Raw genomic sequence first — 56,774 nt, forward strand, 5'->3', positions numbered from 1 at the left:
AGGTGGCGCGAGTATGCTTCGGCTGATCACGCTGATCGAAGAGCCCGACAGCGATCTACCCGAGACGGCACGAGCGACGTTGCAGATCCTCGTGGACCTCCTGCGCCACTTCGATGAGCGGATCGCCGGGCTTGACGCGGAGATCGCTTGTAAAGCGCGGGAGGAAGAGACCGTGCGGCGGCTTGTGACGATCCCGGCATCGGTCCTCTCATCGCCACTGCGCTGGCGACGCTCGCTCCGCCGCCCGAGCACTTCCATCGCGCGCGCGACTTTGCGGCTTGGTTAGGCCTTACGCCCCGACAGCACTCGACCGGGGGCAAGCAGCGCCTCGGGGCGACGACCCGGATGGTTGAACGGTCGCTCAGGCAGCTGCTGATCCTGGGTGCCAACAGCGTGGGGATCAAGCGGCGCACCAATCCCATAGCGCAGCCCGGCACGTGGCTGGGCGGCATGCTTGCGCGCAAGCCGGGCATGCTGGTGCGCGTGGTATTGGCCAACAAACTGGCGCGGATCGTTTGGGCCTTGATGGCCCGAGGCGGCCTACAGGGCTCCGGTCGCGGCGGCGACATAAGCCGTTAGCGATTGAGGACGTTGGAGCGTAGGAGGGCAAGGAGTAGTATGGCGCAGACGTCGTGAGACTGGGTCGGGAGACCGGGTGCGCAACAGAGTGCCTGCGAGCATGCGGCTTTGATCTGGACCCGATCCTCGACCACCATACGGGCCCGCGGCATCGATGGCCGCATCACGAGGCCGGATACATGTCAGCACCCGACAGCACGCTAGGATCGGCTTCGAAGATCCCTCTCGCGCATGGGGCGGTTATACATGTTGCACGGACTCGTACTGGGATTCACAATGACCGGTCAGCGGGATGACCTGGTGGCATGACGCGACCTGCTCCGACTCGTTATCACAGCCTGAGCTGGGCCGCTTACGACGCCGCGCTGCGTGAGCGTGGCTCGATGACGGTCTGTGACGTGACATGCGGCACCGGCAGGCTGGGCGGCCAGCAGGCCTACAGCGACGAAGCGATCCAAGCGTGCTTGACGATCAAAGTCCTGTTCGGCTTGGCGCTTCGTCAGACGGCGGGCTTCGTCGCGAGCCTGTTGCGGTTGGCGGAGCTGGACTGAACGTTGCCGGATTACACGACGGTGTGCCGGCGTCAGCGAACCTTGGCGGTCAGGCTGCCTTACCGAGGATCGAAGGGGTCGCAGCATCTGTTGGTGGATAGCACCGGGATTAAGGTCCGCGGGGAGGGCGAGTGGCACACCCGCAAGCATGCCTCTCGGGATCATGCCTTGCATGACCCTGTCGGGCCAGCTGGCGGGGCGCGTTTGGCGCCAGGTCCGCCTTAGCATCGACGAGGGTGAGGAGGACTGGGAAAGGCCCCGGTGGGGCGTTTTCCCGACGAACATTGAGGTCCGGGCGGTCGAGATCACCGGCAGCCACGTGGGCCCCTCTCGGCAGATTGCTTCGCAATCGCCTGCCGGGCAATGGATGCACCCGTGTTGCCCGACCTGATCGGTCAGATCCCTGCGAACGAGGAAATCGGCTCCGTCACGGCCCCTCCCGGGACATCGCTACGCGATGCCCTGTCGGGCAGCGGACGGCGCCTACGATACTCGCGGTTGCCACGATGCCATCGCCAACCGCGGCGCCCACGCCGTTATCCCGCCCCGTCGGAACGCGCGGCCATGGAAGCCGGACACCGCCGGTGCCACAGCCCGGAACGAAGCTCTGCGGGCGTCGAAGTACCTGGGTCGATCCCTCTGGCGACGCCTGACCGGATACCACCGCCGCAGCCGCGTCGAGACGAAGATGTAATGCATAAACCGAGGGTTCGCGCAGCGAAACCATTGGATCCACGGCTTATAGAGAAGGATTTCGATCGCCAGATCGCCGAACTCAAGGTCCGCGCCATGCTCAACCCCTATACCGCCCTCGGCATCCCCGTCACGGAACCCTCAGAATAGGTCTGCCCGGGAAAGGGGCAGTTCCATCAGAATCCGGGTCGTAAAACAAAGCCCCGCCGCAACTGCAGGGCCTCCATCTCGTCACCCGTGACACCGCCTTCCGTGCCAGGATGGCAGATGGACATGTTGCCCGAGGACGACGTGCAGAGCTGTTCTAGCGATGGCTTCCCTCTCGGACGGCAACGGGGATACGGGGCACCCCGCTTCAGGTTTCGTCCACCGGCGGCGTGCCGTGGGTGTGGAAGGATTCGATGGTCTTAAGGCCCCATGCCTGCCCCTTCTTCCGCTCGGCTTCGGTCCAGACGATGGGCTCGTGATCCGGCGCCAGCATCAGGCGCGCGCCGGCATTGGCAAGCTCCACACGGTTTCCCGCAGGTTCCCAGACATAGAGGAAGAACGTTCCCTGGATGGCATGCTTGTGGGGTCCGGTCTCGATATGGACGCCGTTCTCGAGGAAGATATCGGCGGCGCGCAGGATGTCCTCGCGCTGATCGGTCGCGTAGGTAACGTGGTGCAGGCGGCCGCCGCCTCGTCCGTGCTCCTCGGTGCAGGCAAGGTCGTAGGTCTTGTTGTTGACCGTGAACCAGCAGCCCCCGATGCGGCCGTTGTCGAGCCGGATCATCTCGGTGACCCGGCTTCCGAAGGCGACATCCATGAAGCGGCGGAACTCCGACACGTCGTCGGCCAGCAGGTTCACGTGGTCGATGCGTCGCGGACAGGCTCCCTGGGCGTGGAAGCACGAGGCCATGTTCTTGAGCGCGGGGCGGTCGTCGGCCTCGGGCTCGACGCGCCTCGTGTCGTAGTAGAGCTCGAAGACATGGCCGAACGGGTCCTCGAAGCGGAAGGCGCGGCCGTGGCCGGCATCCCCGTCGGTCCAGCCATGCGTCGGATACTCCGCCGCCTCGATCGCCGCGACGCGACGCGCCAGCGCCTCGGGGCTCGCGGCGCGGTAGCCGATATGGCCGACGCCGGTGGTCTCGCTGCGGGTCAGCTTGAGCGTGTGGAACTCGTAGTCGTCCCAGGCCCGAAGCCAAGCCACGCCGTCCTCGACGAGCGAAGCCTTGAGCCCGTAGACCCGGGTGAAGAAGTCGAGGCTGTCGTCGAAGCGGTCGGTCAGGATCTCGACATGGCCGAGATGGGCGATGTCGCTCATGCCGCCGCCCCGCTTTGCATCCGCCCTCGTTCCGTCGCCATCTCGCCGCCCCGTTCCGAATGCAAATCTGCTATCAGTCCGGTGCCGGCTTGTATACATGGATACCCGGCGATCGATCGCGGCCGCGTGGGGTCAGCGGGGAAGGCTCATGGCCACGACGACACAAACCGAACATGCGCTCGTCACGCTGCGACAGCGGATACTCGGGGGCCAGTATCCCGGGGGCGCCCGCCTGTTCGAGGTGGCGCTGGCCACCGACCTGCGCATCTCGCGGACACCCATCCGGGCGGCATTGGCGAAACTGTCGGAGGAGGGCCTGCTCGATCGGCAGACGGGCGGCGGCTTCAGCGTCCGGCGCTTCGATCTGCGCGACGTCATGGACACGATCGAACTACGCGGCGTGCTCGAGGGCACCGCCGCCCGCCTCGCCGCCGAGAGGGGTGCGATCGAGGGCCCCATGACGGATCTCCGGGACGCGACATCGCATCTCGACCGGATCGTATCGAGCGGAGATGGCGGGCTTTCGGAGTACTTACGCTGGAACGCAGCCTTCCACGACGCCCTCGCGCGCCTGCCCGGTTCCAGCGTGATCGAACGGGAACTGGCCCGGGTCACGGCCCTGCCCTTCGCGTCGCCTTCGGCCTTTCTCGACGAGAGCCTCGAGCCCGCGGACTTCCGCCATGCGCTCGACGTCGCCCAGGCGCAGCACCGTGCCCTGGTGGAGGCCGTCGAGCAGCGCCAGGGTGCCCGGGCCGAGTGGATCGCGCGCGAACACGCAGGCCAGGCCCATCGCAACGTTGCCCGCCTCGCAGGCAACCGGGCATCGCGCGAGAGATGTACGCCTCTGGCGCTGGTGTCGGGACGATGATCGGGGGCGAATTATTCGCTTGAGATCGGCCCGCCGCGGAACGATGCTGTATACACTGCAGGGAGGAACAGATGCCACATAGCCTGACCGAAGCCATCGCGGCCGCCGGCGATCCGGTGACGATGCTGCGCAACTCGAAGATCGGGATGTACGTCTATCCGGTCGTCGCGCCCGAGTTCTCGAACTGGCGCCTGGAACAGGATGCGTGGCGCAACGGCGCCGTCCTGTTCGACCAGTCGCACCACATGGACGAACTGATCGTCGAGGGGCCGCAGGCGACCGAGTTCCTGTCCCATCACGGCATCAACCGGTTCGACAACTTTCCGACGAACCGCGCCAAGCATTTCGTGCCCGTCACGCCCAATGGCCACGTCATCGGCGACCACATCATCTTCCGCGAGAACGAGCAGAAATACATCCTCGTCGGCCGCACCCCCACCTCCAACTGGCTGATGTTCGCGGCCAGCTACGGCAAATGGAACGTGCGGCTGCGCTACGATCCCCGGTCGCCGTCGCGTCCCGAGGGCGAGCGCGTCATCCGCGAGCACTACCGTTACCAGATCCAGGGCCCCGAGGCGCCCGCCGTGCTGGAGAAGATGAACGGCGGCCCGGTTCCCGACATCAAGTTCTTCCACACCGACACGATCAATGTCGGCTCCAAGCGCGTCTCCGCGCTCCGCCACGGCATGTCCGGCGCGCCGGGGCTGGAAGTCTGGGGGCCCTACAAGGACAAGGACTACGTCCTCTCCGTCATCATGCAGGCGGCCCACGACGCCGGCGTGAACCTCGTGCGGTGCGGAAGCCGCGCCTATTCCACCAACACGCTGGAATCGGGCTGGATCCCGTCCCCCCTGCCCGGCATCTACACCGGCGACGGGATGCTGGCGGATTACCGCGACTGGCTCGGCGCCGACAGCTACGAGGCGGCGGGCGCGATCGGCGGCTCCTTCGTGTCCGACGATATCGAGGATTACTACGTCAATCCGTTCGAGCTGGGCTACGACTTCTACATCGGCTGGAAGAAGGACGACTTCGTCGGCAAGGCCGCTTTGGAAAAGCTGAAGGACAGCGAGAGCAATCGCAAGAAGGTCACCTTCGAGTGGAACCGCGAGGACGTCCTGAAGGTCATCGCCTCCGGGTTCGAGCAGGGCACGCCCTACAAGTGGATCGACTTCCCGCAGCCGAACTACGCCTCCTCCAGCGCCGACATGCTGATCGACGAGGCTGGTCAGATGCGCGGCATGTCGATGTTCAACGGCTACAGCTGGAACGAACGCTGCATGCTTAGCCTGGGCGTCGTGGACCGTTCGATCGAGGTGGGCGACGTGCTGACGCTGAAATGGGGTGAGCCCGAGACCACCGGCAAGACCTCGACCGAGCCGCACCGGCAAGCCGATATCCGCGTCCGCGTCTCGCCGACGCCCTATGCGCAGCAGGCGCGCGAGACCTACGCCGATAGCTGGCGCACCCGCACCGCCGCGGAGTAGCGTCGCGGGCGGGGCCACGCGCCCCCTTCGACCGGCCCCCTGGGGAGAGGGGCCGGCGCAACAGACAGGGAGGAAGTCATGAATATCCGCATAATTCTCGCAGGTGCGACAGCCGCCTGCGTCCTGGGGCTTGCCGCCCAGGCGCAGGAGCTGAAGTTCGCGAACTTCACGCCGCCGTTCCACACCATCAACGCGTCGGTCATCGAGACGCTGAACGCCGCTATCTCCGACGCGACCGGAGGAGACACGAGCGTGCGCGGCTACCACGGCGGCGAGCTCGGCGCCGGCCCGGTGGAGCAGTACGTGCGCGCCGTCCAAGGCGTGGCCGACATGGTCTGGGGCCTGCCGGGATACACGTCGTCGCAGTTCGAGCGGACGATGCTCGTCGAGCTGCCCGACGCCATCCCGCTCGACAAGCCGGGCTACGAGTCGCTCTGGGCCGCCTTTGACGAGAACCTCGCGGACGAGTTCCCGGCCACCGTCCCGCTGGCGCTCTGGACCTCGGAGCCCAACATCTTCATCATGAAAGACCACGACATCCGCTCGCCCGCCGATGTCGAGGGACTGAAGCTTCGCGTCGCGGGCGCGACCTCGGCCGAGGTGATCGAGGCCCTCGGCGGAACGCCGGTGCAGATGCCGATCAACCAGGTCTACAACGCGCTCCAGACCGGCCTGATCGACGGGGTCGTGACCGGCGCCTCGACGCTCAACGACTTCAAGCTCGACGAGGTTGCCAACAGCTACACGCTGGGCGCCAATCTCGGACGCCTGAGCTTCTACACGGTGATGAACCAGGGCGCCTACGACTCCCTCTCCGACGAGGCGCGCGCCGCGCTGGACGAGGTCGCGGGACCGAACCTGTCGCAGATCGCCGAGGAGGCATGGGACGCGCAGGCCGAGGACGCAATGTCGAAGGCCCGTGAAAGCGGCGACAATACCGTGATCGACCTGAGCGAGGAGGAGGCGCAGGCCTTCTCCGACGCGGTGGCCGATGTCGTGGATACCTATGTCGCCGACGTGGGCGGCGAGGCGGCCCTGGCGGCGATGCGAGGCGAGTGATTGCGCGCCATCCGTAGACTGGCGGACAGGCTAATCGGCCTGTCCGCCCTCATCGGCGGGGTCTGCCTTCTGGGCCTGACCGGGGTGATCCTCGTGGACGTCGTCGGGCGCGCCATGGGTGCCCCGCTCTTCGGCAGTCAGGACCTAATCACAATGGGCATGGCGCTGCTAGTCTTCGGAGGCATGGCGCTCTGCGACCGCCAGGGCGGGCATATCGCGGTCGACCTGCTCGAGCCGCGCCTCCCGCCCGCTCTGAACCGGGCGATCGACATCGGCTCGGCGCTGCTGGGCGCAGCCATCTTCCTGCTGATCGCATATACGGTCCACGAATCCGCCAAGCTCAGCCAGATGCTCAACATGTCGACGAACCTGCTGCGCCTGCCACGCGCCTGGGTCCAGTGGGGGCTGGCGGGCCTGTCGGTCGTCGCGGCCCTGGGAATGCTGCTGCGTGCCGTCGAGCTAACCGTGACGGGACGCGACGTGAGGAAGGCGCCGTGAGCCTTGGCGCGATCGGCGTCTCGGGCATCGTGGCGTTGCTTGTGCTGCTCCTGATACGCATCCCCGTCGCCTTCGCCATGTTTCTCGTCGGCTTCCTCGGCCTCTGGATCGTCGACGGCTGGAACACCGCGACGGGGCTGCTGGCCTCGGAGACCTTCACGCTCGCCTCCATGCCCGAGCTCGTCGTCATTCCCCTCTTCATCCTGATGGGCAACGTCGCCTCCGCAACCGGCATGTCCCGACAGCTCTACGACGCGGCCTATGCCATGATCGGCCACGTCCGCGGCGGGCTGGCCTCGGCCACGATCATCGGGTGCGGTGGCTTCGCGGCGCTGTCGGGCTCCTCGGTGGCGTCGGCCCTGACGATGGGCAAGGTCTCGCTGCAGGAAATGGAGCGCTTCGACTACGATCCGCGCCTGTCCACCGGCTCCGTCGCGGCGGGCGGAACGCTGGGCATCCTGATCCCCCCGTCGACCGGCTTCGTCATCTACGCCATTCTCACCGAGCAGAGCATCGGCCGGCTGTTCATGGCCGGCATCCTGCCGGGGCTCCTGCTCCTGGCGATGTTCGTCCTCACGGTGCTGCTGATCTGTACGCTTCGACCGGCCTACGGTCCGCGCGGCCCGCGCACCACGTGGCACGAGAAGCGGCGCGCGCTCGTCGGTGCGCTCCCCATCCTCGCGCTCGTCGTCGTCACCATCGGCGGCATCTACCGCGGCTTCTTCTCGCCAGAGGAGGCCGCGGGCGTGGGGGCTGGGCTCGCCGTCCTCTACGGCGTCGCCACGCGGCGTCTCACCCTTGCGGAGCTGCGGGACGCCGTGCGCGACAGCGTCGTGACCACCGCGACCGTGATGCTGATCCTGATCGCGGCACATCTGCTCAACCCGTTCCTCGCGCTGACCCATGTCACGGAATCGGTCGGCAACCTGCTCGCCGCCCTCGACCTGAACGTGCTGGGCACCCTGCTGTTCATCCTGGCCGTCTACCTGGTGCTCGGCTGTTTTCTGGAGGGGTTCGCGATGCTGGTGCTGACCCTGCCGATCTTCTTTCCCGTCGTGCTGGAACTCGGGATCGATCCGATCTGGTTCGGCGTGCTGGTCGTCCTGACACTCGAAATGGGGCTGATCTCGCCACCGGTGGGGATCAACGTCTTCATCGTGAAGTCCGTCGCCGCGGCCGTCCCGCTTGGACAGATCTTCCGCGGGGTCCTGCCGTTCTGGCTGGCGATGATCCTGGCATTGGCGGTGCTGATCGCCTTCCCGCAGATCTCCCTGTTCCTGCCCAACACCATGTTCGACTGACGGCCCCGCAGCGGGGCCGGAGCCGTATCCACTGCGCCAAGCCGTCCCTCAGCGATCCGTCCGCAATGCGGTCGCCGCCTTGATCACCACCTGCGCGGCCATGATCCGCCCGGCGATCTGCGTATACTGCGTGTCGGTGCCGAGGTGGCGCGCACCGTCCTCGTCGGCCTTCGAACGAATGCGGCGGTCGATTTCGTCGGAGCGTCCCGTGCCGCCGGCGTTGCCAGTCTCCGCGCCTGCGTCGGTCGAAGGGATTGCCGAGGGGAATCGTCCCGATCGACCTCCCGCCCAGTCATTCGGCGCCGAGGATCATCGACCGAATGCGAGCAGCAGACTTTCCGGTCCGTCCACACGATGGATGCCATCGGCGAAGACAAACTGCGCCCGTTCCGCCATCGGATCGCTCGCGTAGAGAGTGGAAAAGTCGAGCCCGGACATCCGCGACAGATGCGACAGGCGGACCTGATAGGTCCCGTAGGCACCGAAGGCGAAGCCGGGATGGAGGAGATCGTCGATCAGATTGCCCTGCGCGAGGACGTAGCCCGTCGCCGAAAGCCGTCCCGTCGCGTCGTCCACCACCGCCGCGATCTTCCAGTAGGCGGCGGGAATGGCCACGCCGCCCGCCCCGTGTCGCGGCTCGAGCGGCCGGTCACTGTCGGCGAGGATCGGCCCGGTGATGACCGACGCCCGAAGCCCCCGCGTCGTGACCGCCCCGAGGATGTAATCCTCGAGCCCGAGCCAGTCGCGCTGGTTGAGGTCCGCATGCTGGGGCGCCGCGTTCGTGTAGTGGAAGGTGTCCGCCTCGCCGCGCTCGGCCTCCGCCTGGCTCGCCCCCCACCCCGCATCCTTGCGGCGGACCATGTGCCCCCGGTCCAGCGGATTGTCCCGATAGAGCTCGTTGCCGATCTGGTGCTCCGGCGCGAGCCGCCCGTCGAGCCGCCAGCGTCCGCGCCGCTTCAGCCGGAAGGCGTGCGTCCCGTCGATGTTGACGGCCGCCAGGATCGGCAACCGACGGGATTGGGATTGCAGGATCGAGAAATGCTGATAGCGCAGGATGTCGTCGGGCGCCCCGGCGACGGGCGCGAGGTCACTTGCACGGCGTCCGAGCCCCGGGAAATCCACGCGGAGCGCGCCATCACCAAGAAATGCCGGATCGTAGCCGCGGCGATCCGCGAAGGCGTCGGGCGGAGTCGTGTCGAACGCGCTCACGGCAGATAACCAATGCGCGTGACCCGCCATATCACGCGGTTGGTCCCGTTTCGATTCAGCCTGATCGAAGCTGCCCCCGCAACGGGCGGCGCGACGGGATGAAAGTACCTTTCGACTTGCACGACGCATCCCCCATGATCTTCCGCTATGCCGGGTTATATTCGATCGATGGCACCGAGGGAGCCGAAGAAATGCGCATCGTTTTCGCAATCATCTTGATGTGGTCGGCGATGCCGGCCGCCGCCGCGGATCTGACGGTCCGGATCGGGAATCTCCGCTCCGCCGAGGGGCAGCTTCTGGTGGCCGTCTGCGAGGAGGCGCAATTCACTAAGCCGGGCTGCGCCTATACCGGACAAGCCCCGGCCTCCGGGGGGGTCGTGACGGTTCGCGACGTGCCGCCGGGCACCTACGCGATCCAGGCGATCCACGACGAGAACGGCAACGGCACGCTCGACCGTCGGCTGATGTTCCTGCCGCTCGAAGGGATCGGGTTCTCCCGGAATGCGCCGATGCGGCGCGGTCCGCCCCGCTTCGCCGATGCCGCGGTCGAGATACAAGGGGATGGCGTCGTGTCCTTCGATATGGCGTATTTCCAGGAGTGAGGCCGCCCGCACGCGGCGCGTTCGTCTGCCGCTTGCGCGGAACGGCAAGGTCGGCGACGGATCAGGCCGTCGCGTCAGAGGGGATCCGGAGGAAACCATGCGAAAGGTGCAAGGCGTCGAGCGGCCCGACTGGAAGGACCGCGCGGAGGCGGCCGGCTTCGTGTTCCACACGATGTACGGGGAGCCCTACTGGGACGAGGCCAGCGCCTATGCCTTCACGCTGGAGGAGATCGAGACGCGGCTCGAGGACCCGTCCACCGCGCTCCACGCGATGGTGCGCGAGGCCGTCGCCCGCGTGGTCGATGACGAGGCGCTGATGGACCGGCTGGGCATCCCCGCGCCGCATATGGACTTCGTCGCGGGCTCCTGGCGGGCGGGCGAGGCGGAGCTCTACGGGCGGATGGACCTCGCCTACGACGGGACGGGTCCCGCGAAGCTGCTGGAATACAACGCCGACACGCCGACCTCGCTCTACGAGACGGGACACTTCCAGTGGGACTGGCTGGAGGGCGCGCGCGAGGCCGGCTTGATCCCCCCGGGGTCGGACCAGCTCAACCGATTGCAGGAGGCCCTGACCGAGCGCTTCGCCGAGATCTGCGCACAAGGCGAGGACCTGCACTTCGCGGCCATCGAAGGCGTCGCGGAGGATTACGCGAATGTCGAGACGCTGGCCTATGCCGCCCGCGATGCCGGGCTCGGCGCGCATTACGTGCCGGTGAACGCCATCGACATCGATCCGTCGGGACGGCTCGTCGACAACGAGGCGCGGATCATCGGCACGCTCTTCAAGCTCTACCCGTGGGAGGATTTCCTCCGCGACGAGGCCGCCGACGCGCTGGCCGCTTCCGGCACGCGCTTCATCGAGCCGCCATGGAAGGCGCTCGTTTCGAACAAGGGAATTCTTGCCGTGCTATGGGAGATGTTCGAGGGGCATCCGAACCTGTTGCCGACCTTTTTCGTCGACGACCTCGAGCGCGGGTCGGAGGCGTGGGACCGTGCCGTGGAAGCCGGGCATTTCACCCACGGCCGGGTCACGAAGCCGATTTTCTCGCGCGAGGGGGCGGGGGTGCGGATCGCGGGACCCGACGGTTCGGAGGTCGAGGCTTCGCGGGACGCGTCCTACGACACCCATCCGAGCGTGGTGCAGGCCTACGCGCCGCTGCCCGAGATGGACGGCATGCGACCGGTCATGGGCACCTGGATCGTGGGCGAGACCTGCGTGGCGCTCGGCATCCGCGAAGATCGGTCGCGCATCACGCAGGATCTCAGCCGGTTCAAGCCGCACTATATAGAGCCGTAGCGAAGGAAAGGACCGGACATGAAGGCATCGGCACCCAAGCGGATCATGCTCCTCGGCGCGGCATCGGTGATGGCGCTCGCGGGCTGTCAGGAGGAGCAGGCGGAGGTGGTCGTGTTCGACGATCCCGCGACTTGCGAGGCGAGCGGCGTGGACGCGGAGACCTGCGAGGCGCAATACGCCGAGGCGCAGGCCGAGCACGAGGAGACCGCGCCGCGCTACGACGCGCTCGCGGTCTGCGAGGCGGAGCACGGCGAAGGCGCCTGCATCGAGGACGAGAGTCGTCCCTCGATCTTCATGCCGCTGATGGCCGGGTTCCTGATGGGCCAGCTTCTGTCGGGTCGCGGCTTCGCCTCCCGGGCGATGGTGCCGGACGCGGGGTCGGGCTTCGCTACCACCGACGGCGGCACCCGCGCCTCCAGCCTTTCGGGCCGCGGCAACGTTGCCGCCTCGTCGCTGACCACCCAGGCGACGAGCACCCGGAACGCGGCCCCCCTCACCCGGTCCTCCGTCGCCCGCAGCGGTGGCTTCGGCGCCTCGCGCACCGGCGGATTTCGCGCAGGAGGCTAACGGCGCCGAGATCATCCGAGGGCCGACACACGCCCCGCGTGACAGGAGACGTTGCAGGACGGAAACCTGACAGGATCGCCGAGCGGCTCGTCGCGCGATCACCCGTTTGCTAAGCATAGGGTCAATCCGCGTCGCGACAGGAAAGGGCCGCCATGAGCGTCGCCGTCTACCTCCCCACCGAGGAGAAGACCCGCTGGTGGGTGGAGCGCCTCGCCGCGTTGATGCCCGGCCGCGACGTACGCTCGCTGCGGCAGGTAGCGGCCCCCGGATCGGTACGCTACCTCGTTGTCTGGCGGCCCCGCCCCGGCGATATCGCAAAGTTCGCGAACCTGCGGGCGGTGATCTCCATCGGCGCGGGGATCGACCATGTCCTCGCCGATCCGGACTTGCCGCCGGGCCTGCCGATCATCCGCACCACCGGACGCGACCTGACGCAGCGGATGCGCGAATACGTCGCCCTCCACGTGCTGCGCCACCATCGCGACATGCCCCGGCAATTGCAGGCCCAGCGGGAGCGCGACTGGCACGCGATCGTCGTTCCCGTCGCCCCGAACCGCGTCGTGGGCGTGATGGGGCTCGGCAATCTCGGCGCGGCGGCGGCGCGGACGCTGGCCGATCTGGGCTTCGCCACGCGCGGCTGGTCGCGGCGCGGCGGTGCGGTGCCGGGCGTGGAGACCTTCGCCGGCGCTGAGGAATTCGCCGGCTTTCTGTCGGGCTGCGAGATCCTCGTGAACCTTCTGCCGCTCACCGATGCGACCCGCGGCATCCTCGGCGCGGACCTTTTCGACAGGCTCGCGCCTGGAGCCTGCGTCGTGAATTGCGCGCGGGGGGCGCATCTGGTGGAGGAGGACCTCCTCGCCGCGCTGGCGACGGGACAGGTCAGGCAGGCGACGCTCGACGTGTTCCGGCAGGAGCCGCTGCCCTCCGACGACCCGTTCTGGCACCACCCCGCGATCACCGTGACGCCGCATGTCGCCGCGCAGATCGACCCCGCCACCGGCGCCCGGCTCATCGCCGACAATATCGAGACCTTCGACGCGACCGGGACCTGCGACGATCTCGCGGACGCGGCGCGGGGCTACTGACCGCCCGGCGGGCCCGTCCGCAACTCCGGTGCAGGCCCGCGGTAGCAGGTTCTTAAGAAATTGATGGCACGCCATTCCGGCATTCCGCATGCGAGGATGGCGATGCAGATGAGAATCCTGATTGTCGAGGACGATACCATCGCCCGCGCGGTGCTGAGCCGGGTCATCACGCAGGCCTTCGAATGCACCGTCGCGCAGCACCACAACGGGTTCGAGGCGCTCGCCGACTGCGCCGGAACCGCGCCCGACCTCATCCTCGTCGATTACCAGATGCCCGGAATGAACGGCGTCGAGTTCATCCGCCGCCTGCGCCGCGACGCCCGCTTCGAACACGTCCCTGTCGTCATGATCACCGCCGAGATCGCGCGTGACGTGCTGATCGAGGCGATCGAGGCGGGCGCGACCGATTTCCTGCGCAAGCCCGTCGATCCGCAGGAGCTGAAGGTCCGCGCGCGCAACCTCCTCGGCCTGCGCGAGGCGCAGCTCAAGCTCGCCGATCGGGCACGCCTCCTCGCTTCCGAGGTGGCGCAGGCGACGCGGCGACTGATCGAACGCGAGGAGGAGATCATCTGGCGCCTCGCCCGCGCGATCGAGCATCGCGACGGCGGCACCGGCGAGCATATCGCCCGCGTCGCCGCCATCTCGCGGATCATCGCTGAGGAAATGGGGCTCGAGCCAGAGCATTGCCGAAACATCTATCTCGGGGCCCCGCTGCACGACGTCGGCAAGGTCGGCATCCCCGATAGCATCCTCAACAAGCCCGACAGGCTCTCGCCGGAGGAATTCAAGACGATGCAGGATCACGTGACCTTCGGCGCCTCCATCCTGTCCAACGGCGACAGCGACCTGATCCGGGTTGCCGAGGCCATCGCAGCCGCCCACCACGAGAAATGGGACGGCAACGGCTATCCCCGGGGACTCGCCGGCGAGGCGATCCCGGTCGAGGGCCGGATCGTCGCCGTGGCGGACGTGTTCGACGCGCTCTGCCAGCGCCGGGCCTACAAGCCCGCCTGGTGTCCAGATGAGGCCCGCGCCGAGATCGTGGCCCAGTCGGGGCAGCATTTCGACCCGGCCTGCGTCGCGGCGTTCGAGCGGGGGTGGGAGCGGGTCGTCAGTTTCCTGAGGGCCGAAGACGCCGCCGAATTGGCCTGAATCCATGCAACGAGAGAAGGACAGACCGATGAGACATTCCTTGATCGCCCTGGCGCTCGCGTCGGGCGTCTCCGCCGCGTCCGCAGCCGAGCTTCCCGAGCCCACCGGCCCCGTCGTGCTCGTCGTCACGGGCGAGATCGCCAACACCAACATGGGCGACGAGGCGCATTTCGACCTCGCCATGCTCGACGCGCTGGCGAGCCGCGAGACCGTCATCGAAACGCCGTGGTACGAGGGCACGAAGGCCTTCTCCGGCCCGATGATCGCAGCGCTGCTGGACGCAGTCGGGGCCGAGGGCGAGACCCTGCGCGTCAACGCGCTCAACGACTATTCCGCCGAGATCCCGCGCAGCGACGTCGTCGATTATCCGGTCATCCTCGCCACGCGGATCGATGGCGACACGCTGTCCGTGCGCGACAAGGGCCCGGGCTTCGTGATCTATCCGTTCGACGTGGCGCCGGACCTCTACAACGAGATGACCTTCGGCCGCTCGGTCTGGCAGGTCGGCTCCATCGACGTCTTCTGAAGCGTCGGCGCGGTGGGTGGAATACGTCGCATCGGCCGGCACCGGCACGCGCTCGGCATCATCGCGCTCACGCTCGTCAGCGTCGTCATCTTCGCCGCCATCGTGACGATGTTCCTCAACCTCGACGAGCGGCAGCGCGAGATCGAGGCGGGCATCCGCGAGGACGCCGTCTGGGCTGCCTTTCAAGCGGACCGGGAGACGGGCCGCCTGATCGAGACGATCCTGTCGGCCCAGAGCGAACCGGGCAACGAGATGCTGGACGCGGTCGTGCTGCGCTACGACATCCTCTACTCCCGCGCACGCCTCATGGCGGAGGGGAAGTTCGCGAACGCCATCGGCGGCAATGCCGAAGTCGTCGACCTGGCCCGCGCCACCTATAACGCGGTCATGGATTTCGCTCCTGTCATCGACGCGGTCGCGGCGGATCGACAGGCGCTGCAGGCCGCGCTCTCCGACCTGCTGGCGCGGGCCGTGCCGATCCGGTCCCTGACCGAACGGCTAGCCAAGGTCGCCAACGCCGCGAACAACGAAGCGCGGGTCGGCGCCCGGAGCGAGGTCAAGGTCAGGTATCACCAGATCGCGGTCAGCGTCGGCGTCCTGACGCTGGCGCTGGTGCTGATCGTGACGCTGCTCGCTGTGCAACTCCGCCAGATTTCCCGGACCGGCCGCGACCTCGAGGAGATGAACCGGCGCATCGCCCGCACCGCCGAGGCGGCCGAAGTGGGCAACCGAGCCAAGACGCGGTTCCTCGCCGCGATGAGCCACGAGATCCGCACACCCCTGAACGGGCTGATCGGCATGACCGACGTGCTGTCGGAAACGCCGCTCACGCCCGAGCAGCGCCGTCACGTCGACACCATCCGGCATTCCGGCAACCTGCTCCTCGACGTGATCAGCGACATCCTCGACTACTCGAAGCTCGAGAACGGGCACACCACGATCCACGCCGAACGGGTGGACCTCGCCGAGATCCTGGAACCGGTCCGCATCGTGATGACGCCGCGAGCCCAGGCAGCCGGTCTCGACTTCGCCATCGAGGCGCCGGACGTCTCCGTCGAGACCGATCCGACACGGATCCGGCAGGTGCTGATCAACCTCGTCGGCAACGCGATCAAGTTCACCCCGCAGGGATCGGTCCGCCTGACCGTCCGGCCGCGCGACGCGACGGCCCTGCGGTTCGAGGTGCGCGATACCGGCGTCGGCATCTGCGCCGAGGACGTTCCCAGGCTCTTCACCGAGTTCAGTCAGGTCGACGGCAGTCACGCCCGGCAGTTCGGCGGAACCGGTCTGGGGCTCGCGATCTGCAAGCGCCTGGTCACCGTGCTCGGCGGGACGATCGGCGTGGAGACGGTCCACGGCGTCGGAAGCTGCTTCTGGTTCGATGTGCCGGTCGTGCGGATCGCGGCGTCCGAAACGACCGCGCCCGTCGCGTCGCGACCCGCCGCGCGCAGCGGCTTCGACGGGTGTCGGGTGCTGGTGGTCGAGGACAACCCGATCAACCGCGACGTCGCCTGCGAGCTTCTGCGCCAGGTCGGGGCGTCGGTCGATTGCGCCGTGGACGGGGAGGACGGGATTTCCGCGATCACGGCCGACACGTTCGACCTCGTCTTCATGGACATGCAGATGCCACGCGTCGACGGCCTGACCGCGACCCGGCGCACCCGCGAGCTCGGCCTGACCGTGCCCATCGTCGGACTGACCGCGAACGCGTTCGTGTCCGACCGCAACGATTGCCTCGCGGCGGGCATGGACGATTTCGTCGCGAAGCCGATCACGCGGGAGAAGCTGATCGCGACCCTCGAACGCTGGCTCCCCGCGCCGGCCGCCTGCGAAACGGAGGCATCGGCGGAACCGGCCCCGGCCAGCCATCCGCAGCGCGCCGCGCTGGAGGCGGAGCTCGGCGCCGGCTATGTCGAGGAACTCGTGTCGCAATTCGTCGATCAGGGGCAGGACCTGATCGCCGAGATCCGCGCGGCATTCGAGGCGGGCGATGCCATGCGCGGCGACAGGGCGCTCCATACGCTCAAGGGCAGCGCCCTGACGCTCGGTCTCGACGAGATCGCCGAGATCGCCGCGAGCTGCCGTGCCTCGCCGGAAGGTGACCGGATCGCGCGGCTCGACAATCTGCTGGCGGAGATGCGGGAGGCGGCCTAGCTCAACGGCGATGGACGTCGCGCCCCTCATCGTCACCCTGGAAGCCGACCCGGAGAGCCAGGCCCGCTTCGACGCGGATCGGGCGCGCTGGTTCCCGCCCGCGCGCAACCTCGTGCCGGCGCATGTGACGCTGTTCCACCATCTGCCGGGGGACCGTGCGGGCGAGGTGGCGGCGCGGCTCGACCGCGTGGCGGCGGACCGGCCCCGATTGGCGTTCCGCGTGGCGTCCGTCATGCCGCTCGGCCGGGGCGCGGCCTACCGGCTCGACCTGCCGGCGGGCGACGCGCTGCGTCGCGAGATCGGCGCGGGATTCACGCTCACCGCGCAGGATCGCGGCGGCCTGCGCGCCCACGTCACCGTTCAGAACAAGGTCTCGCGCGAGGAAGCCCACGCGACGCTGGAAACCCTGCGCGCCGGGTTCACGCCCTGGGACGGGCAGGCCCACGCGCTGCGCCTGTGGTGGTATCGCGGGGGCCCGTGGGAGGAAGTGGGGCGTTACCCGTTCGCCGCGACCTGATGGCGATCACCCCAGCCACACGTCGAGGAACAGCATCACCACGAGCCCGATGGCCAGCCCCGCCGTCGCGCGCTGCTGGTGGCCGCTGCGATGCGTCTCCGGGATGATCTCGTGGCTGATGACGTAAAGCATCGCGCCGGCGGCGAAGGCCAGCCCCCAGGGCAGGAGCGGCTGCGCCACGGCGATGACGGCCGCGCCGAGCAGGCCCGCCAGGGGCTCGACCATGCCGGTCATCGCCGCGATGCCGAAGGCCCGCCATGGAGAATACCGTTCCCCCAGCAACGCCACCGCCACCGCCAGCCCCTCCGGCGCGTTCTGCAGCCCGATCCCCAGGGCGACGGGCAGACCGCCCGACACCCCGTCCGCGCCGAAAGCCACGCCCACGGCCAGCCCCTCGGGCGCGTTGTGGATGGTGATCGCGATGACGAAGAGCCAGACGCGGCGCAGCGACACCGCCTCCGGCCCCTCGCGACCCGACGTGAAATGCTCGTGCGGGATCACCTCGTTCACCGCGAAGATCGCACCCATCCCGAGCAGGATCGCGGTACAGACGATCAGGGCCGGGACCGGCCCCGCGCCGTAGCGGATCTCGGCCGCGTCGAGCGCCGGGATGATGAGCGAGAAGAACGAGGCCGCCAGCATCACCCCCGCCGCGAAGCCCAGCGAGGTGTCGCGCCAGGCCTGAGTCGGCGTCCGGCCGAACAGGACGGGCAGCGCCCCAACGGCCGTGAGCGACCCTGCGACGAAGCTGCCGAGAAATCCGAGGAGGACGGGGGAATCGGCGATGGCGTCCATGTCCGTGGCCCTTTCCGTCGACGGCTCAAGCCCCGCCACATAGACGGCGCCCCCGGCCTTGCCACCCCCGGACCGATTGCGGCCGGTGACGGAAGCTCTGGTTCGGTCGGGACACGCCGCTAGATCCCTCTGACGTGACTGGCTCCCGCACATACGACCCCGCTCCCGAGACGCCCGCCCTCGCCTTCGTCGACACGCTGGCGCCGCGACCCTATGCGCTCGGACGCGAGAGCCTCGCGGGGCTCGGCGGCACCGAGCAGATGGTGGCCCGCATCGCCGGGGCGCTGGCGCGCGACGCGAGCGTCGAGGTGCGGCAGGCCCGGCGCGACGTCCCGACGTGCGAGGGCGGCGTCCTCTTCCGCCCGTTCGATCCCGCTTCGCCGGCCGGGACCTTCGTCGTCGTTACCTCCTGGAAGGTGGCGGTGATGCTCCGTCAGCACCACCCGGCGGCGCGCATCCTCCTCTGGCTCCATGTTTTTCCAGGCCGGCACAACAGACGGATGGGCGCGGCGCTCCATGCGGCCGGGATCGAGGTGATCTGCGTCTCGGCCAGTCACGCGGCCTGGTTCGCCGACTGGCTCCCCGGTCCCCGCCCGCGCATCGGTCATATCCACAACGCAGTAGACGACGCGCTCCGACCCGACCGCACCGCCCCGGACCGCGATCAGCTCCTCTTCGCAAGCGCGCCGCACAAGGGGCTGCGCGAGGTCTATGCCGCCTTCGCGCACCTGCGGGCGCGAATCCCCGCCCTCACCCTCGCGGTCGCCGATCCCGGCTATCTCGCCTGGAACGCGGGCCGCGCGCCGGAGGGGGTGGTCCAACTCGGCCGGCTCGGACAGGACGACCTGCACCGCCGGATGCGCCGGTCGCTCTGCCTGTTCTACCCGCAGACCGCCTTCGCGGAGACGTTCGGGCTCGTCATCGCCGAGGCGAACGCGCTCGGCTGTCCGGCGCTCCTCCATCGCGGGCTTGGTGCCAACGACGAGGTTGTCTCGGACCCGGCGCAGCTCGTCGACGCGACCGATCCGGACGCCATCGCGACGCGCATCGCCGCCTGGCGGGACCGGCGCCCCGAGGTCGCTGTCCGCCCCGAGTTCCGCCATAGCGCCATCGTCGAAAGATGGCGCCGCCTGCTGGCCTCCGCCGACACCGCGCCAACGGAGGCGATCGGCGCCGAACCCGCAGGCTGACCCGCCCGACCGGCGGCACGGCGGCCGCACCCGCTTGCCATCGCGCCTCCGCCGGGCTTCATTCGGACGACGGAGCGTTGCGGCCCGACCGGCGGAGATGCCATGCCCCCCCTGCCCTTCACCTGCGAGAAGCGACCGGCCTCGGGCAGCGCGGGCATGGTCGTGACCAACGCGCCACTCGGCGCCGCGGCCGGCAGCGAGATGCTGGCGGCAGGCGGCAACGCGGTCGATGCGGCGGTGGCGGCGCTTCTCACGCTCACCGTGGTCGAGCCGATGATGGTCGGCATCGCCGGTGGGGGGATCGCCCATCTGTGCCTGCCGGACGGACGCCACGAGATCGTCGACGCGCTGTCCTGCGCCGGGCGGGACATGCACCCCACGATGTTCGAGCCGGACCCGGACGCGGCCCCCAATGCGCTCGACGCGAAAGACCGCCGCAACCTCGTCGGCCCTTCCGCCGTCGCCGTGCCCGGCAACCTGCGCGGCTGGGACCTGCTGCACCGCCGCCACGGCCGCCTGCCCTTCGCCGACCTGCTGGAGCCGGCGCTGCGCGCGGCCGCGCGCGGCTTCATCGTCACGCCCTACCTCAACGGCGCGATCCGCGAGCACGAAGCCGACCTCGCCGCCGACCCGGAGATTGCCCGCCTCCTGCTGCCCGGCGGCCGCCCGGTCGAGCCCGGAACGCGGCTGGTCATGGACGATTACGCCGAAACGCTGCGCCTGGTGCAAAGGGAGGGCGCGGCCGCGCTCCACGGCGGGGCGCTCGGGCAGGCGCTCGTCGACCGGCTCGCCACCGGCGGGGAGGATGCGGGCGCGGTGACGATGGCCGACCTTGTCGATTACGAGGCCCGCCTGCGCAACGCGATCCGGGGCACCTATCGCGGCCATGTCGTCGTCGGCCCGCCGCCCCCCGCCTCCTCCGGCGTCCACGTCGCGCAGATGCTCAACCTGCTCGAAGGCTACGACCTTCGCGCGATGGGGTTCGGGACGGCCGAGACGATGCACCTACTGGCCGAGGTGATCCGCGTCGGCTTCGAGGACCGGCGGGCCGCCTCGGGCGATCCGGACTTCGTGGACGTGCCGGTGGCACGCTACGTCTCCAAGGCCTACGCCGCCGAGGCGCGGACCCGGCTGCGCGACGTCGGAGGAACGGGGAGCGCGACGGCCGGGCGCGAGAGCCCCGACACGACCCACGTCACCGTGGCCGACCGCGACGGCATGATCGTGAGCGCGACGCACACGCTCAACGGCCTGTTCGGCGCGCGCTTCATGGTGCCCGGCACCGGGATCATTCCGAACAACTACATGTCGAACTACGACCCGCGGCCCGGCCGGGCGCTGTCGGTCGCGCCGGGCAAGCGGGTACCGACCTCGATGGCGCCGATGATCGTGCTCCGGGACGACCGGCCTGTCTTCGCGCTCGGCCTGCCCGGGGGCGTGCGCATCTTCCCCTCCGCGCTGCAGGCCATCGTCAACCTGATCGACCACGGCATGTCCCTGCAGGAGGCGGTCGAAGCGCCGCGGCTCTGGACCGATGGCGGCCCTCTCGAGCTCGAGCCGGCCTATGCGCCGATGCGGGACGCGCTCGCCGCGCGGGGCCACGACGTCCGCCTCGTCCCGACGGTCGGCGGCGGCATGAACGCCATCGCCTTCGAGCCCGACGGCACGATGAAAGGCGCCGCCTGCTGGCGCGCCGACGGAACCGTCATCGCGCAAGGCGGCGGCCTCGCCCGGCCGGGCGTGCGCTTCGAGCTCTGACCGCCCCGGCCGCGCGGCCCGGATCGGGCACGCCCCTTCTTCTTGGCCGAAATACTCCCGCCGGAGGCGGCCCGACCCGCCCCGCACGCCGCCGTCCGCGTAGTTGGCGCCGCGGACGAGCGACGAGCGGCACCGGGCGCGATCCCTTCCGCCCGGCTGTAACCCAAGTGCCCCCCTCTCCCGAATATGGGCGTCGGGGCCATATCTGCCGCCTCTATTTCTGCAGTTCTGTCCAGATCGCGGTGTAGAACTCGTTGATCTCGGCCGGGCAGGCGAGCGAGAACACGCCCGCGTCCTGAAGCTCCTCCGGCACGACGATCTCCGGCGCGGTCTGCATGTCGTCGGGCAGGTACTGCTCCGACCCCTCGATCCCGTTCGCGTAGCGCGCGAAGGCGGAGATCATCGCCGCGTTCTCCGGGTCCATGATGAAGTTGAGGAAGGTCTTCGCCTCCTCCACGTTCTGCGCGTCGGCCAGCAGGGCGGCGTTGTCCATCCATACGACGTAGCCCTCCTTCGGGTAGCCGTAGGCCACGTCGGGGTTCTGGTTGCGGGCGCGGAGGGTGGAGCCGTTCCAGTTGACGCTGGCCGGCACGTCGCCGTTGCCGAGCTTCTCCGTCATCCCGTAATCCATGCTCATCCAGTCCGGCTTGGCGGCGACCAGCGCGTCGCGGGCGGCGCGCAACCCCTCGCGGTCCGAGGTACAGGGCTCGGACCCGACATAGAGGAGCGCCAGGCTGATCACGTCCTGCATCTCGGGCACGACGTTCACCTTGCCCACCAGTTCCTCCGGCGGGTTGAGCCAGATCGCGGAGGTGTTGATGTCGCCGTCGTAGACCGAGGTGTTCACCGCGACGCCCGTCGTGCCCCATTGCCACGGCACCGACCATTCGCGACCCGGATCCCATTCCACCTCCCGCCAACGCTCGGCGATGTTGCCGTAATTCTCCATCTCCGGGATGCCGGGCTTCTGCAGCAGGCCTTTCTCGATCCAGATCGGCAGGACGGAATGGGTCGGCACGACGATGTCGAAGCCGTGGCCGCCGGCCTCAATCTTGGCCAGCGCGGTGTCGTTGCTGTCGTAGTCGGTGAGGGTCACGTCGATGCCGGTCTCGGCCTCGAACTTCTCGATCATCTCGGGGGAGGTGTAGTTGCCCCAGTTGTAGATGTTGAGCTGTCCCTGGGCCTGGGCGGCGGGCGCGGCGAGGATCAGGGCGGATGTCAGGATCAGGCGCATTCTTCGTCTCCTTGTCGGGTGGGGTGCGCCGGTTCGCGGCGTCCGTGGTCAGGGTTTCGTGTCGCTCCGTCGGGTCAGGACGAAGAAAGCCGTCAGAAGCGCTACGGTCAACGCCAGCAGCGCGGTCGAGATCGCGTTGACCTCGGGCGTCACCGCGCGGCGCAACTGGCCCAGCATGTAGGTGGGCAGCGTGTCCTGCCCCGCGGACTTGACGAACTCGGTGATGATCACGTCGTCGAGGCTGATGACGAAGGCGAGCATGGCGCCCGCCGCGATGCCCGGCGCGAGAATCGGCAGCGTCACGTGGCGGAAGGCCCGCCAGGGCGTCGCGTAGAGATCGGCGGCGGCGGTCTCGAGGCTGCGGTCCATGCCCTCCAGCCGGGCGCGGATCGGCAGGTACGCGAAGGGCACGCAGAAGGCCGAGTGCGCGAGGACGAGGTAGCCGAGCCCGGTATAGCCGGTGGCCACCTTGACCGCGGCGAAGACGATCAGGAGCGCGACGGCGGTCACGATCTCGGGCACCATCAGCGGCTGATTGATGACGACGTAGATCGCCTGCCGGCCGCGGAAGTGCCCCCGCCGCGTGGTGCCGAGCGCGGCCATCGTGGCGACGGCGCTGGCGATGACGGCCGCGCAGAGCGCGATCACGACGGAGCGGAGCGCCGCCCCCTGCACCGCCGCATTGCCGGCGGCGGCGGCGTACCACTCGAGGCTGAACCCGCCCCAGAGCGCGACCGATTGCGAGGCGTTGAAGCTGTAGACCACCATCGTCACGATCGGCGCCCAGAGGAGGACAAGCGCGCCGACCGCGATCCAGGCGAAGCCGGGCAGGGCGGCGGGGTCGAAGCGCTTCACGCCCCCGTCTCCCGCTGGGTCAGGCGGGTGAGCGCGATCAGCGCGCTCAGCACGATGGCAAGCAGGATCAGCGACAGCGCCGCCCCCAGCGGCCAGTTGCGACCCTGCCCGAACTGCAGCTCGATGAAGTTGCCGATCATCATGTTCTTGCCACCGCCCAGCAGGCGCGGCGTGACGTAGGCGCCGAGCGAGGGGACGAAGACGAGGATGCCGCCCGCCACGATTCCGGGCCGGATCACCGGCAGCACGACGCGGCGCAGCGCCTGCCACCGCGAGGCGTAGAGGTCGTGCGCGGCTTCCAGCAGACGCATGTCGAAGCGCTCGATCGCGGCGTAGAGCGGCAGGACCATGAGCGGCAGGTAGACGTAGACCATCCCGATCAGTACCGCCGCGTCGGTGTAGAGGATCTGGATCGGCGACTCGATCACGCCCAGCCCGAGGAGCGCGGAGTTCAGGAGGCCGCCGTTCCGGATCACCTCCATGATCGCGAAGGTCCGGATCAGCAGGTTGGTCCAGAACGGGATCGTCACGAGGAACAGCCACACCGCCCGCCGCTCCGGCGGCCGCATGGCGATGTACCACGCCGTCGGCAGGCCGAGCGCGAAGGCCAGCGCCGTCGTCGCGAGCGACAGCTTCACCGACCGCCAGAAGATCGTCAGATGCGCGTCGGCGAGGCTGACGGTGTCGTCGAAGATGTCCCGCTCGAACAGGACCTGGAACCAGGCCTCGGTCGTGAACGCCCACTGGACGCCCGAATAGGAGCCTTTCTCGAGGAACGCGTAGACCACGATGACGAGGAGCGGGCCGGTCGCCCCGACCGCGAGGAGGAGAAGCGCCGGCGTCGACAGCAGCCAGCCCGTCCGCGCCTCGGACCTCTCCGCCGTGGGAGGCGCGGCGCGACCCGTCACTCCGCGAGCACCCGCAGCGCGCCGGGCGCGAAGGCCACGCCGTGCGCCGTGCCTGGCGGGCCGGGTTCGGCGCCGGCGGGCAGGCGCGCCGCGATCTCGGTCCCGTCGGGCAGACGCAGATGGGCGGTCAGGTCGGCGCCGTGGAAGATCGCCGCCGCCAGCGTCGCGTCGAGCGTGTCGGGCGCCCCCGGCGGCGCGAGCGTCACCCGCTCCGGCCGGATCGCCAGCGTGACCGGCCCCGCCGCGCCGTCCGGCGCCGGGACCGTGCCGCCGGGCAGATGTGCGAGACCGTCCCGCACCTCCCCCTCGATCACGTTCGACTCCCCGATGAAGCCCGCGACGAAGCGCGTGGCGGGCGCGTCGTAGATCTCGCGCGGCGTTCCGGTCTGGAGGACGCGCCCGCCCGACATCACCGCGATCCGGTCGGACATCGTGAGCGCCTCCTCCTGGTCGTGGGTGACGAAGACGAAGGTGATGCCGGTCTCGTGCTGCAGGCGTTTCAGCTCGCGCTGCATCTCGCGGCGCAGCTTCAGGTCCAGCGCGCTGAGCGGCTCGTCGAGAAGCAGCACCTCCGGCGCCGGGGCCAGCGCGCGGGCCAGCGCGACGCGCTGCTGCTGCCCGCCCGAAAGCTGCGCCGGGCGGCGGTCGGCGAACCCGTCGAGGCGCACGAGCGCGAGCATCTCGCGCGTCCGGTCGCGGGCATCGGCGCGGCCGAGCATCTCCAGCCCGAACGCCACGTTCCGCGCCACCGTCAGATGCGGGAAGAGCGCGTAGGACTGGAACACGGTGTTGACGGGACGGCGATGCGGCGGCCGTCCGGTGACGTCGACGCCGCCGATCCGGACCGTGCCGGAGGTCGGCGTCTCGAACCCCGCGATCAGGCGCAGAAGCGTAGTCTTGCCGCAGCCGGACGGGCCGAGAAGCGTGAAGAACGTCCCCGCCGCAATGCTCAGGTCCACCCCGGCCAGCGCCTCGACGCCGCCGTATCGCTTGCCCGCGCGCACCACCTCGACGGCGGGCGGGTCGGAATGTCCCGGACCTGTCACGCCGCGGATGCTGCGCCGGGTGGGGCCGCCGCGCAAGCGCCATCGCCCGCCGGCGATGCGGCCGGGGGCGACGTGCCCAAAGGTTGGGCGGTCGACCGGCGAACCGGGCCGTTATCGGCGTGTCCCGACGAAATGGTTGGCCATTCGCGATGGAAATGCCATGCAGGGCCCAGACAGAGCAGGAGCCGGATCAGGTGTTGGACGAAACCGGGGCATTCGTCGAGTTCGACCACGTGCAGAAGAGCTACGACGGCGAGACGCTGGTCGTGAAGGATCTCAACCTCGCGATCGGCAAGGGCGAGTTCCTGACGATGCTGGGGCCCTCGGGCTCGGGAAAGACCACCTGCCTGATGATGCTCGCCGGGTTCGAGACGGCCACGCACGGGGAAATCCGGCTGCAGGGCCGCGGGATCAACGGCATCCCGCCGCACAAGCGCGGGATCGGCATGGTGTTCCAGAACTACGCGCTGTTCCCGCACATGACGGTGGCCGAGAACCTCGCCTTCCCGCTCGAGGTCCGCAAGGTCGGCAAGGCCGAGCGGGAGGCGAAGATCCAGCGCGCGCTCGGCATGGTGCAGATGGAGGCCTTCGGCGGCCGCCGCCCGGCGCAGCTCTCCGGCGGTCAGCAGCAGCGCATCGCGCTGGCCCGCGCGCTCGTCTTCGAGCCGGAGCTCGTGCTGATGGACGAGCCGCTCGGCGCGCTCGACAAGCAGCTCCGCGAGACGCTGCAGTTCGAGATCACGAACCTCGCCCACGAGCTCGGCATCACCGTGGTCTACGTCACCCACGACCAGACCGAGGCACTGACGATGTCGGACCGGGTCGCGGTCTTCGACGACGGCCGCATCCAGCAACTCGCCACGCCGGACGACCTCTACGAACGCCCGGAGAACAGCTTCGTCGCGCAGTTCATCGGCGAGAACAACACGCTGCGCGGCAAGGTCGCCGCGATCGACGGGGGAACCTGCGTCGTGGCGCTCGACGGCGGCGGCGAGATCGACGCCGTGCCGGTCAATGTCGCCAAGGTCGGCGATCCGACGCTCGTCTCGATCCGGCCCGAACGCGTGGAGATCGACCCGCAGCTCGGGCCGGACGCGCATACGCTCGATGCGGAGGTGCTCGAGTTCATCTATATGGGCGACGTCTTCCGCACCCGCCTGCGCGTCGCCGGACGGGACGATTTCATCGTCAAGACGCGCAACCGGGCCGGGCAGACCCGCCTCGTGCCGGGCGAAAAGGTCCGGCTCGGATGGCTCCCGGCCGATTGCCGCGCGCTGAACGTCTGATACGATACCGAAAGCGTCCCGCCCTCGCCCGGGGTCGGACGACGGAACACGGGCGATACGCAACAAGGAGAGAACGATGAAACTGAAGTCACTAATGCTCACGACGAGCGCCGCGCTTCTGGCCGTGCCGGCCCTCGCGCAGGACATGGCCGACGAGATGACCATCGTCAGCTGGGGCGGCGCCTACCAGAACAGCCAGCTCAAGGCCTATGTCGAGCCCTACCAGGAGATGCATCCCGAGGTGCAGATCATCTGGGACGAGAGCTCGGCCGAGGCCGTGGCCGGCATGCGCGCGCAGTCCGAGGCCGGCAACATCACCTGGGACCTCGTCGACGTGACCGCCGCTGATTCCATGCGCCTCTGCGACGAGGGGCTCGCGATGGAGATCGACCCCGACGAGATCCTGGCCGAGGCGCCCGACGGCACGCCCGCCTCGGAGGATTTCGGCGAGGAAATGCTCGTCTCCGAATGCTTCATCCCGCAGATCGCCTATTCCTACACCTTCGGCTACCGCACCGATGTCGAGGAATGGGAGGGCCGCACGCCCGACGAGATCTGCGACGTGTTCAACCTCGAGGAGTTCCCCGGCCAGCGCAGCCTCGAGAAGCGGCCGCACAACAACATGGAATGGGCGCTCTATTGCGACGGGGTCGCTTGGGAGGACGTCTACGACACGCTCGAGACGGAGGAGGGGCAGGACCGCGCCCTCGCCAAGCTCGACACGATCAAGGACCAGACGGTCTGGTGGACCGCCGGCGCCGACACGCCGCAGCTTCTGGCGGATGGCGAAGTGGTGCTGGGCTCGACCTATAACGGCCGGCTCTTCTCGGTGATCGAGGAGCAGGACCAGCCCGTCGCGATGCTCTGGGACGCGCAATCCTACGACCTCGACGGCTGGGTCATCCCCGACGGGCTCGACGAGCCGACGCTGAACCGGGTGAAGGACTTCCTGTACTTCGCCACCGACACGCAGCGTCTCGCCGACCAGGCCGCCTGGATCAGCTACGGCCCGGCGCGCAAATCCTCCGCCCCGCTCGTCGGCCAGCATGCCGAGCTCGGCATCGACATGGCGCCGCACATGCCGACCAACCCCGACAACGCGTCCAACGCCTTCGTGCAGAACTACGAATGGTGGGCCGATTACCGCGACGACCTGGACTCCAAGTTCCAGGCTTGGCTCGCGCAGTAAGGCAATCGGCGGGGGCGGCTTGCGTCGCCCCCGCACCCCGCGCGGGAGGGCTCCACCGATGACCGACGCCACGCACGGGCCGGACGCCGTCACCGGAGTGACGCCCGATACCGGCCTCCGCATCGCCGAGGAACGTCACAACGGCGAGATGGTCGCCGCCGACGGCACGCCCCTGAAGCGGAGCCTGAACCGCGCCCTGCGTCGCGAGAAACTGCGCGCGCTGGCGCTGATCGCGCCGCTCTTCCTGTTCATCGTCGTGACCTTCATCGCGCCGATCGCCGACATGCTGTTCCGATCGGTCGAGAACCAGATCGTGAGCGAGACGCTGCCCCGCTCCGTCATCGCGCTCGAGGCGTGGGACGGGGAGGACACGCCGGAGGAGCCGGTCTTCGCCGCGCTGGCGCAGGACCTCGCGATCGCGGTGGAACTCAAGAACCACACCCGCCTCGGCTCCCGCCTGAACTACGAGACGACCGCCGCCTCGTCGCTGTTCCGCCGGACGGGACGCGCGGCGGACGATATCGGCGAGGAGGCGGCCGACCAGTTCGTCGAGCTCGATCCCGCCTGGGAGGAACCCGCGACCTGGATCGGGCTCATGGCGAGCGAGGACTGGATCGCGGATCAGGCCGAATGGGCCGCCGAGGCCGAGGCGGCCGGGCGCGACGCCCCGCCCGAGCCACGCTTCGCGCTGCGCGACGGCGTGGCCGAGGCCCTGCCCCGCACGGCCGACATGTACGGCGCCTTCGCCCGCGTCATCCGCGCCGAGGACGCGGACAGCCCGACCGAGGAAGATCCCTGGCCCATCGTCTACCGCGCGCTCCACGACGATCTCGTGGCGAACCCGGACGCCGCCGCAAGCTTCGAGGGCGCGAACGCGCAGCTTCTCGGGGTGGCGGCCGGGGCGGTGCCGTCCTTCGAGGTGACGGGCTTCCGCGACACGTTCCTCGACATCGACGAGGACTGGGCCGACCCGACGATCTGGGGGACCATCAAGGCCTTCTCGAGCCCCTACACCGCCGGCTACTTCCTGTCCGCCGTCGACCTCCAGCTCACCGCCGACGGCGTCGCGAAGCAGCCGGAGGACCGGCAGATCTACGGCCTGCTCTTCGGCCGCACGCTCTTCATGTCGCTCACCATCATGGGCTGCTGCGTGCTGCTCGGCTATCCGGTCGCCTTCCTGCTCGCCAACCTGCCGATGCGCAGCGCGAACGTGCTCATGATCCTCGTTCTCCTGCCGTTCTGGACCTCGCTCCTCGTGCGCACCTCCGCCTGGAAGGTGCTTTTGCAGCAGCAGGGGGTCATCAACGACCTCCTCGTCTGGTCCGGGATCGTCACGAATGCGGGCCGGCTGGCGCTCATCAACAACCAGACCGGCACGATCATCGCGATGACACATATCCTGCTGCCGTTCATGATCCTGCCGCTCTACTCGGTGATGAAGACGATCCCGCCCAGCTACGTGCGCGCCGCGAAAAGCCTCGGCGCCACCAACTTCACCGCCTTCCGCCGGGTCTACTTCCCGCAATCGGTGCCGGGGATCGGCGCGGGCTGCATCCTCGTCTTCATCCTGTCGATCGGCTACTACATCACGCCGGAGCTCGTCGGCGGCACGACCGGCACGTTCATCTCGAACCGGATCGCCTACCACATCTCGCAATCGCTGAACTGGGGTCTGGCGGCCGCGCTCGGGTCGATCCTGCTCGCCGTCGTCCTCATGCTCTACTGGCTCTACGACCGCATCGTCGGCATCGACAACGTCTCGCTGGGATAGGAGCGGCGCATGGAACTTCCCCCCTATGCCACGACGGGCCAGCGGATCTGGCACTACACCTTCCTCGTGATCTGCGGGCTGATCTTCTTCTTCCTGATCGCGCCGATCATCACGATCATCCCGCTGAGCTTCAACGCCGAGAACTTCTTCACCTTCACGCCCGGCATGCTGGCTCTGGAATCCGACGCCTATTCGCTCAGGCACTACCGCGACTTCTTCCAGAACCCCGACTGGCAGCAGGCACTGTCGAATTCGGTCCGGATCGCGCCGGCCGCGACGCTGATCTCGGTCGCGCTCGGCACGCTGGCCGCGATCGGCCTGTCGCAGGGCCATGTGCCCTTCCGCCGGGCGATCATGGCCGTGCTGATCTCGCCGATGATCGTGCCGCTCATCATCTCGGCGGCGGGGATGTACTTCTTCTATTCGCGCGTCGGCCTGCAGGGCAGCTATATCGGCGTCGTCCTCGCCCATGCCGCGCTCGGCACGCCCTTCGTCATCATCACCGTGACGGCGACGCTTGTGGGCTTCGACCGCTCGCTGACCCGTGCGGCGGCCAATCTCGGGGCGGGTCCGGTGCGGACCTTCTTCAAGGTGCAGATGCCGCTGATCCTGCCCGGCGTGATCTCGGGCGGGCTCTTCGCCTTCATCACCTCCTTCGACGAGGTGGTCGTGGTACTGTTCGTCGGCTCCGCCGCGCAGAAGACGCTGCCGTGGCAGATGTTCATCGGTCTGCGCGAGCAGATCTCGCCCACGATCCTCGCGGTGGCGACGATCCTGGTGGCAGTCTCCATCCTGCTGCTCGCGACCGTCGAGATCCTGCGGCGCCGGTCGGAGCGGATGCGGGGCATGTCGCCGGCCTGACCCGATCCGCGTCGGCTACGCGCTGCGCCGCCTCAGACCTCCGGCACCGCGAGCACGGCGAGGCAGTCGCCGGGCTGGACGAGTCCCCGGACGTGGCGTGCCATGAGAAGCCCGTCCATCTTCGCCGTCACTTCCAGCGGCGCCACACCGGTCGCATGCAGGGTCCAGACCCGCGCGATCACGTCGCCCCGCGCCACCGTGTCGCCGAGCGGAACGAGGAACTCCACCATGCCGTCCGCTTCCGCGAAGTGGAAGCAGTCGCCCCCCGGCTGGGTCAGGTGGATCGCGGGCGGCACAGGCTCCGGCTCGCCCGCGATCACACCTGCATGGAGCAGCACGTTGCGCAGCCCCCGCCGCGCGATCGCGACGGTCTCGGGCCGGCTCGTCGCCGCACCGCCGAGCTCGGTCGTCACGAAGGTGCGGCCCATCTCCTCGGCCGCGGTGTCGTACATGCCGACCGCGTCGATCTCCACCATCCCGAGCGTGTAGGGCGCGCCGAACGCATCCCGCGCGGCGGCGCAGCGCCGGTCCTGTCCGGGATCGGGCAGGACGTGGCTGGCCGCGAGCGGCACGAAGTCGAGCGAGGCGCCGCCGGAATGGAAGTCCAGCACGACATCCGCCATCGGCAGCAGCACGCGCTGGAAGTAATCCGCGATCTTCTCGGTCACCGTCCCGTCGGGGCGTCCCGGGAAGATGCGGTTCATGTTTCCGCCATCCGCCGGCGACAGCCGCCGCCCCGCCGCGACGGCGGGCGGGTTCATGTAGGGCAGCGCGATGACGCGGCCGGTCAGCGCGGCGGCATCGGCCCGCGCGCACCATTCGGCGACGGCGAGCGGCCCCTCGTATTCGTCGCCGTGGTTGCCGCCGGTGACGAGCACGGTCGGCCCCTCGCCCCGCCGCGCCACGGTGATCGGGATGCGCAGCGTGCCCCAGGCGCTGTCGTCCCGGCTCCACGGCAGGACGAGGTGCCCGTGATGCACCCCGTCCGCGTCGAAGGGCACATCGGTCGCGATCGGGCTTGGCCGCGTCATTTGACCCACAGCCCCGTCGGCGTGTCGCAGAGGCGTTCCGCGCCCGTCTCGGTCACGAGAACCGGCTCCGTCATCTCGATCCCCCCGTCGTCGAGCCAGAGCGCCGGCATGAAGTGGAACGTCATGCCCGGCTCCAGCACGGTCCGGTCGTCGCCGCGGAACGACATCGTCCGCTCGCCCCAGTCGGGCGGATAGGACAGGCCGATCGAGTAGCCGCAACGGCTCTCCTTCTCGAAGCCCGCCGCGTTCAGCCGGCCGTTGAAGGCCCGCGCGACGTCGCCGCAGGTATTGCCGGGGCGCACCGCCGCCAGCCCGGCCTCCGTGGCCGCGAGCACGGCCTCCTCCGCGCGGCGGAAATGCGCGGCCGGCTCGCCGAGGAACAGGGTGCGCGATTGCGGGCAATGATAGCGGCGATGCACGCCCGCGATCTCGAAGAAGGTGGCCTCGCCGCGCTTGAGCGGCCGGTCGTCCCAAGTCAGGTGCGGCGCCGTCGCGTCGAGCCCCGATGGCGCCATCGGCACGATCGCCGGATAGTCGCCCCATTGGCCGTCCGCCCCCTCGATCCCCGCGCGGTAGATCTCGGCGATGAGCGCGTTCTTCGGCAGGCCCGGCTCGGCCATCTCGCGGATCGTCGCATGCATCCGCTCCACGATCCGCGCGGCGCGGCGCATGTAGACGAGCTCCGCCGGACTCTTGACCGCCCGGCACCAGTTCACCAGTCCCGTCGCGTCCTGGAGCGCGCCCAGTCGCTCCGACAGGACGGCATGCGCCTTGGCCGAGTAGTAGTAATTGTCCATCTCCACGCCGATTGCCCCCTCCCCCGCCGCGCGGCGCAGGAGGGGGGCCAGCGTCTCCATCGGATGGGCGTCCGGATTCTGCACGTAGATGTCGGGATAGCCCTCGATCCGGTCGGCCGGCATCCAGACGGTGCGCAGCGCCCCGGCCGCGTCCATGCCCCGGCCCCACCAGACGGGCGCCGCGTCGAGCGAGAGCACCACCCCCTGATGGACGTAGAAGGACCATCCGTCGTAGCCCGTCAGCCAGTTCATGTTCGACGGATCGGTGACGAGCAGGGCCGACAGCCCCCCCCGCTCCATCGCCCCCCGCGCCCTGGCCAGGCGGTCCAGGTATTCGGCCGTCGGGAAGTTGGCGTCCTGCAGGGGCGTGCCGTCGGGCCGGCGCCCCGGAGGAGCGGCGGCGACGGAGGGCGTGTCTGACGGCATCTGGCGGCCCTCCGGTCATCTGTGTCGCGACGACGCTACCACCCGGCGCGCCCGGTTCAAGCGCCCGGTCTCCGCGGGCCCGGAGGCTCAGACCGCCGTGAGGTCGTAGCCGGCGGCGTCGAGCGCGGCCCGTGTGACCGGTCCCGCCGCCAGCCGCCGGCGCGCCTGCATGTGGGTCCGCGCGTCGTTAACCGTCTCGACCGCGGCCAGCCGGTCGCCGGCGAAGCGGAACACCGCGCCGGCCCCGCGCGGGACGCTGGCGTCGCCGGGCTCGGCCAGGCCCGCGATCTGCAGCTTGGCATCCGCCTGATCGGACCAGAACCAGGGCACGGCGGCATACGGATCCGGGGCGTCCTTCACCAGTCGCTTCGCGATCAGCCGGGCGTGGTCGGTCGCCGCCTGCACGCTCTCCAGCCGCACGGGCCGGCCGGTGGCGGGGTCGGGGAAGACGGCGCAATCGCCCAGGGCGCTGATCGCCGGATCGGCGGTCCGCATCCGCGCATCGACCACGACGCCGTTGTCCACGGGCAGACCGGCCTCGGCCGCGAGCTCCGCGTTCGGCACCACCCCCGCGGCGAGCAGTACGAGGTCCGCCTCGATCCGCGCGCCGCTGCGAAGGATCACGGCCTCCCCCGTCACCTCGACCGCCGGATCGCCGAGATGGACGTCGTTTCCCAGATCGGTGTGCAGCCGCAGGAACCGCGCCGACATCTCCGGCGAGACCACCCGCGCCATCAGCCGCGGCGCCGCCTCGGCGATCGTGACGTCATGGCCGAGCCCGCGCGCGACCGCCGCGAATTCGAGCCCGATGAACCCGCCCCCGATCACCGCGCAGCGTCGCGGCCGGTCCAGCAGGTCGCGCAGGCGGACGGCATCCGCGAGCGTCCGCAGGTCGAGCGCGCGGTCGAGGCCGGGAATGTCCGGCCGCAGGTTGCGCGTGCCGGTGGCGAGGATCAGGTGGTCGTAGGGATGGCGCGCCCCCCCGGCATGGACGGCCCGGCCCGCGCGATCGATCCGCTCGACCCAGGTGCCGGCGACGAGCCGGACGTCCTGCGCCTCGTAGAAGCTCGCCGGACGCAGGCAGAGCCCCTCCGCCGCACCGCCCTTGAGATAGGCCTTGGACAGGGGCGGCCGCTGGTAGGGCAGGCCGTCCTCCGCGCCGATCAGGGTGATCGACCCGTCATGGCCCTCCTGCCGCAGGCTGATCGCCGCCTGCAACCCGCCCTGCCCCGCGCCGACGATGACGATGTCCGTCATCGGACCGGTCCGGTCCGCGGGCGGCCGGTCCCCGCGGCGGCATCGCGCAATCTGCTGTCCATCGTTGCTCCGCTCCCCGGCAGGTACAGGTTCCGCCTGAACACCATGCCGGCCGGCGCAAGGCAACCGACGCCGCGCATCGCCGCCGGGTCGGGGCCGCGCCCGGACGGTCCTCTCCGGCCATGCTCACCCGTCGGCGCCGCGCGTCGGGGCGGCGTCGACGCAAAGGGGGCGACGAATCGATCCCGGGGTCTTTACGGTTGTCGGGGAACGGGTGATTCTGGGGGCCGGGTCGTTTGGCGCGGCGTGTGGGGTTTCGGGACAACGGGGAGAATGACGATGGGGAGGATGACGATGGGGACGATGGTGACGGGGACGATGGTGAGGGGGCGGGGGTGGCTTCTGGCGGCGGCGCTGGCGGGACTGGGTCCGGCGGCGTGGGCGCAGGAGGCGACCGAGCTGCGGATGATGTGGTATTCCGACGGGATCGAGGGGGAGGTGATGGCCGACCTTCTCGCGCGGTTCGAGGCGGAGAACCCCGGGATCGACGTGGTGCTCGACAACGTGGCCTATCAGGTCATCCAGGAGCAGCTGCCGATCCAGCTCGCCTCCGGGCAGGGCCCCGACGTCGCGCGGGTCACCAACCTCAAGGAGCAGGCCGAGCACTGGCTGGACCTGCGGCCCCATCTCGAGGACCCGGCCTACTGGGAGGAGAATTTCGGCGACCGCCTGGACTGGATGCGTCCCGACGGCTCGGACGCGATCCCGGGCTTTCTGACGCAGCTGACGCTGGTGGGCGGGTTCGCCAACAAGACGCTGTTCGACCAGGCCGGGGTGGCGATCCCCGGCCCGGACGCGACCTGGGACGAGTGGGTGGAGGCGTCCCGGCAGGTCGCCGAGGACCAGGGCCTGCCGGCGGCCTTCGCCATCGACCGCTCCGGGCACCGCATCTCCGGGCCGATCGCCTCCTACGGGGGGAACTACATCGGCGCGGACGGCATGCCCGCGCCGATCGACGACGGCACGATGGCCTTCGTCACCCGGCTGGTGGAGTGGACGGAGGCGGGGCTGCAGCTGCCCGACACCTGGGTCTCGGCGGCCGGCACGACCTACCGCTCGGGCGCCGACGACTTCATCAACGCGCAGATCCCGTTCCTGTATTCCGGCTCCTGGCAGGTGGCGAACCTGTCCACCAAGATCGGCGACGCCTTCGACTGGGTCGCCATCGGCTCGCCCTGCGGGCCCGAGGGCTGCTCGGGCCTCGCCGGCGGCGCCGCGCTGGTGGGGATCAAGTACACCGAGCATCCCGAGGAGGTCGCCCGCCTGATGGCGTTCCTCGCGCGCGAGGAGATCGTGAAGGAGTTCTCCGAGCGCACGCTGTTCCTGCCGGCCCATGCCGGGCTGGTGGCGGGCGGCGGGCTGGCGTTCCGGTCCGAGGACCCGAACGTGCCGCCCGCGCTCGACCGCTTCGTGGAGGCCTCGGGCGAGACGGTGGCGATGGCCGACGCGCTGCCGGCGTGGAAATGGGCCAACGCCTATTACGGCGTGCTCGTCACCCGGATCAGCCAGGCGATGGCCGGCGAGATCACGCTCGAGCAGGCGCGGGAGCTGATGGACCGGGACATCGCCGACGCCGTCGCGAACGCAGGGCAGTAGGCCCGCGCGCATGGCCGCCCGCCTGCCGGGGCTCGGCGCCGTCGTCGCGGCGCCCCTCGTCCTCCTCGCCCGCGCCGTCGACCCGCCGCTCCGGTGGTGGCAGCGCGTGGCGGGACAGGGCGGGATGGCGGCCGTGTTCCTGCTGCCGAACCTCGCCATCTTCGGCGTCTTCGTGCTGGTCCCGCTGGCGCTCAACCTGGTCTACTCGACCACGGCGGGGACCGGCATCCTGCTCGGGGGGCGCAGCTTCGTGGGCGCGGCGCAATACGCGCGGCTCCTGGAATGCGGCGACTATCTCGACGCGCTCACCTGCCGCGAAGACATGTTCTGGACGGCGACGGCCAACACCTTCGTCTTCGTCGTCTTCCAGGTCACGACGATGGTGGCCGTCGCCACGATCACCGCGCTGATCCTGAACCGCGAGATCCGCGGCCGCGGCTTCTTCCGCGCGGTGTTCTTCTTCCCGGTCCTGCTGTCGCCGGTCGTCGTCGGCCTGATCTGGCGCTGGATCCTGCAGCGCCAGGGGCTGTTGAACCTCATCATGGTGTCGCTCGGCCTCGACCCGGAGGTCTGGCTCAACGACCGCACCTACGCCTTCGCGGCGACGATCGGGGTGTCGGTCTGGGCGCATATGGGCTTCTACACGCTGATCCTGCTGGCCGGGCTGCAGGCGATCCCGAAGGACCTCTACGAGGCCGCCGAGATGGACGGCACGCCCCCCGCCCGGGTGTTCCGGCGCATCACCCTGCCGCTGCTGGGCCCCAACCTCGCCGTCGTCCTCGTGCTGGCGCTGATCCGCGGGGTGCAGATCTTCGACGAGGTCTACGTGCTCACCGGCGGCGGGCCGGGCACCTCCACCCTCTATCTCACGCAATACATCTACGAGGTCGGCTTCGCCTCGGTGCTGCGCAATCCGGGCCTCGCCGCGGCCGCCTCGATCCTGATGGGCCTCGTCCTCGTCGTCCTGACCCTGTGCCAGCTCCGGCTGTCGCGGCGCGGCGCGGCGCGGGACGCGAAATGAGCCGCGCCCTCGCCTTCCTCACCCGCCGCCGCGGCCATGGCGGGCGCTGGCACTGGACCGACGTGGTCACCTGGGTCTGGCTCCTGGGCGGCACGGTGCTGATGTTCGGCCCCGCGCTCTGGCTCGTGGCGTCGTCCTTCAAGGGCCCGGCGCAGCTCGCCGAGTTCCCGCCGACCCTCCTGCCCTACGCGCAGATCGCCGTCCCGGTGGCGGGCCACGACGCGCCGCTGCCGCTCTACGAGGTGACCGGCCCCGACGGCACGACCCGGCAGCTGGCCGAGATCCGCCGCATCGGCACCAACGCGCAGATGGTCGATCCCGCCGAGCCCGGAACGCGCCTCGACGTCGACATCGCCGCCCGCAGGCCCGTCCGCGAGGTCGGGCTGGCGCTCGACAACTACGTCCGCCCGCTCGTGGCCAACGACTTCCTGCGGTTCCTGTGGAACTCGGTCTTCGTCACGGTGACGGCCACGCTGATCACGCTGCTCACGAACTCGATGGCCGCCTTCGCGCTGTCGAAGTACCGCTTCCGCGGCCGCGACGCGGTGATGCTGCTGATCGTCGCCACGCTGATGGTGCCGCTCTCGGTGATCCTCGTGCCGCTCTACTCGGTGGTGAACGCCACCGGCCTCGTCGACACGCTCTGGGGCGTGATCCTGCCCACCGTGGCCACGCCGACGGGCGTGTTCCTGCTGCGGCAATACATGCTCACCATCCCCGACGAACTGCTGGAGGCCGCGCGGATGGACCACGCCTCGGAGTGGCAGATCTACTGGCGCATCGTGCTGCCGCTCGCCGCCCCCGCGCTCGCCGTCCTCGCCATCTTCTCGGTCGTGTGGCGCTGGAACGACTTCCTGTGGCCGCTCATCGTGCTGTCGCGGCGGGAGACCTACACGCTGCAGGTCGGGCTCAACACCTATGCCGGCGAGCTCAACGTGCAGTGGCACTACATTCTCGCCATGACCGTGGTGACGATGATCCCGGTGGTGCTCGTCTTCGTCTTCCTGCAACGCTTCATCACCACCGGCATCGCCGGCGCCGGGATCAAGTAGGGGGGGCCATGGGCCGCATCGCGCTCCACGACATCCGCAAGCGCTTCGGCGCGACCGAAATCATCCACGGCGTCGACCTCGCGGTCGAGGACGGCGAGCTCGTCGTCTTCGTCGGCCCCTCGGGCTGCGGCAAGTCCACGCTCCTGCGCCTCATCGCCGGGCTCGACCGGCCGAGTTCCGGCACGATCGAGATCGACGGCCGCGACGTCACCCGCCTCTCGGCGGCCGAGCGCGGCCTCGCCATGGTGTTCCAGTCCTACGCCCTCTACCCGCACATGACCGTGCGCCAGAACCTGTCCTTCGGGCTCGAGAACACGAAGATGGCCCGCGACGAGGTCGCCCGCCGCATCGACGCCGCCGCCCGGATGCTCGAGATCGCGCCGCTGCTCGACCGCCGCCCGACCCAGCTCTCCGGCGGGCAGCGCCAGCGCGTCGCCATCGGCCGCGCCATCGTGCGCGAGCCGGCCGCGTTCCTGCTCGACGAGCCGCTGTCGAACCTCGACGCCGAGCTCCGCGTGACGATGCGCGCCGAGCTCGCGCAGCTCCACGCCCGGCTGACCACCACGATGATCCACGTCACCCACGACCAGGTCGAGGCGATGACCCTCGCCGACCGGATCGTCGTGCTCCGCCAGGGCCGGATCGAGCAGGTCGCCACCCCGCTCGACCTCTTCAACCGGCCCGCCAACCTGTTCGTCGCGGGCTTCGTCGGCGCCCCCAACATGAACCTCCTGTCCGCGACCGCCCGGGACGGCCGCGCCGCCCTGCCCGGCGGCCTCGACATCCCCGTGCCGCGGGACGGCCCCTGCACCATCGGCATCCGCCCCCAGCACCTCCACCCCGCCGAACCCGGCGCCCCCGCCCTCGAGGGCCAGGTCACCCTGGTCGAGGCGCTCGGCACCGAAACCGTCCTCCACGCCCGAACCCCCGACGGCACCGCCCTCACCACCGTCGTCCAGGGCCAGTCCCCCCTCCGCCCCGGCCAGACCCTCCGCCTCACCCCCGATCCACACGAAATCCACCGCTTCGATGCAGACGGGCTGAGAATGGACGACCCGGGTGCCGCACGATGAGGCGGGGAACCATGACCGTGGGAAACCGACGCGGCGACGCCCCGCGAACCACCGGAGCCCCGCGATGACCCGGATCGGCCTCCTCCCCCTCGCCCGGCCCACCTTCGACATGCCCTTCGCCGAGGAGAAGCTCGCGGCGATGCTGGAGCGCCTCGACGCACACGGCGCGGCGCTTGTCGGCCCGCGCGTCCCCATCCTCGATGCCGATGCGGCCGCCGCCGCGCTGGCCGAGATCGTGGAGACCGGCTGCGACCGCCTCCTGATCCTGCAGCTGACCTTCACCGATGCCGGCACCGCGGCCGCCGCCGCCGCAACCGGCCTGCCGCTGTCGATCTGGGCCGTGCCCGAGCCGCGCAGCGGCGGGCGGCTCCGCCTCAACGCCTTCTGCGGGCTGAACCTCGCGAGCCACGCCCTGTCGCTGCGCGGAACGGCCTTCGCCTGGGCCTACGGCGACCCCGACGGCCTGCCCGACGATTCGCTGGACGCGCTTCTCGACGGCACCCGCCTCGCGGGACGGCTCGACGGCGCGCCCCCGGCGGGCCCGTCCGACGCGCCCCCCCGCCCCTTCCGGATCGCCCGGATCGGCGCGCATCCCGACGGGTTCGATACCTGCGCCTACGACCCCGCCCGGCTGCGCGCGCTGACCGGGACGGAGGTGGACGAGATCGCGCTCGCGACCCTGTTCGACACGGCAGGCTGCGTGCCGGAGGCGGAGACCGCCGGCCTCCGGACCCGCGCGGGACGCGAGCTCGCCGGGCTCGACGATGTCGATGCGGGCGAGCTCGACCGGTCCCTCCGCCTCAAGGCGGCGCTCTCGCGGTTGCGGACGGAAGGCGGCTACGACGCCTTCGCGATCCGCTGCTGGCCGGAATGCTTCACCGAATACGGCGGCGCGGTCTGCGGCCCCGTGGCGATGATGGCCGAGGACGGTACGCCCTGCGCCTGCGAGGCCGACGTCTACGGCGCGCTGAGCCAGCTCGTCCTCGGAGAGGCTGCGCAGGCGCCGGTCTTCCTCACCGACCTCGTGGACATGGATGCAGAGGACGACAGCGCCGTGCTCTGGCATTGCGGCCAGGCGCCGCTCTCGATGCGCGACCCGGACGCCCCGGCCCGGGCCGCGATCCATTCCAATCGCCGGATGCCCCTGCTCTACCAGTTCCCGCTGAAGCCCGGCCGCGTGACCCTGATGCGCGTCAGCCAGTCCCACGACCAACCGAAGATGATCCTCGCCGGCGCGGAGATGCTGGCACGCCCCCTCGCCTTCTCCGGCACCTCCGGTGTCCTGCGCTTCGACCGTCCCGTCGCCAGCCTCCTGCCCGACCTGATCGCCGCGGGCACGGAGCATCACATGGCGCTGGCCTACGGCGACCACCAACCGGCCCTGCGACGACGCGCGGCGGCGCTCGGCCTGCCGCTTCTGGAACTCACATGACCATACGCTACGGACTCATCGGCGCCGGCATGATGGGACAGGAACATATACGGAACATCGCCCTGCTCGACGGCGTCGCGATCACCGCCATCGCCGACCCCGACGACACGATGCGCGACGCCGCCCGACAGCTTCAGGGCGGCATCGCGCGCGCCTTCGCGGATTGGCGCGACATGCTGTCGGCCGATCTCTGCGACGCCTACGTCATCGCCTCGCCGAATGACGCCCATTACGAAACACTGCAAATGCTCCTTCGCGTCGAGAAGCCGATACTCTGCGAGAAGCCGCTTTGCACCACGCTCGATCATTGCCGCGAGATCGCCGCGCTGCAGGCCACGCGGCGCGCCCCGCTCTTGGTCGGGATGGAATACCGCTACATGCCTCCGGTCCAGCGTCTGCTGGACACCGTGCAGGCCGGAACCATCGGCCGCCCGATCATGCTCTCGATCCGGGAGCACCGCTTTCCGTTCCTGCCGAAGGTCGGCGGGTGGAACCGCTTCGCGCGGCGCACCGGCGGGACGCTCGTCGAGAAGTGCTGCCATTTTTGGGACCTCATGCGCCTGATGCTCCGAAGCGATCCGATCCGCGTCTACGCCTCTGCGGGTTGCGACATCAATCACCTCGACCGAATCTACGAGGGCGAGAGTTCGGACATGACCGACAACGCCTTCGTCATCCTGGATTTCGCCAACGGTACGCGCGGAATGCTCGACCTCTGCATGTTCGCCGAGGGCTCCCGCTGGCAGGAGGTCATCACCCTCACCGGACCCAAGGGCAGCGTCGAGGCCCGCATCCCGGGCCCGCCCCGTTTCTTCCGTGGCGAATTGCCGGAATCCGAGGTCGCGCTCTCGGACCGCGCATCCGGCATCGAGCGTGTGTCCACTATCCCAATCGATCCCGCCATCCTCGCCGCCGGCGATCACCACGGCGCGACCTACTACCAACACGTCCGGTTCGCCGACCTGGTTCGCCGGGGTCATGGTCCAGCTGAGGTCGATGCGTCGGACGGCGTCTGGTCCGTCCTTGTCGGCGCCGCGGCCGAGGAATCGGCGCGAACTGGGCGTGCCATCGAACTCGTACCTCTCGGCTAGTTCTCGCATACGTCACGGAAGCAAGCGTGCTCGTGCAAGTGCCACAGTAAGTGAGCCGTCCGTGACCCCCCGAGAGCAATGCGTCAGCTACACGCGCTTATCTACATGTTGCTTTTCGACTTTCTGAAAACCTGGCGGACAGTAGCCGCTGGCAGAAAATAGATACCGGCATCTGTCGTTCACAGCTGAGAACTTAGGTGGTTCCTAGGTTCACAGCTGTGAACCTGACAGATATTCCGAGTTCGAGCTTCTTCGCATTAGAGAAAGGATATCCGAGGATTTACGCCGAACCTGCGAGGTCAGTGCAGTGAAATATGCATTCGGAGATGCGATATGTGCAAAGCGTTGAAGGACGATGGCGACCACGACCGAAGCGCGTTGGAGTCCGATTGCTTTTATTGCTCGGTCCCAAGCATGCATCGATATGCCTGTCATTGGTCGGATGATTGAAGCTAGTCGCGTTACTTCGTTCCAATTGCGGATCGGGGTTGGACTATACGTCTGCAGTTCGGAGCAGCTCGCGAGAAGTGACTGTAGCGTCATATCGCAGTCCGGTCGGCTTCTGGCGGAAGGTATATTCTCCGACCTGATTACTGCTTGAACATGGCGATCGTCATGATCCGATCGGTTCAGGCTGGACGGATCGCCTATCTTATATTCTTCTTCTTTGGATTCCTGTTTGTGCTGCTCATTCTGGTCGTCGGAGGTGCTCGGGTCCGTACGGTGCAGGGCGTCGTGGATATGGGCAAGCGACGCGTTCAGGCTGTCGATGATCTCTTGTAGTTGGGTCGAGGATAGACGACGGCGGATGTGCTGCGCGGCAGTGCGGGCTTGGTTTGCCAGTCGGTCCCAGACGTTGCGGTCGGAAGCGTTGGTTCGGCCGTAGCTCGCGAGGTTGGCTAGGTCGCGGCACATGAGGCTTGCCGTGTGGCGGGCTTGATTGGCCGCTTCGGTTTCCGCGCGGGCGGCACCGGCGGCGGTTTCGATCTCGTCGAAACGGCGGGTGAGGGGGGTGAGGTCGAGGCCGAAGACGTCGGGGCCGTCGGCGTTGCGTCGGACGTAGCGCTTGCCGTTGGGGCTGTCGCGGCGAAGGATCAGGCCGGCCTCGACCAGATGCGCGACGTGGCGGCGCATGGTGGAGCAGGGCATGCCGTTCAGACGCTCGCAGATCGCGGCGTTCGAGGCGTGGACGATGTGGCCGGCAGGGCTTTCGCCCAGGCGGTCGCCCTTGTGGAAGCTTAGGAGGGCCTGCAGGACGGTCAGGGTCCGGTCGGACAGGCCTAGTCCCTTGCGGGCGGCGCGGAGCGCGTGGAGCACGGCCCATTTGTCGACCGGCGCGGATTTGGCGGACGTGTCGGTGATGTCCCGACGGCGCAGCATCGCGGCGTCGACCGCCCGTCGGAACGGGGTCACGGGGTTGTAGCCCATATCGATATGTCACGAAGACAAAACTTCTTCGGGCCGCGAATCACGAGGGACTTGCGGAAGGGGAACGGGATCGCTACCTTGAAAGTGCGAAAGACAAGGTTGGGTCTCGTGGAGCTTCGGCTTTGCGGGGCCCGATTTCGTTTCGGCTCTGGCGTGCCTCCTTGGTTGGGTTCGGTTCAGTCTTCGGCGCGCCGCGTCCAGCGGGCGTGAAGGTCGGTAAGGATCGTCTGCGCCTCGGCTTCGAGCCAGTCCGCGAAGGGACCGTTCTCCACGTCGAGCCGCAGCGCGGTGTCGGAACGTTGCAGGGTCGCCGCGCGTTTCCCCTGTAGTTTCAATGACTTGATCTGTTTCTTCGGCGTCCGGACGGGGCGCTTTGCCGGCCGTGTCACGGCGCGGAAGACCGCCTCGAAGGCCGCGCCGGACGGGTCGGGCGCGTCGGCGACCGCGCCGGAAAGGGCAGGGGCCACGGCGATGTCGGTCTGCACCCGCTCGGCCAGGTCGATGAGCCCGGCCCGGTCCGCGCCGGTCTCGGCGACCGCGCGGCCGAGCGCGTCCCAGCGGGGCCGGCCGATCCCGTGGGCCGGGCCGATCGCCTGCGCGAGATCGGGGCCGACCATCTCGAGGATGGTCAGCGCCATCGAGATCGCGGATTTCGCGACGGTCAGCACCTCGGCCACCTCGGTCTGGGTGCCGAAGCCCGAGCGGACGAGCTCCCGTGCGAACAAGGCCTTCTCGATGAAGGACAGGTCGCGCCGGGCCATGTTCTCGGAGACCTGCGCACGCACGGCGGCGTCGTCGTCGAGGCTGGCCACGAGGGCGCGGACCTTCGTCACCTTGTCGGAGGAGCGCACCGCCTCCAGCCGGCGGCGGCCGTAGACAAGAAGGTAGCGGTCCGCGTCGCTGGGGTGACGGCGCACCAGGATCGGGACGACCTGTCCGTTGGCCTCGATCGCGTCGCGCAGATCGGCGACGTCCTCGGGCTCCAGCCGGTCGGCGATGCGGTCGTCGACGATGGCGTAGGGGTCGAGATCCCAGACCCGGTGGGCGTCCACCGCGTCGCGCGCCGAGCGCAGCGCACGGTTGGAGGCGGCCATCGCCCCCGGCGCCGCGGCCTCGGGGGCGGGCAGGGGGCTACCGGCGGCGGCGAGGCCGTCGAGCATCGACATCCGGCGCTTCCTGCTGTCGCTCATGACCCCTTCCTCGGGTCCGGCGTCCGGCCCCAGGTCCGCTGGATGAGCTGCGCGATCTCGTCGTTGACGGCGTTCAGGCTCTCCATCGCGCGGTCGTAGGTGGACCGGGTGAAGGCGCTGCGCTCCACCTCGTAGAGCGTCTGCTTGGTGAGGCCGGCATCGGAGATGGCGGTGGATTTCAGCATCGTCGCGTTCAGCACCTTCTCGCCGTACATCGTGCGCAGGAAGGCGACGATGCGGTTTTGCGGCGCGTCCGTCGGCTCGTAGCGGGTGAGCAGGTAGCGGATCCAGTCGTGCGACATGTCCGCCCCGCTCTCGGCGATGACGTCCATCAGGTCGGCGGTCATGCGCAGGAATTGCGACATCGACATCACGTCGAGCATCTCGGGGTGGATCGTCACCAGCACGCCGGTCGCCGCCGAGAGGGCCGACATGGTGAGGAAGCCCAGCTGCGGCGGGCAGTCGATCACCACCACGTCGTAATCGGCATCGACCTGCGCCAGCGCCTCGCGGACGCGGAAGAAGAACAGCCCGGCCTCGTTCCGGGCCAGCGCGCGTGGGGTGTCGTGCTCGAAATCCATCAGGTCGAGATTGCCGGGCACGAGGTCGAGATTCGGGATGTAGGTCGGCCGGATCACGTCGCGGATCGGCAGCGGATCCTCGTAGCGGATCGCGTCGTAGAGCGTGCCGCCGTCGCGCAGGTCGAATTCGGGCTGCACCCCGTGCAGCGCGGTGAAGGAGGCCTGCGGGTCGAGGTCGATGCCGAGGACGCGGTAGCCGGTGAGCGCCAGACGCTGCGCCAGATGCGCCGAGGAGGTGGTCTTGCCGGACCCGCCCTTGAAGTTCATCACCGCGACGATCTGCAGGTGGTCGCCCTCGCGGCGGCCGGGCAGGTAGTCGCCGGGGCGGCGCGCGGTCTTCTCGAGCAGCACGCGGAGCGCCTGGACGTCGCCCGCGGAGTAGAGGCGCCGGTTGCCGGCCGTGGTCTCGGGGGAGGGGCCCTTGCCCTCGAGGTGCAGCTTGCGCAGGTAGCTGTCGTTGACGCCGAGGAGCGCGGCGGCCTCGCCGGAGGTGAAGCGGCGCATCTGCTTGGTGGCGTCGGGGGGGAACAGGCTCTCGCGCTGGTTGTGGAGCTGCGCGGCGAGCCATTCGGAATGCTGTCGGATGACCGCGTTCAGGTCGTCCTGTTGGAACGTGACGTTCATCTGCCTCTCCGCCGCCGCGACCCGGCCCAGATGAGGGGGACGTGATCACGGTATCTCGCGTTTACCCGCGTATTTCCGTGATTGATGGCAGAGGCGGTGGATTCGCGCAACCGCTTTCGTGCGGGGGCCGGGTTGGCGAGGTTCGACAGGGGCCGCCCGGCCGGGCGGAATGGTTCAGACGCCGGGGTCGAGCACGGGCGCGCCCGTCGGTTCGTGGTGGCGCAGATTGCGCGTGACCACCGTCAGCCCGTGGGTGAGCGCCGTGGCGGCGATCATCAGGTCGGCGGAGGCGTGGCCCAGGCGCGCGGAGAGGTCGCCCCAGAGCGCGGCCTCGTCCGGGCCGAAGGGGAGGATGCGGCTGTCGTAGTCGCGGCGCAGGGTGGCGAACCACGCGTCGAGTTCGGCGGCGAAGACCGTGTCGCGCGGGCGCTGCAGGGCGATGCCGCGGGCGATCTCGCCGATGGTGACGGCGCTGAGCCAGAGGTCGCGGTCGGCCACGCCGTCGAACCAGCGCGCGACCCTCGGGTTGCGGTCGGGGCGGCGCAGGAGCGAGAGCACGTCGGTGTCGAGGAGATACACCTAGAGGTCGACGTCGCGCGGCTCGATCGGGGCGCGGGGGAAGGGGTCCTCGGCGCCGGGCCGGTCGGGCAGGGCGGCCAGATGCGCGCGCAGTCCGGCGGCGCGGGAAGCGGCCTCGGTCGCGCGCCATTGCTCGGCGGCGACGACGACGACGGCGGGGCGGCCGCGGCGCGTCACCTCCTGCGGCGTGCCGGCAAGCGCGGCGTCCACGACCGCGCTGAACCGGGCCTTGGCGTCCTGTAGCGACCACATGGGCGATCCTCCCTGACCAGTTGCCTAGTCAGATAGCGCGGCGGGGGCGGCGGCGCAAGCCTGGGGTGAAGGGGTCATGTGCCGCGGCGCGCAGGGATCGGCGGGGCGCGGGCGGGACCCCGATCCACGCGGGGGGTCGGACGACGCCTGTCCTATCCGTTCGCTTTGTGCGAGAGGGTGGGCACAGGTCGAGGCAGAGGGTTCGACGGATGAGGCCCCGTTTCCGCGAGGACGATCACCGGACCCCGCCGGTCCCGCCCCCGGATCGCGGGACCGCTGCCACGCCCGGCCCGTCCCGTCCGAACGCAACCTCACGGAGCTTTCCATGACCAAGATGTCCAATTCCCTCGTCGCCTCGGACATGGCGCATTCGATGCATCCCTACACCAACATGCGCGCGCACGAGCGCGACGGGCCGATGATCATCGCCCGCGGCGACGGCGTGCATGTCTACGATGCGGGCGGCAAGGAATACATCGAGGGGATGGCCGGGCTCTGGTCGGTGGCGCTCGGCTTCTCCGAGCCGCGCCTGCGGGAGGCGGCGATGCGGCAGATGGAGGCGCTGCCCTACTACCACAGCTTCGCCCACAAGGCGCACGAGCCGGCGATCCTGCTGGCCGAGAAGCTGGCCGAGATGTCGCCGGGCGACCTGAACCGGGTGTTCTTCACCAATTCGGGCTCCGAGGCCAACGACACCGTCGTCAAGATGGTCTGGTTCATGAACAACGCGCTCGGCCGGCCCGAGAAGAAGAAGTTCCTCGCGCGAAACCGGGGCTATCACGGGATCACCATCGCGTCGGGCTCGCTGACCGGGCTGCCGTCGAACCACCGCGATTTCGACCTGCCGGCGATCCCGGTCACCCACCTGACCACCCCGCATCACTGGCGCGAGGGGCATGACGGCGAGGACGAGGCCGCCTTCACGGCGCGGCTTCTGAAGGAGGCCGAGGACACGATCCTCGCCGAGGGGCCCGAGACCATCGCGGCCTTCATCGGCGAGCCGGTGATCGGCGCGGGGGGCGTGATGACCCCGCCCGAGGGCTACTGGCCCGGCATCGCCGCGCTCTGCCGGAAACACGACATCCTGCTGGTCTCCGACGAGGTGATCAACGGGTTCGGGCGGCTCGGCACGACCTTCGGCTGCGAGCGCTACGACTTCGTGCCCGACATCATGGTGACCTCGAAGCAGCTCACCTCCTCCTACATGCCGCTGGCCGCGATCATGGTCTCCGACCGGGTCTACGACGCCATCGCCGACAACACCGACCGGATCGGCACGTTCGGCCACGGCTTCACCGGATCGGGGCATCCGGTCACGACCGCGGTCGGGCTCGAGAACCTGGCGATCATGCAGGAGCGCGACCTGATCGGGAACGCCGCGCGGCTGGGGCCGGTCCTGCAGGCGGGCCTGCGCGAACGGCTGGCCGACAACCCGCTGGTCGGCGAGGTTCGGGGCGTGGGTCTCATCGCCGGGGCCGAGCTGGTGGCCGACCGCGCGGCGAAGGCGTCCTTCGATCCGAAGCTCGGCGTGCCGGCCCGGGTCGCGCGGCTCGCGCAGGAGGCGGGGCTGATCTGCCGGCCGGTCTACGACACGGTCTGCCTCTGCCCGCCGATGATCGTGAGCGAGGCGGATATCGGCCGCATCCTCGACCGCTTCTGCGGCGCCTTCGACGCGGCGGCGGACTGGGCCCGCGGGGAAGGCCTCGTCTGACCAATCGTCACGGGGCGGCCCCGCCGTCGGGCCGGGCGAGGGGCGGCCGCCCCCGGACGGGCCCGCCGGTGAGCCAGTTCAGGACCGGGCGGCGGGCGAGGAGCCGGTAGCCCGCCCAGGACAGGGCGTAGGTGGCGATGGCGAGCAGCAGGAACTCCAGGCCCCAGGGCCAGGGGACCTGCGCGAGCAGCGCGAGGCCCAGGATCGTCACGGGGAAGTGGAACACGTAGATCGGGAACACCGCGGGCGAGAGGGTGCGGAGGCGTGGCCCGTCGCGGTTCAGGTAGCGCGCCGCGAGCCCGAGCGCGGCGAGCGCCCAGGCCCAGGCATCCAGCCCCTCGACGGCCGCGAAGGCCGCGCCGGTCGCGCCGTAGGCCGGCAGGAGCCCCGCCGCCGCCCATCCCCCGGAGGCCAGCGCGGCGGCGCGCGCCTCGGAGACCTGGAGCGCGGCCCCGATCATCGCGACCTCCGCCGCGAAGAGGACGACGCCCGCCGCGACGATCAACCCGACGCGGCGGGCGGCCCAGTCGAGGATCGCCCGGTGCTCCGCCCCGATCAGGTAGCCTGACAGGTAGAGCCCGCCATACCACCAGAACTGGTAGCCGTTCCCGGCCAGCGCCGCGCCCCAGGGCTTGGCGCCGATCGCGATGGCGGTGGTGGCGAGGACGAGCGCCGCGAGGCCCGGCAAGGCGGGGAACCGCAGGCGCGGCCGCGCGAGATAGAGCGGCCAGGCCAGGAGCGTGTAGAGCGCGAGGCTGGCGAGGAACCACAGATGCATGATGTTGCGCGGCACGTAGGGCACGAGCGGCAGGCCGGTCGCGACGAAGGCGAAGCGCGCCTCGCCGGTCATGCGCGCGATCGCCTCGCCCGCGATCGGGTTGAGCAGCAGCGTCCCGGCGAGGAGCGGCAGGGCGAGGCGGGCGACGCGCCGGCCCACGATCCGGGGCCCGGCGCCGCGGGCGGTGGCGAACCACGTGGCGATGCCCGCGATCAGGAACAGCGTCGGCAGCCGCCAGGTGTGGCTCCAGTAGACGGCGAGGTCGACGGCCGGCCCGCCGAGCCGGTCGTTGGCGAAGCCGTAGACCGAGGCGCCGAACGAGGCGAAGCCGACGGCGGTATGGTGCAGCACCAGCAGCCCGAAGAGCAGCACGCGAAGCCAGTCGAGATCGTGTCGCCGCATCGCCGCCTCCGGTCCGTGCCCACCGCGATCCGGTGGGTGCGGGGACAGGATGCCGGAAAATGCCCGGCGCGCCTAGCGCGCGGGTCCGGCCTCCGGGGACGACGGTCGGTCCGGCCCTACCGCTCGACCTCCGCCTTCCGCGTCGCGAGGACGTCGCGCAGGTCGAGCACCGACCGTTCGTCCATCGAGACGTAGACCAGCGCCATGTTGGTGCGCGCGCGGACCATCTCGCCGGGAAACGGGAGATAGGACAATTCGCGCGAGCCGAAGGACGGGGAGGCGGTGCCTACCTGCCACTCGGTCTTCAGCTCCACGTCCACGAGCTTGAGCGCCTTCGCCCCCGCCGTGCCGGGCCGCTCGAAGGGCACGCCGGCGAGCCTGAGATAGCTGGTCTTGTCCTTCGCCTGCAGGAAGCCGTCGACGAATTGCGCGGCGAGGACCTGCAGGTCGGCGGCCGCGTCCTCGGCCTGCACGTGGCTGTGCAGGTGGTCGGCGGCGCCGGGCGGGTTGTGGTCGTGCGGGTGGTGGGCGTGGCCGTGCGGCCCGTGGGGGTGCGGCGCGTGATCGTGCGGCATGGTCTCACCCGATCCCGTGGGGTGCGGGGTTCGACCACCGCTTGCCCTCGAACTCGCCGTGCGGGATGCGCACCGGCTTGTCGATATGCCGGCGATGCGCGCCGAGCTTGCCGCTGGCGACGAGCGAGCCCAGCACGTCGACGATCACCCGCGTGCCCATCAGCGCGGTGATGTCCGAGGTGTCGTAGGGCGGGCTGACCTCGACAAGCTCCATGCCGCAGATACCCTCGGCCGCGACCTTGGAGGCCAGCGCCAGCGCCTCGCGCGGGAGGAACCCGCCCGGCTCGGGCCAGCCGGTGCCGGGGACGAAGCCGCAATCGATGGAGTCGATGTCGAAGGAGAGGTAGACCATGTCGACCCCGTCCCAAGCCATTTCCAGCGCCATCTCGGCGGTGCGGTCGATGCCCATCGCCTCCATGTCGGCCATGGTGATGATGTTCGTCTCCCGCTCGCGGGCGGTCTTCACCGCGTCGCGCGGGACCTGCCAGCCGCCGATGCCGACCTGCACGAGGTTCCTGGGCGAGACGTTGGGCAGGTTCGTGGCGTGAAACCACGGGGTCGTGTGCATCCGCTCGTCGAGATCCTTCTCCTGGATGTCGGCGTGGCGATCGAAATGGACGATGCCGATCTTCTTGGACGTGCATTCGGCGATGCCGCGCAGGCAGGGAAAGCCGATCGAATGGTCGCCGCCGATCATGATCGGCAGCGAGCCGGAGGAGAAGACGTGGCTGACCGCGCGGCTGATCTGGTCGAAGCTCTTCTCGATGTTGGCGGGGATGGTGAAGACGTCGCCCGCGTCGCAGAGCGTCATCTGCTCGCGCAGGTCGACGCCGATCTCGTAGTTGTAGGGCGTGTAGAGCGCGCTGATCTTGCGCAGGCCCTGCGGGCCGAACCGCGTGCCGGCGCGGTAGGTCGTGCCGCCGTCGAAGGGGATGCCCAGCACCGTGGCGTCGTAATGCGCGACCTCGGTCACGTCTTCGGCGTAGGGGGCCTTCAGGAACGTGTTGATCCCCGCGTAATGGGGCAGCTCGCCGCGCGCGAAGGTGGGAATGTCGCGGTCCTCGATGCTGTCGGCCCCGGTCAGGCCCATGCGGAGCGCCCAGCGGCGTTCCTCGGCCCAGCGGGCGCCGGGGATCTCGCCCTCCTTCTGCATCGCCTTCCAGCCGCCGAGCCTGGTCAGGTCGGGGTGATGCGGGCGGCGGTCCCGGCCGGCATGGCGGCGGGCGAGGGCGCGGGGATGGCGCGCGCGGACCTCGGCGCGGTGAAGGTCAGAGAACATCGCTGTCTCCCTCTTGGCTGCCCCGGTCGGGGCGCGGTCGATCCGGGCCTTGGCAAACCTCGCGCGCGGGGCCCGGCGGCGCGCGCGAGGGTCGGGTCATCCCGCCGCGAGCGTCGGGTAGCGGTCGAGGATGTGCTGGAACGGCACGCCGCGGTCGCGGGCGTCGAAATCGTAGGTGACGGTCGCCCCGTACGCCTCGGGGAAGTCCGGGTCCCAGCGGACCTTGTCGAAGACGAGGACGCGGTCGCCGAGCTTGAAGCCCTCGGCGAGGTCGTGGGTGACCATGAACACGGTCATCGCCGTCTCCGCACGCAGCTCGGTCAGGAAGTCGTGCATCGCCAGCCGCGTGCCGGGGTCGAGCGCGCCGAACGGCTCGTCGAGGAGCAGGACGCGCGGCCGGGCCGTCAGCGCCTGGCCGATGGCGAGGCGCTGCTGCATGCGCCCGACAGCGTGGCGGGATACTGCGCCGCGACATGCGCGAGGCCGATCCGGGCGAGGGTCGCGTCGGCCCGTTCGCGGGCGGCGCGGAGCCTGCCGCCGAAGAAGCGCCCGAGCCCGGTGGCGAAGCTCTCGGCGGCGACGACGTTGTCGCGGACGGTCATGTGCGGGAACACCGAGTAGCGCTGGAACACCACGCCCCGCTCGCGCCCCGGCTCCCGCGCGGGCGGGCCGCCGTCGATGCGGATCTCGCCGCGGCTGGGCGTCTCGTCGGCGAGCAGCAGGCGCAGGAAGGTGGACTTGCCGCAGCCGGACGCGCCGACGATCGAGACGAACGCGCCCTCGGCCACGTCGAGATTGACCCGCTCGATGATCGAGCGGCCGCCGTAGCTCTGCCAGACGTCGGTGACGGTCACGAAGCTCAAAGGCCCGCGCCGAGCCAGGGGAAGGCGCGCCGGGACAGCGCCCGCAGCGCGCCGTCGATCAGGAAGGCCAGGAGCGTGATCCAGATGACGTAGGTCAGGATCACGTCCATCGCGAGATAGCGGCGGACGAGGAAGATGCGGTAGCCCAGCCCGCTGTCGGCCGCGACCGCCTCCGCCGCGATGAGGAACAGCCAGGCCGCGCCGAGCGAGAGGCGGATCGCCGCGATCAGGCGCGGCAGGATCTGCGGGATCACGACGCGCAGGGCGATGACCGCGCTCGAGGCGCCGAGCGTCTGCGCCTTGACGATCTCCTCGTGCGGGATGTCGAGCGTGCGCTGCGCGATGTCGCGGATCAGGAACGGCGCGATGCCGACGACGATCAGCACGACCTTCGAGGTCTCGCCCAGGCCGAAGACGATGAAGAGGATCGGCAGGAGCGCCAGCGGCGGAACCATCGACAGCACCGCCACGAAGCCCGAGAACGCGCGCCGGGCGTAGGGCAGCATCCCGATCGGAACGCCGGTCGCCAGCGCGAGCACGGCGGCGATCGCGACGCCGAGGCCGAGCCGCCGCAAGCTCGCCCAGGTGTCCGACCAGAGCAGGATCTCGCCCGAGCGGCGGTCCCCCTCGGTGAAGAGGCGCAACGCCGTGGTGCCGATCGTGGCGGGCGCGGGCAGGAGCTTGTCGGCGGGGTTCGCGGCGAGCCGGATGTCGGAGGCGATCGCATAGGCCACGAGGACCGCCACGAAGGGCAGGGCGGCCAGCAGGATCGCCACAGGCCGCGCGGGCCGTCTGTTGATCATCCGCATCGCCAAAGCCTCGCGGTCGCAGCCGGATCGCGACCTAGAGCGCGCCGTCGGCGGCCATTTGCATGTAGGTCGGATCGAAGCGGAACATGACGTTCCCCTCGTCGCCGGTGACGGTGCCGCCGGGATATTCGATGCCGACAAAATCGGCCGAAGGCGCGTCGACGCCGAGGATGCCCTTGTCGAACAGGAACTCGGCCACGTTCACCATCGTCTCGGGCAGATCGGCGCTCTCGGCCTGTGCGACCGCGGCGGCGGGGTCGTAGAACATCTCCGTCGCCTCGAGCTGGGCCCTGTAGCCTTCGAGGTCGGTGCCCGACGCCTCGGCCATCGCCGTCAGCGCCGCCTCGTCGCCCTCGGCCATCAGGCCCATCACCTCGTACCACGCGCCGACCCGCGCCCGGCCGAAATCGGGATTGTCCGCGAGCGTCTGCGTGTTGACCACCATCAGGGCGAGGATCTCGCCCGGGATCGCCGCGCTGTCGAACAGGTTGGTGGCGTCAGGGTACGTGGCCAGGATCTCGGAGACGAGCGGGTTCCAGGTGACGATTGTGCCGACGTCCTCGGTCGCGAAGGCGGCGATCATGTCGGCATCCGAGGTGTTGACCACGCCGTCGAGGTCACGCTCCGCGAGGCCCGCGCTGTCGAGCGCGCGCGCCAGAAGGTAATGCGACACCGACAGTTCCACGAGGTTGACGGAGGTGCCGGCGAGGTCCGCGAGCGAGGCGGCGCCCTTGGAGATCACCGCGTCGTTGCCATCGGAATAATCCCCGATGATGAGCGCGGTCGTGTCCACGCCGCCGCCCGCGGGGATCGACAGCGTGTCCATGTTGGTGGCCGAGACGCCGTCGAAGGCGCCGGCCGTGTACTGGTTGATGGATTCGACGTAGTCGTTGAACTGCACGATCTCGACGTCGATGCCGTATTTCTCCGACCATTTGTCCATGATCCCCGACTCGTCGAGATAGCCCCAGGGCATCCAGCCGACATAGATCGACCACGCGACCCGGAAGTCGGTCTTCTCCTGCGCGGCGGCGGGGGCGGCGCCCGTGGCCAGCAGGGCCATCGCGGCGGCTGTCGTGAACCGGAACAGGGCTTTGGTCATGGTGCTTCCCCCAACGTCCCGCCGGACTCGGATTGATCAGGAGCGACCCGCTGGCGGAACGAGGACAAGGGCGCGGGGCGAACCTGCGCAGTGTGCCTCCCGGGATTTTGGCCCGCCGTGTGCCCGTGCGGATTTTGCCGCGCGGGTGGCATTTCTCGGACCAGACCCGCGACACGCGGCGGAACCCTAAACGCCCTGCCATGCCAGAAGGGCTCGGGGGCACGCCGCTCGCAATCCCCGCCGGTGCCGCGCGGCGCGCCTCGCCCGCGACTGCCGCTTATCTGGACGCCGGGCGAACCCGCTGCGGAAGAAACGGGCGGTTCCGGAAGGGCGCGGCCGGGAAACGGCACGTCAGACGCGGGTTCGGGCCCGGAACTCCGTTCGACATCCGCCGCCCGATCGTGCACGGACGGGCACGGTCCCGTCCCGCGGGGCCGGTGGATCTGAGGACGGCCGCAGGAGGCGATGATGGATATTCTGGCACGGACGACGGCGCTGGTCGGCGGCACGATGGTCGCGCTGCGCCGTTTCGGTGCGCCGGGCACGCAGGCCGTGGGCGCGACGCCGGCGATCCCGGAGGCGAAGTCGCAGGGGATCATGACGCTGAAGATGCCGCTCGCGAAGGGCTGGGAGCCGGGCCACGTGCCGACGGCGGCGCCCGGGCTGTCGGTCAACGCCTTCGCCTCCGGGCTCGAGCATCCGCGCTGGATCGAGGTGCTGCCGAACGGCGACGTGCTCGTGGCCGAGTCCAAGGAACAGCCGGGCAAGGCGAAGACGCTGTTCGACCGCGCGGCGCAGGCGACGATGCGGCGCGCCCGCGCCATCGGCGACAGCGCCAACCGCATCACGCTCTGGCGCGACGCGGACGGCGACGGGGTGGCGGAGATGCGGGAGGTCTTCGTCGAGGACCAGAACCAGCCCTTCGGCATGGCCCTCGTCGACGGCACCTTCTACGTCGGCAACACCGACGGCATCGTGGCCTTCCCCTATACGGACGGGGCGACGCGGCTGGAGGGGCCGGGCCGCAAGCTCGTGGACTTCAAGCCGCACGGCCACTGGACGCGCAGCCTGATCGTCTCGCCCGACGGCACGAAGCTCCATGCCGGCGTGGGCTCGCTCACCAACATCGCCGATCAGGGGATGGAGGCGGAGGAGGGGCGCGCGGCGATCTGGGAGCTCGACCTCGCGACCGAGAAGGCGCGTATCTTCGCCTCCGGCCTGCGCAACCCGGTCGGCATGGCGTGGGAGCCGTCGACGTCCACGCTCTGGACCGTCGTGAACGAGCGCGACGGGCTGGGCGACGAGACGCCGCCCGACTACCTGACCTCGGTCGAGGACGGCGGCTTCTACGGCTGGCCCTATGCCTACTGGGACCGGATCGTCGACGATCGCGTGCCGCAGGACGCCGCCCGCGTCGCCGCCGCGATCACGCCGGATTACGCGCTCGGCGGGCATACCGCGTCGCTGGGCCTCTGCTGGATGCCGGCGGGAACGCTGCCGGGCTTCCCGGACGGCATGGTGATCGGGCAGCACGGTTCCTGGAACCGGTCGATCCTGAGCGGCTACAGGCTGATCTTCGTGCCCTTCGCGAACGGCCGGCCGGCGGGACAACCGCGCGACATCCTGTCGGGGTTCCTGTCGGACGACGAGAAGATCGCCTATGGTCGCCCCGTCGGCGTGACGATCGGCCCGGACCGCAAGTCGCTCCTGATGGCCGACGATGTCGGGGACGTGATCTGGCGCGTGACGGGCGCGGCCTGATCGGGGGTTGCGGAGCGGCGCCCGCAGTCCGAAGCGTCGCGGTGCAACAACAGATCGGTTATCCAGTGATCCAGACCCTGTCCGATGCGCTCTCCGAGCGCGGCTACGATACCCTGACCCCGGTGCAGGAGGCCGTCGTCGACCCCGCGCTCGAGGGGGCCGACCTGCTCGTCTCCGCGCAGACCGGCTCGGGCAAGACCGTCGGCTTCGGCCTCGCGATCGGGCCGACGCTGATGGGGCAGGGGGGGTCGCTCGGCCCGGCCGCGGCGCCGCTCGCCCTCGTCGTCGCGCCGACGCGGGAGCTGGCCTTCCAGGTCGCGCGCGAGCTCGGCTGGCTCTACGCGAAGGCCGGGGCGCGGGTGGCGACCTGCGTCGGCGGGATGGACATGCGCGACGAGCGCAGGGCGCTGGACCGTGGCGCGCATATCGTGGTCGGCACGCCCGGCCGGCTGCGCGACCATATCGGGCGCGGCTCGCTCGAGATGGGTGACCTGCGCGCCGTCGTGCTCGACGAGGCGGACGAGATGCTCGATCTCGGCTTCCGCGAGGATCTCGAGTTCATGCTGGGCGCGGCGCCGGCGGACCGGCGCACGCTGATGTTCTCGGCCACGGTGCCGCCGGCGATCGAGGCGCTGGCCCGGCAATACCAGCGCGACGCCGTGCGCGTCAGTACCCAGACGGGGCGCAGCCAGCACGCCGACATCGCCTACCAGGCCCTCCGCGTCGCCGCGCAGGATGCCGAGACCGCGATCGTCAACGTCCTGCGCTACCACGACGCGCAGAACGCCATCGTCTTTGCCAATACCCGTGCGACGGTGAGCCGGCTGACCGCGCGCTTCGCCAATCGCGGCTTCCAGGTCGTCGCCCTCTCCGGCGAGCTGAGCCAGACCGAGCGCACCCACGCGCTGCAGGCGATGCGCGACGGACGCGCGCGGGTCTGCGTGGCCACCGACGTCGCGGCGCGCGGCATCGACCTTCCGGACCTCGAGCTCGTCATCCACGCCGAGTTGCCGTCGAGCCCCGACAGCCTGCTGCACCGTTCGGGGCGGACCGGGCGGGCGGGGCGCAAGGGGATCTCGGCCTTGATCGTGCCGCCCAAGGCCGCGAAGAAGGCCGAGCGCATTCTGAAGGCGGCCCGCGTCTCCGCCGAGTGGAGCGTGGCGCCGTCGGCCGAGGAGATCCTGCGTCGCGACGAGGAACGGCTGCTGGCCGATCCGGTCTGGACCGAGCCGGTTTCCGAGGTGGACGCGACGTTCGCGGCCCGGCTCCTCGAACTCCACGCGCCCCGGACCATCGCTGCCGCCTATCTGCGCCTTTATCGTTCCGGTCGGTCGGCGCCCGAGGATCTCGCCGCGCCGGATGCGCGTCCGGCCGCCGTGACGCGTCCGCCGTTCGGACCGAGCGCCTGGGTCGCGCTGTCGGTCGGCCGCGACGACCGGGCCGAGCCGCGCTGGCTGCTGCCGCTGCTCTGCCGGGCAGGCGGGCTCGACCGGGAGGCGATCGGCGCGATCCGCGTGCAGGACACGGAGACTTTCGTCGAGCTGGCCGAAGCGCGGCTGTCGGGCTTCATGGCGGCCCTCGGGGACGGCGGCACGCTGGAGGACGGCATCCGGGTCCGGCCGATCGCCGCGCCTGCCGCCGCGCCGTCCCCCGGGAAGCG

50 protein-coding genes, 2 pseudogenes and 1 riboswitch (1 of these 53 running past the window's edge) are annotated in these 56,774 nt (G+C 69.7%); of the genes and pseudogenes, 30 read left to right on the forward strand and 22 right to left on the reverse strand.

The window, feature by feature from the left end; genetic code table 11:
- Together Q1A87_RS13840 and Q1A87_RS13845 are read left to right on the forward strand one after the other, a co-directional pair.
- A pseudogene (locus Q1A87_RS13840) lies at window positions 1–571 on the forward strand (transposase); the annotation flags it as partial.
- A 313-nt stretch (window positions 572–884) separates the two neighbouring features.
- A pseudogene (locus Q1A87_RS13845) lies at window positions 885–1,973 on the forward strand (IS5 family transposase).
- A gap of 205 nt (window positions 1,974–2,178) precedes the next feature.
- On the opposite strand, the gene Q1A87_RS13850 reads toward Q1A87_RS13845, so the two are convergent.
- Entirely contained in the window at window positions 2,179–3,126 is a 948-nt protein-coding gene (locus Q1A87_RS13850) for a VOC family protein (protein ID WP_299652330.1), read from the reverse strand.
- Between the two features lie 148 nt (window positions 3,127–3,274).
- Here Q1A87_RS13850 and Q1A87_RS13855 point away from each other — a divergent pair, with 148 nt between their 5' ends.
- The 5 genes from Q1A87_RS13855 (at window position 3,275) to Q1A87_RS13875 (ending at window position 8,339) form a co-directional block, all read left to right on the forward strand.
- Window positions 3,275–3,994, forward strand: coding sequence for a GntR family transcriptional regulator (locus Q1A87_RS13855; RefSeq protein WP_299652332.1), 720 nt, complete (start codon window positions 3,275–3,277; stop codon window positions 3,992–3,994).
- Between the two features lie 71 nt (window positions 3,995–4,065).
- Window positions 4,066–5,481, forward strand: a complete 1,416-nt coding sequence (locus Q1A87_RS13860) for an aminomethyl transferase family protein (RefSeq protein ID WP_299652333.1) — start codon at window positions 4,066–4,068, stop codon at window positions 5,479–5,481.
- Window positions 5,482–5,559: 78 nt separating this feature from the next.
- The gene (locus Q1A87_RS13865; RefSeq protein ID WP_299652335.1) at window positions 5,560–6,540 is read left to right on the forward strand and encodes a TRAP transporter substrate-binding protein; all 981 of its coding nucleotides are present in this window, start codon (window positions 5,560–5,562) and stop codon (window positions 6,538–6,540) included.
- Window positions 6,541–7,038, forward strand: coding sequence for a TRAP transporter small permease (locus Q1A87_RS13870; RefSeq protein WP_299652337.1), 498 nt, complete (start codon window positions 6,541–6,543; stop codon window positions 7,036–7,038).
- A complete protein-coding gene (locus Q1A87_RS13875) occupies window positions 7,035–8,339 on the forward strand; it encodes a TRAP transporter large permease (RefSeq protein WP_299652339.1) in 1,305 nt (434 codons plus the stop codon). The genes Q1A87_RS13870 and Q1A87_RS13875 overlap by 4 nt, the downstream gene beginning before the upstream one ends.
- 309 nt (window positions 8,340–8,648) lie before the next feature.
- On the opposite strand, the gene Q1A87_RS13880 is transcribed toward Q1A87_RS13875, so the two are convergent.
- On the reverse strand, window positions 8,649–9,548 hold the full coding sequence (locus Q1A87_RS13880) for a DNA/RNA non-specific endonuclease (protein WP_299652341.1): 900 nt from the start codon (window positions 9,546–9,548) through the stop codon (window positions 8,649–8,651).
- Between the two features lie 191 nt (window positions 9,549–9,739).
- Here Q1A87_RS13880 and Q1A87_RS13885 point away from each other — a divergent pair, with 191 nt between their 5' ends.
- The 8 genes from Q1A87_RS13885 (at window position 9,740) to Q1A87_RS13920 (ending at window position 17,451) form a co-directional block, all read left to right on the forward strand.
- Window positions 9,740–10,150 carry a DUF2141 domain-containing protein gene (locus tag Q1A87_RS13885; RefSeq protein WP_299652343.1) on the forward strand — a complete coding sequence of 137 codons (411 nt, stop codon included), beginning with the start codon at window positions 9,740–9,742 and terminating at the stop codon, window positions 10,148–10,150.
- Window positions 10,151–10,247: 97 nt separating this feature from the next.
- Entirely contained in the window at window positions 10,248–11,450 is a 1,203-nt protein-coding gene (locus tag Q1A87_RS13890; protein WP_299652344.1) for a glutathionylspermidine synthase family protein, read from the forward strand.
- A gap of 18 nt (window positions 11,451–11,468) precedes the next feature.
- A complete protein-coding gene (locus Q1A87_RS13895) occupies window positions 11,469–12,017 on the forward strand; it encodes a DUF1190 domain-containing protein (protein ID WP_299652347.1) in 549 nt (182 codons plus the stop codon).
- A 152-nt stretch (window positions 12,018–12,169) separates the two neighbouring features.
- Window positions 12,170–13,102 carry a glyoxylate/hydroxypyruvate reductase A gene (locus tag Q1A87_RS13900; protein ID WP_299652349.1) on the forward strand — a complete coding sequence of 311 codons (933 nt, stop codon included), beginning with the start codon at window positions 12,170–12,172 and terminating at the stop codon, window positions 13,100–13,102.
- A 108-nt stretch (window positions 13,103–13,210) separates the two neighbouring features.
- Window positions 13,211–14,254 (forward strand): HD domain-containing phosphohydrolase, encoded by a 1,044-nt coding sequence (locus tag Q1A87_RS13905; RefSeq protein WP_299652351.1) that lies wholly within the window; start codon window positions 13,211–13,213, stop codon window positions 14,252–14,254.
- A 28-nt stretch (window positions 14,255–14,282) separates the two neighbouring features.
- Window positions 14,283–14,780, forward strand: coding sequence for a hypothetical protein (locus tag Q1A87_RS13910; RefSeq protein WP_299652353.1), 498 nt, complete (start codon window positions 14,283–14,285; stop codon window positions 14,778–14,780).
- Between the two features lie 12 nt (window positions 14,781–14,792).
- On the forward strand, window positions 14,793–16,934 hold the full coding sequence (locus tag Q1A87_RS13915; RefSeq protein ID WP_299652355.1) for an ATP-binding protein: 2,142 nt from the start codon (window positions 14,793–14,795) through the stop codon (window positions 16,932–16,934).
- A 10-nt stretch (window positions 16,935–16,944) separates the two neighbouring features.
- Window positions 16,945–17,451: a 2'-5' RNA ligase family protein gene (locus Q1A87_RS13920; RefSeq protein WP_299652357.1), complete on the forward strand. Its 507-nt coding sequence runs from the start codon at window positions 16,945–16,947 to the stop codon at window positions 17,449–17,451.
- A 6-nt stretch (window positions 17,452–17,457) separates the two neighbouring features.
- Here the strand turns inward: Q1A87_RS13920 and Q1A87_RS13925 are convergent, their stop codons facing one another.
- Complete coding sequence (locus Q1A87_RS13925) at window positions 17,458–18,246, reverse strand: ZIP family metal transporter (protein ID WP_299652359.1); 789 nt, start codon at window positions 18,244–18,246, stop codon at window positions 17,458–17,460.
- A 134-nt stretch (window positions 18,247–18,380) separates the two neighbouring features.
- On the opposite strand from Q1A87_RS13925, the gene Q1A87_RS13930 reads away from it, so the two are divergent.
- Together Q1A87_RS13930 and ggt are read left to right on the forward strand one after the other, a co-directional pair.
- A complete protein-coding gene (locus tag Q1A87_RS13930) occupies window positions 18,381–19,436 on the forward strand; it encodes a glycosyltransferase (protein ID WP_299652361.1) in 1,056 nt (351 codons plus the stop codon).
- A gap of 102 nt (window positions 19,437–19,538) precedes the next feature.
- Window positions 19,539–21,194, forward strand: a complete 1,656-nt coding sequence (gene ggt / locus Q1A87_RS13935; protein WP_299652363.1) for a gamma-glutamyltransferase — start codon at window positions 19,539–19,541, stop codon at window positions 21,192–21,194.
- A 214-nt stretch (window positions 21,195–21,408) separates the two neighbouring features.
- Here the strand turns inward: ggt and Q1A87_RS13940 are convergent, their stop codons facing one another.
- Genes Q1A87_RS13940 through Q1A87_RS24200 form a run of 4 tightly spaced genes read right to left on the reverse strand, consistent with a single transcriptional unit; the run spans window position 21,409 to window position 25,159 of the window.
- Window positions 21,409–22,428, reverse strand: coding sequence for an extracellular solute-binding protein (locus Q1A87_RS13940; protein WP_299652365.1), 1,020 nt, complete (start codon window positions 22,426–22,428; stop codon window positions 21,409–21,411).
- Between the two features lie 48 nt (window positions 22,429–22,476).
- Complete coding sequence (locus tag Q1A87_RS13945; protein ID WP_299652367.1) at window positions 22,477–23,283, reverse strand: ABC transporter permease; 807 nt, start codon at window positions 23,281–23,283, stop codon at window positions 22,477–22,479.
- A complete protein-coding gene (locus tag Q1A87_RS13950; RefSeq protein WP_299652369.1) occupies window positions 23,280–24,191 on the reverse strand; it encodes an ABC transporter permease in 912 nt (303 codons plus the stop codon). Before Q1A87_RS13950 ends, Q1A87_RS13945 begins: the two co-directional genes overlap by 4 nt.
- The gene (locus Q1A87_RS24200; RefSeq protein ID WP_363323004.1) at window positions 24,188–25,159 is read right to left on the reverse strand and encodes an ABC transporter ATP-binding protein; all 972 of its coding nucleotides are present in this window, start codon (window positions 25,157–25,159) and stop codon (window positions 24,188–24,190) included. The genes Q1A87_RS13950 and Q1A87_RS24200 overlap by 4 nt, the downstream gene beginning before the upstream one ends.
- Window positions 25,160–25,434: 275 nt before the next feature.
- Here Q1A87_RS24200 and Q1A87_RS13965 point away from each other — a divergent pair, with 275 nt between their 5' ends.
- The 4 genes from Q1A87_RS13965 (at window position 25,435) to Q1A87_RS13980 (ending at window position 30,344) form a co-directional block, all read left to right on the forward strand.
- Window positions 25,435–26,523: an ABC transporter ATP-binding protein gene (locus Q1A87_RS13965; protein ID WP_299652440.1), complete on the forward strand. Its 1,089-nt coding sequence runs from the start codon at window positions 25,435–25,437 to the stop codon at window positions 26,521–26,523.
- Between the two features lie 76 nt (window positions 26,524–26,599).
- Window positions 26,600–27,712, forward strand: a complete 1,113-nt coding sequence (locus Q1A87_RS13970) for an extracellular solute-binding protein (protein ID WP_299652371.1) — start codon at window positions 26,600–26,602, stop codon at window positions 27,710–27,712.
- 58 nt (window positions 27,713–27,770) lie between these two features.
- Window positions 27,771–29,483 carry an ABC transporter permease gene (locus Q1A87_RS13975; protein ID WP_299652373.1) on the forward strand — a complete coding sequence of 571 codons (1,713 nt, stop codon included), beginning with the start codon at window positions 27,771–27,773 and terminating at the stop codon, window positions 29,481–29,483.
- A 9-nt stretch (window positions 29,484–29,492) separates the two neighbouring features.
- Window positions 29,493–30,344, forward strand: a complete 852-nt coding sequence (locus tag Q1A87_RS13980; RefSeq protein WP_299652375.1) for an ABC transporter permease — start codon at window positions 29,493–29,495, stop codon at window positions 30,342–30,344.
- Window positions 30,345–30,376: 32 nt separating this feature from the next.
- On the opposite strand, the gene doeB is transcribed toward Q1A87_RS13980, so the two are convergent.
- The 3 genes from doeB to Q1A87_RS13995 form a co-directional block, all read right to left on the reverse strand.
- On the reverse strand, window positions 30,377–31,375 hold the full coding sequence (gene doeB, locus Q1A87_RS13985) for a N(2)-acetyl-L-2,4-diaminobutanoate deacetylase DoeB (protein WP_299652377.1): 999 nt from the start codon (window positions 31,373–31,375) through the stop codon (window positions 30,377–30,379).
- Entirely contained in the window at window positions 31,372–32,598 is a 1,227-nt protein-coding gene (locus Q1A87_RS13990) for a M24 family metallopeptidase (RefSeq protein WP_299652379.1), read from the reverse strand. The genes doeB and Q1A87_RS13990 overlap by 4 nt, the downstream gene beginning before the upstream one ends.
- 87 nt (window positions 32,599–32,685) lie before the next feature.
- Window positions 32,686–33,855, reverse strand: coding sequence for an FAD-dependent oxidoreductase (locus tag Q1A87_RS13995; protein ID WP_299652381.1), 1,170 nt, complete (start codon window positions 33,853–33,855; stop codon window positions 32,686–32,688).
- Window positions 33,856–34,194: 339 nt separating this feature from the next.
- Between Q1A87_RS13995 and Q1A87_RS14000 the strand changes: the two genes are divergently transcribed.
- The 6 genes from Q1A87_RS14000 to Q1A87_RS14025 all read left to right on the forward strand — a co-directional run bounded on the left by Q1A87_RS14000 (window position 34,195) and on the right by Q1A87_RS14025 (window position 41,180).
- Window positions 34,195–35,511 (forward strand): ABC transporter substrate-binding protein, encoded by a 1,317-nt coding sequence (locus Q1A87_RS14000; protein ID WP_299652383.1) that lies wholly within the window; start codon window positions 34,195–34,197, stop codon window positions 35,509–35,511.
- 10 nt (window positions 35,512–35,521) lie between these two features.
- Window positions 35,522–36,532, forward strand: coding sequence for a sugar ABC transporter permease (locus Q1A87_RS14005; protein ID WP_299652385.1), 1,011 nt, complete (start codon window positions 35,522–35,524; stop codon window positions 36,530–36,532).
- Window positions 36,529–37,584: a carbohydrate ABC transporter permease gene (locus Q1A87_RS14010; RefSeq protein WP_299652387.1), complete on the forward strand. Its 1,056-nt coding sequence runs from the start codon at window positions 36,529–36,531 to the stop codon at window positions 37,582–37,584. Before Q1A87_RS14005 ends, Q1A87_RS14010 begins: the two co-directional genes overlap by 4 nt.
- An 8-nt stretch (window positions 37,585–37,592) precedes the next feature.
- On the forward strand, window positions 37,593–38,657 hold the full coding sequence (gene ugpC, locus Q1A87_RS14015; RefSeq protein ID WP_299652389.1) for a sn-glycerol-3-phosphate ABC transporter ATP-binding protein UgpC: 1,065 nt from the start codon (window positions 37,593–37,595) through the stop codon (window positions 38,655–38,657).
- Between the two features lie 64 nt (window positions 38,658–38,721).
- Window positions 38,722–40,089, forward strand: coding sequence for a hypothetical protein (locus Q1A87_RS14020; protein ID WP_299652391.1), 1,368 nt, complete (start codon window positions 38,722–38,724; stop codon window positions 40,087–40,089).
- Window positions 40,086–41,180 (forward strand): Gfo/Idh/MocA family oxidoreductase, encoded by a 1,095-nt coding sequence (locus tag Q1A87_RS14025; protein ID WP_299652393.1) that lies wholly within the window; start codon window positions 40,086–40,088, stop codon window positions 41,178–41,180. The genes Q1A87_RS14020 and Q1A87_RS14025 overlap by 4 nt, the downstream gene beginning before the upstream one ends.
- A gap of 210 nt (window positions 41,181–41,390) precedes the next feature.
- Here Q1A87_RS14025 and repC read toward each other — a convergent pair whose 3' ends face one another.
- From repC to Q1A87_RS14050, 5 genes are all read right to left on the reverse strand, one after another.
- On the reverse strand, window positions 41,391–42,608 hold the full coding sequence (repC, locus tag Q1A87_RS14030) for a plasmid replication protein RepC (RefSeq protein ID WP_299652395.1): 1,218 nt from the start codon (window positions 42,606–42,608) through the stop codon (window positions 41,391–41,393).
- 176 nt (window positions 42,609–42,784) lie between these two features.
- Window positions 42,785–43,798, reverse strand: coding sequence for a plasmid partitioning protein RepB (repB, locus tag Q1A87_RS14035; protein WP_299652397.1), 1,014 nt, complete (start codon window positions 43,796–43,798; stop codon window positions 42,785–42,787).
- Window positions 43,795–45,003 carry a plasmid partitioning protein RepA gene (gene repA, locus Q1A87_RS14040; RefSeq protein WP_299652399.1) on the reverse strand — a complete coding sequence of 403 codons (1,209 nt, stop codon included), beginning with the start codon at window positions 45,001–45,003 and terminating at the stop codon, window positions 43,795–43,797. The genes repB and repA overlap by 4 nt, the downstream gene beginning before the upstream one ends.
- A 174-nt stretch (window positions 45,004–45,177) precedes the next feature.
- Window positions 45,178–45,582 (reverse strand): type II toxin-antitoxin system VapC family toxin, encoded by a 405-nt coding sequence (locus tag Q1A87_RS14045; RefSeq protein WP_299652401.1) that lies wholly within the window; start codon window positions 45,580–45,582, stop codon window positions 45,178–45,180.
- The gene (locus Q1A87_RS14050; RefSeq protein ID WP_299652403.1) at window positions 45,583–45,834 is read right to left on the reverse strand and encodes a type II toxin-antitoxin system Phd/YefM family antitoxin; all 252 of its coding nucleotides are present in this window, start codon (window positions 45,832–45,834) and stop codon (window positions 45,583–45,585) included.
- 325 nt (window positions 45,835–46,159) lie between these two features.
- On the opposite strand from Q1A87_RS14050, the gene Q1A87_RS14055 reads away from it, so the two are divergent.
- Window positions 46,160–47,545 carry an aspartate aminotransferase family protein gene (locus tag Q1A87_RS14055; protein WP_299652405.1) on the forward strand — a complete coding sequence of 462 codons (1,386 nt, stop codon included), beginning with the start codon at window positions 46,160–46,162 and terminating at the stop codon, window positions 47,543–47,545.
- Window positions 47,546–47,552: 7 nt separating this feature from the next.
- Here the strand turns inward: Q1A87_RS14055 and Q1A87_RS14060 are convergent, their stop codons facing one another.
- The 7 genes from Q1A87_RS14060 to Q1A87_RS14090 all read right to left on the reverse strand — a co-directional run bounded on the left by Q1A87_RS14060 (window position 47,553) and on the right by Q1A87_RS14090 (window position 53,353).
- Window positions 47,553–48,725, reverse strand: a complete 1,173-nt coding sequence (locus tag Q1A87_RS14060; RefSeq protein WP_299652407.1) for an acyltransferase family protein — start codon at window positions 48,723–48,725, stop codon at window positions 47,553–47,555.
- 116 nt (window positions 48,726–48,841) lie between these two features.
- Window positions 48,842–49,300 (reverse strand): hypothetical protein, encoded by a 459-nt coding sequence (locus tag Q1A87_RS14065; protein ID WP_299652409.1) that lies wholly within the window; start codon window positions 49,298–49,300, stop codon window positions 48,842–48,844.
- A 4-nt stretch (window positions 49,301–49,304) separates the two neighbouring features.
- Window positions 49,305–50,579, reverse strand: a complete 1,275-nt coding sequence (locus Q1A87_RS14070; protein WP_299652411.1) for an agmatinase family protein — start codon at window positions 50,577–50,579, stop codon at window positions 49,305–49,307.
- Window positions 50,580–50,675: 96 nt separating this feature from the next.
- On the reverse strand, window positions 50,676–51,017 hold the full coding sequence (locus tag Q1A87_RS14075; RefSeq protein WP_299652413.1) for a hypothetical protein: 342 nt from the start codon (window positions 51,015–51,017) through the stop codon (window positions 50,676–50,678).
- Window positions 50,984–51,433, reverse strand: coding sequence for an ATP-binding cassette domain-containing protein (locus Q1A87_RS14080; protein WP_299652442.1), 450 nt, complete (start codon window positions 51,431–51,433; stop codon window positions 50,984–50,986). Before Q1A87_RS14080 ends, Q1A87_RS14075 begins: the two co-directional genes overlap by 34 nt.
- 5 nt (window positions 51,434–51,438) lie before the next feature.
- A complete protein-coding gene (locus Q1A87_RS14085; RefSeq protein ID WP_363323003.1) occupies window positions 51,439–52,245 on the reverse strand; it encodes an ABC transporter permease subunit in 807 nt (268 codons plus the stop codon).
- A 40-nt stretch (window positions 52,246–52,285) separates the two neighbouring features.
- A complete protein-coding gene (locus tag Q1A87_RS14090) occupies window positions 52,286–53,353 on the reverse strand; it encodes a putative urea ABC transporter substrate-binding protein (RefSeq protein ID WP_299652417.1) in 1,068 nt (355 codons plus the stop codon).
- 94 nt (window positions 53,354–53,447) lie between these two features.
- Window positions 53,448–53,554, reverse strand: a riboswitch (guanidine-I (ykkC/yxkD leader).
- 267 nt (window positions 53,555–53,821) lie between these two features.
- Between Q1A87_RS14090 and Q1A87_RS14095 the strand changes: the two genes are divergently transcribed.
- On the forward strand, window positions 53,822–55,114 hold the full coding sequence (locus Q1A87_RS14095; protein ID WP_299652419.1) for a sorbosone dehydrogenase family protein: 1,293 nt from the start codon (window positions 53,822–53,824) through the stop codon (window positions 55,112–55,114).
- Window positions 55,115–55,179: 65 nt separating this feature from the next.
- Window positions 55,180–56,774, forward strand: partial view of a DEAD/DEAH box helicase gene (locus Q1A87_RS14100; protein WP_299652444.1) — the 5' portion only. It continues 205 nt past the right edge of the window; the window shows 1,595 of its 1,800 coding nt (coding positions 1–1,595); it begins with the start codon at window positions 55,180–55,182; its stop codon lies beyond the right edge, outside the window.

Source organism: uncultured Jannaschia sp., assembly GCF_947494055.1.
GTDB lineage: Bacteria > Pseudomonadota > Alphaproteobacteria > Rhodobacterales > Rhodobacteraceae > Jannaschia.

Excerpts from the sequence above, each read along its gene's own strand:
- Q1A87_RS13850 (WP_299652330.1), bottom strand. The coding sequence starts at position 3,126 with ATGAGCGACATCGCCCATCTCGGCCATGTCGAGATCCTGACCGACCGC.
- Q1A87_RS13855 (WP_299652332.1), top strand. The coding sequence starts at position 3,275 with ATGGCCACGACGACACAAACCGAACATGCGCTCGTCACGCTGCGACAG.
- Q1A87_RS13860 (WP_299652333.1), top strand. The coding sequence starts at position 4,066 with ATGCCACATAGCCTGACCGAAGCCATCGCGGCCGCCGGCGATCCGGTG.
- Q1A87_RS13865 (WP_299652335.1), top strand. The coding sequence starts at position 5,560 with ATGAATATCCGCATAATTCTCGCAGGTGCGACAGCCGCCTGCGTCCTG.
- Q1A87_RS13885 (WP_299652343.1), top strand. The coding sequence starts at position 9,740 with ATGCGCATCGTTTTCGCAATCATCTTGATGTGGTCGGCGATGCCGGCC.
- Q1A87_RS13890 (WP_299652344.1), top strand. The coding sequence starts at position 10,248 with ATGCGAAAGGTGCAAGGCGTCGAGCGGCCCGACTGGAAGGACCGCGCG.
- Q1A87_RS13895 (WP_299652347.1), top strand. The coding sequence starts at position 11,469 with ATGAAGGCATCGGCACCCAAGCGGATCATGCTCCTCGGCGCGGCATCG.
- Q1A87_RS13900 (WP_299652349.1), top strand. The coding sequence starts at position 12,170 with ATGAGCGTCGCCGTCTACCTCCCCACCGAGGAGAAGACCCGCTGGTGG.
- Q1A87_RS13905 (WP_299652351.1), top strand. The coding sequence starts at position 13,211 with ATGAGAATCCTGATTGTCGAGGACGATACCATCGCCCGCGCGGTGCTG.
- Q1A87_RS13910 (WP_299652353.1), top strand. The coding sequence starts at position 14,283 with ATGAGACATTCCTTGATCGCCCTGGCGCTCGCGTCGGGCGTCTCCGCC.
- Q1A87_RS13920 (WP_299652357.1), top strand. The coding sequence starts at position 16,945 with ATGGACGTCGCGCCCCTCATCGTCACCCTGGAAGCCGACCCGGAGAGC.
- Q1A87_RS13925 (WP_299652359.1), bottom strand. The coding sequence starts at position 18,246 with ATGGACGCCATCGCCGATTCCCCCGTCCTCCTCGGATTTCTCGGCAGC.
- ggt (WP_299652363.1), top strand. The coding sequence starts at position 19,539 with ATGCCCCCCCTGCCCTTCACCTGCGAGAAGCGACCGGCCTCGGGCAGC.
- Q1A87_RS13940 (WP_299652365.1), bottom strand. The coding sequence starts at position 22,428 with ATGCGCCTGATCCTGACATCCGCCCTGATCCTCGCCGCGCCCGCCGCC.
- Q1A87_RS13970 (WP_299652371.1), top strand. The coding sequence starts at position 26,600 with ATGAAACTGAAGTCACTAATGCTCACGACGAGCGCCGCGCTTCTGGCC.
- Q1A87_RS13975 (WP_299652373.1), top strand. The coding sequence starts at position 27,771 with ATGACCGACGCCACGCACGGGCCGGACGCCGTCACCGGAGTGACGCCC.
- Q1A87_RS13980 (WP_299652375.1), top strand. The coding sequence starts at position 29,493 with ATGGAACTTCCCCCCTATGCCACGACGGGCCAGCGGATCTGGCACTAC.
- doeB (WP_299652377.1), bottom strand. The coding sequence starts at position 31,375 with ATGACGCGGCCAAGCCCGATCGCGACCGATGTGCCCTTCGACGCGGAC.
- Q1A87_RS13990 (WP_299652379.1), bottom strand. The coding sequence starts at position 32,598 with ATGCCGTCAGACACGCCCTCCGTCGCCGCCGCTCCTCCGGGGCGCCGG.
- Q1A87_RS13995 (WP_299652381.1), bottom strand. The coding sequence starts at position 33,855 with ATGACGGACATCGTCATCGTCGGCGCGGGGCAGGGCGGGTTGCAGGCG.
- Q1A87_RS14000 (WP_299652383.1), top strand. The coding sequence starts at position 34,195 with ATGGGGAGGATGACGATGGGGACGATGGTGACGGGGACGATGGTGAGG.
- Q1A87_RS14005 (WP_299652385.1), top strand. The coding sequence starts at position 35,522 with ATGGCCGCCCGCCTGCCGGGGCTCGGCGCCGTCGTCGCGGCGCCCCTC.
- Q1A87_RS14010 (WP_299652387.1), top strand. The coding sequence starts at position 36,529 with ATGAGCCGCGCCCTCGCCTTCCTCACCCGCCGCCGCGGCCATGGCGGG.
- ugpC (WP_299652389.1), top strand. The coding sequence starts at position 37,593 with ATGGGCCGCATCGCGCTCCACGACATCCGCAAGCGCTTCGGCGCGACC.
- Q1A87_RS14020 (WP_299652391.1), top strand. The coding sequence starts at position 38,722 with ATGACCCGGATCGGCCTCCTCCCCCTCGCCCGGCCCACCTTCGACATG.
- Q1A87_RS14025 (WP_299652393.1), top strand. The coding sequence starts at position 40,086 with ATGACCATACGCTACGGACTCATCGGCGCCGGCATGATGGGACAGGAA.
- repC (WP_299652395.1), bottom strand. The coding sequence starts at position 42,608 with ATGGGCTACAACCCCGTGACCCCGTTCCGACGGGCGGTCGACGCCGCG.
- repB (WP_299652397.1), bottom strand. The coding sequence starts at position 43,798 with ATGAGCGACAGCAGGAAGCGCCGGATGTCGATGCTCGACGGCCTCGCC.
- repA (WP_299652399.1), bottom strand. The coding sequence starts at position 45,003 with ATGAACGTCACGTTCCAACAGGACGACCTGAACGCGGTCATCCGACAG.
- Q1A87_RS14050 (WP_299652403.1), bottom strand. The coding sequence starts at position 45,834 with ATGTGGTCGCTACAGGACGCCAAGGCCCGGTTCAGCGCGGTCGTGGAC.
- Q1A87_RS14055 (WP_299652405.1), top strand. The coding sequence starts at position 46,160 with ATGACCAAGATGTCCAATTCCCTCGTCGCCTCGGACATGGCGCATTCG.
- Q1A87_RS14060 (WP_299652407.1), bottom strand. The coding sequence starts at position 48,725 with ATGCGGCGACACGATCTCGACTGGCTTCGCGTGCTGCTCTTCGGGCTG.
- Q1A87_RS14065 (WP_299652409.1), bottom strand. The coding sequence starts at position 49,300 with ATGCCGCACGATCACGCGCCGCACCCCCACGGGCCGCACGGCCACGCC.
- Q1A87_RS14070 (WP_299652411.1), bottom strand. The coding sequence starts at position 50,579 with ATGTTCTCTGACCTTCACCGCGCCGAGGTCCGCGCGCGCCATCCCCGC.
- Q1A87_RS14075 (WP_299652413.1), bottom strand. The coding sequence starts at position 51,017 with ATGCAGCAGCGCCTCGCCATCGGCCAGGCGCTGACGGCCCGGCCGCGC.
- Q1A87_RS14085 (WP_363323003.1), bottom strand. The coding sequence starts at position 52,245 with ATGATCAACAGACGGCCCGCGCGGCCTGTGGCGATCCTGCTGGCCGCC.
- Q1A87_RS14090 (WP_299652417.1), bottom strand. The coding sequence starts at position 53,353 with ATGACCAAAGCCCTGTTCCGGTTCACGACAGCCGCCGCGATGGCCCTG.
- Q1A87_RS14095 (WP_299652419.1), top strand. The coding sequence starts at position 53,822 with ATGGATATTCTGGCACGGACGACGGCGCTGGTCGGCGGCACGATGGTC.